Source organism: Pseudomonas sp. B15(2017) (assembly GCF_002113215.1).
GTDB lineage: Bacteria > Pseudomonadota > Gammaproteobacteria > Pseudomonadales > Pseudomonadaceae > Aquipseudomonas.
In genome coordinates, this window is record NZ_NEJZ01000027.1 from 1 (window position 1) to 57,671 (window position 57,671).

The window sequence follows — 57,671 nt, forward strand, 5'->3', positions numbered from 1 at the left end:
GGCCGACCGGAACATACGCTTATCCTTAAGCAAAGAGGAAAAGAGCGCGATGTCCAAACCGTCCGTGGTTCGTGCTCGCGAGAATTGGCGGGCACGCTACCAAGAGCGCTTTGCGGGTAATGTAGGCAGTTTCTTCAAATGGAGTGGGAAAGGTCGCTTATGCGCGACGCCCTGCTCAACAACGCTCCTTGAATGCAGGGCACAGGGCACAAAAAAGCCGACATCACTGTCGGCTTTTTTGGATCACTGTTTCGGCGCGGGCGCCGGTGCAGTGGCCGGTGCAGCAGGCGCCGGGGCTGGCGCCGCGCTGCCCGGTTCGGTCGGTTTCGGCAGCGGGTCGTCGAACAGGTTCAGCCGTTCGCGCAACTCGTGGGCCGGCACCGGTTGCTGATCCGCCGGCAAGGCGTTCGGGTCGACCGGGGTGGCCGGAGCCCCGCCGTTCTGACCTTGCTCTGCCGGTTTTGCGGCATCGGCACCTTGCGCACCTTCGATGGCCGCCTGGGCTTTTTTGGTCAACACCACGATGTCGATGCGGCGGTTGACCGGGTTGAACGGGTTCTCCTTGTCAAACAGCGCCGACGAGGCGTAACCCACCACGCGAGCCACTTGAGCGTCCGGATAACTGCCTGCCACCAGTGCCCGCCGCGCGGCGTTGGCACGGTTGGCCGAAAGCTCCCAGTTGCCGAAGTCGCCGTTGCCCACGTAAGGCTTGGCATCGGTGTGGCCGCTGATGCTGATTTTGTTCGGCACCGCTTTGATGGTGTCGGCCATGGCCAGCAGGATGTCTTCGAAGTATGGCTTCAGGCGTGCAGAACCGGAGTCGAACATCGGCCGGTTCTCGGCGTCCATGATCTGGATGCGCAAGCCGTTCGGCGTGATTTCGAACAGGATCTGGTCCTTGAATTTCTGCAACTGCGGGTTCTCGTCGACCTTGTTCTGCAGTTCTTGCAGCAGCAGCTCCAGGCGTTCCTTCTCGACCTGCTCGGCCATGCCTTCGACCTGATCGGTGTCGACCGTGACCTTGTCCGGTTGCGGCTGAGACTTCACTTCAGGGTTGAGGGTGTTTTCCGGCGCCAGGGTCGGCGTGCCGCCCAGATCGATGATGTACGGCGTACCGCTCTCGGAAAAACCGACCGGGTCCTTGAAGTAACCGGCGATGGCGATCTTCTGCTCCGGGGTCGCGGTGGACAGCAGCCACAACACCAGGAAGAACGCCATCATCGCCGTCGCGAAGTCGGCGAAGGCAATCTTCCACGCCCCGCCGTGATGCCCGCCGGCAATGCGCTTGACGCGCTTGACGATTATTGGCTGGTTATTTTCCATGGCTTAACGACCGCGAACGGCTTGTTCCAGCTCGGCAAAGCTTGGACGGTGAGCCGGGTACAGAACCTTGCGACCGAATTCGACAGCCAGCGACGGCGGCATGCCGGAGGCCGAAGCCACCAGCGAGGCCTTGATGGCTTCATAAACGTTCAGCTCTTCCTTGGCATCGTGCGCCAGCGAGTGCGCCAGCGGGCCGAAGAAACCGTACGCCGCGAGAATACCGAAGAAGGTACCGACCAGTGCCGCACCTACGTGCAGACCGATGGACTTCTGATCGCCGTCACCCAGAGACGCCATGGTCACCACGATACCCAGTACCGCCGCGACGATACCGAAACCCGGCATGCCGTCGGCAATGCCGTTGACGGCGTGCGATGGGTGCTCCAGTTCTTCTTTCAGGCTGTAAAGCTCCATGTCGAACAGGCCTTCCAGCTCGTGGGGAGCCATGTTGCCGGAGGACATGATGCGCAGGTAATCGCAGATGAACGCGGTCATGCGTTCGTCTTTCAGTACCGCCGGGTACTTGGCAAAAATCGGGCTCGCGGCGGCGTCTTCGATGTCGCCTTCGATGGCCATCATGCCTTCACGGCGGCTCTTGTTGAGGATCTCGTAGATCAGGCCGAGCACTTCCAGATAGAACGTGTGGCTGAAACGCGAACTGAACATGCTCAGGGACTTCTTGAGCACGTGCATCGTCATGTAACCGGGGTTGGCCTGCAGGAATGCACCGAGTGCCGCACCGCCGATGATCATCACCTCGAAGGGCTGGATCAGGGCGGCAATCTTGCCGTGGGAGAGCACGTATCCGCCGAGCACGCTCGCGAATACGACGATGATGCCGATAATTTTAGCCATAGGTAGAAAGGTACTTGTTTAAGTCGGGTTCAAGGTCATATTCGGAAGTTAAAAAATCTCTTCTTCTACTTATCGGCAAAACTGCGCCAGACTATAGCCAGTTCAGGCGAAAAGCCAATTTAGCCCATGCCGGGCGCGTCTACAGTCAGTGAAGATCTCGTCCAGACATGGCTAATGAAACGAACGTCCCACACGTGAAACCGACCACACTCGATGGCTGGGTGAAGTTGCTCGACAGCGTTCGCCTGCCAGTACCGCAAGACGCCCATGACCGAGTCTGCCGGGCGATTCGAGATGACCGCCGCTCGCTGCGCGACATCGCCGACCTGATGCAGGACAGCCCGGCGCTGGCCTTGAGCATCATCCGCGAAGCCAACCGCCACACCCATGGCAACATGACCGCGCCGGCGGAAAACCTTGAAGTGGCGATCAATCGCCTCGGCCTTGGCCGCACCGAAGAACTGCTGGCGCGCCTGCCCGCCGAACCTGCCGCGCAAATTCCCCAGGCCCTGCGCCAGCTGCAGATGATCAGCCAGCACGCCACGCAACAGGCCAACGGCTTTTTTGCCAGCCGCCTGGCGCGACTTTGGCAGGACATTCATTGGGGCAGCCTGCTGTTCCTGTCGCCGCTGTGGCCGTTGGCGCTGACCTTTCCCAAATTGCTTGAAGAGTGGGAAGTGCGGGTTATCCACAAAGGCGAATCAGCGCGCGTCGTGGAAAAGCAGCTGTTCGGTGTGCGCCTGCTGAAAATCGGCGAAGCGCTGGTGGAAGCCTGGCGTCTGCCGATCTGGGTGCAGCAGGGCTATCGACTGCTGCTGAACGAGCAGCGCGAACTGGTCAAGGTCCTGCGCATTGCCCGCGACGTCGATCATCCGCTGCGCCAGCAAAACCGCCTCGATGACGATCCGACCCTGCGCCGCTGGCTCAATCAACCGGCCAACACCGTGTTGCTGGCCAACGGCCTGGCCCTCTCGGCGCAACAAGCCTGGGACAGTCCGCACAGCGAGCGCTGGCAATACCTGACCAGCCTCTACCTGCAAATCTCGATGGACGAGGTGCAACAGCAGCTGCACCAACAGGCTGCCGTCAGCGCTCGCCTTCATTCCATGCCGGACCTGTGGCACCCGGCGGTTTCGCTGTTGTGGCCGTGGGGAACCCGTCGGCTGCCCGCCGGAATGCTCCCGGCGGCGGCGCCGTCCGCTGAAGATCTGACCCAGTGGCGCCGGCAGTGCGCCGAACTGCTGGCCGTGCCAAGCCGTTTCACCAACGCCATGAGCCTGACCGTCGCCGCCCGTGACGCGCTGGTCGCCAGCGGCATGCGCCGGGTGATGATCCTGATGGCCGACCGCAGCCACGCTAATCTGCGCGTCCATCAAACCTCGGGGTTGCCGAAGGAAGCCGCTGCGCTCAATTTCGTCGTCAGTCAGAGCTCGGTGCTGCAACGCCTGCTCGCGCAGCAGGCGCAAGTGCGGATCACCCCTGACAACAACGCCCAGTTTTCCGCCCTGCTCCCACCTTCGCTGCGCACGCTGTTTCGTGGCGAGCATCTGTTCCTGCGCTCGCTGGTGAACAACGGCCGGGTGATCATGATCGTGGTCGCCGACCAGGGTGGCGGGCCGTTCGCCGACATCACCGTACAAGCCTTCGGCAAAACCGCGCAGTGCATCGAGAAAGCCCTGCACAGTTTTAGCCAGCGCGGCCAATGACAGCTACAATCCATCCCCTTTGTGCTCTGGAGACCTCACATGTCTGATTTCTCTGGCCTGGCCCTGGTGATCGAGCCGAGCGACCTGCTGCCGCGCCTCGAATCCCGCGATCTGATTCTGGTGGATCTGACCAGTGCCGCCCGCTACGCCGAGGGACATATTCCCGGCGCACGTTTTGTCGATCCGAAACGCACTCAGCTGGGTCAGGCGCCGGCTCCGGGCCTGTTGCCGAGCAAAGAAAAACTCGAAGAACTGTTCGGCGAGCTCGGCCATCGCAAGGACGCGGTCTACGTGGTCTATGACGACGAAGGCGGCGGCTGGGCCGGGCGTTTCATCTGGCTGCTCGACGTGATCGGTCACGACAAATACCACTATCTCGACGGCGGTCTGCCGGCGTGGCTGGCGGAAGGTTCGCCGATGTCGATCCAGATTCCTCCGGCGGCGGGCGGCCCGGTTGCCCTGACCCTGCACGAGGAACCGACCGCCACCCGCGAATACCTACAGAGCCGTCTCGGCGCCGCTGACCTGGCAATCTGGGACGCCCGCGGGCCGCTGGAGTATTCCGGCGAAAAGGTCCTCGCGGCCAAGGGTGGACACATCCCCGGCGCGGTCAATTTCGAATGGACGGCGGGCATGGATCAGGCGCGCCAGTTGCGCATCCGTACCGACATGCCGCAGATCCTGGAAAACCTCGGGATCACCAAGGACAAAGAAATCATCACTCACTGCCAGACCCACCACCGGTCCGGTTTCACTTATCTGGTGGCCAAGGCTCTCGGTTATCCGCGGGTCAAGGGCTACGCCGGTTCCTGGGGCGAATGGGGCAACCACCCCGATACCCCCGTCGAGCTTTAAGGATTTTTAAGGACAGTCATGAAAGAGCGTTTGTTTATCATCAGCCAGTACCTGCTGCCGCATCACCTGCTGTCGCGCCTGGCCGGCTGCGTCGCCGAGTGCCGTGTGCGCTGGTTCAAAAATGCCTTCACCACCTGGTTCGCCAAGCGTTATCAAGTGGACATGTCCCAGGCGCTGGTTGAAGACGTAACCGCTTACGAGCACTTCAACGCCTTCTTCACCCGTGCCCTGAAAGACGGCGCACGTCCGCTGGACCAGACCCCGGGCGCGATCCTCAGCCCGGCCGACGGCGCGATCAGCCAGCTCGGCCCGATCGAGCACGGCCGCATCTTCCAGGCCAAGGGCCACAGCTTCAGCGTGCTGGAGCTGCTGGGTGGCGATGCGGCGAATGCTGCGCCGTTCATGGGGGGTGAATTCGCGACTGTTTACCTGTCGCCGAAGGACTACCACCGCGTGCACATGCCGCTGGCCGGCACCCTGCGCGAAATGGTCTACATCCCGGGCCGGATCTTCTCGGTCAACCAGACCACCGCGGAAAACGTCCCTGAGCTGTTCGCCCGCAACGAACGCGTGGCGTGCATCTTCGACACCGAGCGCGGCCCGATGGCCGTGGTGCTGGTGGGCGCGATGATCGTGGCCTCGATCGAAACCGTGTGGGCCGGTCTGGTCACGCCACCGAAGCGCGAACTGAAAACCTTCCGCTACGACGAAGCTGCCCGTGCGCCGATCCATCTGGAAAAAGGTGCGGAACTGGGGCGCTTCAAGCTGGGTTCGACCGCGATCGTATTGTTCGGGCCGGATCAGGTGAAATGGGTTGAAGAAATCAAGGCCGGCTCGCCGGTACAGATGGGTCAGGCCCTGGCACTGTCCAACGCCTGAACCTGTTGATCCGCCCTTTCACACGTCTGCGAAGGGGCGGACACAACCTGAGTGGCGTCGTTACTCTATCTGCCCACGAAAGCCGATCGGCCCTTCGTTGGCGCAGATATGGCTGCCGCCGAGGTTGTTCCCTCCGTCACTGAACGTGACGTTCAACGCGATAACGTTCTGGTTATCCCGCCCGCCGATCACCCACTTGCCACAAGCCTGGTAGTGCCTGCCGAAATGGCACCAGGCCAGCAGGCCAGCGGTAAAAAAGCCTGACAATCGCCTGCGAAACAGGCCACAACTGCTAGAGTTTTTGGCATTGCCCTATTCGCCGCCGGAGCTTGCCACGGCATGAGTGAGCCACGATCACGCCCCCAACTGAGCGCCCCGACGCCCACGCAGTTGCGCCTGTCCTTCTGTGAAGCCACCCCACGCGACCTCAAACGCTGGATCGCCAACCTGCCCAAGGCCAACATCGGCGAAACCGCGCGCCTGCTGTATCAAGGCCTCGGCGAACTCAATCAACTGCTGACGCCCAGCGACAACCGCCTGCATCTGCTGGAACTGTTGCGGCCCGAGGTTTATTTCGTCTGCCAGCACCTGGAGCGGCACTTTCTGCATCAGGCGATCATGCTCGATGAGCGCTCGCGCAAGATCAGCAATCTATGCCAGGCCCTGCAAAGCCAACTGGCCATCGGTTACAAACAAATCATTCTGCGGATCGCGCCCAAGTACTCGCGGGATCGTGCAGCCCTGGTGAGCGAAGCGCTGCAACGCGCGGCTCATGCACTGAAAGCGCAACTGGTTCGCGCCACGCAGCTGTACAGCGCCGCGCCGGAACAGCTGTGGTTCGAGTTGCATCAATTGTTTCGCTGCGCCTGCGAGCTGCAACTGCAACATCGCCGGGTGCGCGACGACCTTGCCAGCCTGACCGGCGAGTTGAGCGTCGAGCACACCTACCTCGCCGCCCTGTTGCTGGGCAGCGCCCGTTGTAATCAATTGCGACAGAACCAGATCGCACGCCTGGCCCAAGTAGTGGTACCGTGGAGTGCCTGGCTGAAACTGCACCCCGCCAATCAGGGCGAGGGGCTGTTCGCGGTTTCGGCCGAGATCGACGCCGGCCCGCGTTACCGCTCCCAGTTTCGCAGCGAGCAACAGGCCCTCCTGCTCGGCTTCGATCCGCAACCGCTGGTGAATGCCATCGAAGCCCACCTGCTGCATCAGGATGCGACCACGCCGCTGCCCGTACCGGCCGGTCTGACCCTCGACACCCTGCAACATTTGCACGCTACCTGGGGCGAAGCCGCCGAACGCAGCTTCCAGCGCACCGTCGGCCAGGGCAACCTGACCGTATGCGTCGGCATGAGCGCCCTGCACTTCTACCTCGGCGGCGAACGCACCTTCAGCGAACTGCTCAAGCACCCCGGCGCCCGTGCGGCGAATTTCAGCCGCGCGGTGGTTCAGGGCGAAAAGGACAGCTGGAGCCAAGCCTTCGATGCCGCGCCGCAGAGCACGTCCGATGAATTGTTGCCCTACGAGGAAATCCGCTACGAACCACTGATCGACGATGAAGGCGACACTGACAGCCCGCCGCATTACCCGACCTACGCCTTGCCCGTCATCAATCACAGCCCCGGTGGTTATTGCCTGGCCTGGCCAAAGGACGTACCGGCCGAATTGCAGGCCGGGGAAATGGTCGGGATTCAGGACAGCCTCAATCAGGGCTGGAGCATTGCCGTGGTGCGCTGGATCCGCCAGGTGCGCGGCGCCGGCACGCAAATGGGCATCGAACTGGTAGCTCCGCATGCCCGGCCATGCGGGTTGCAACTGGTGCGTTCGCGGGATGATCACAGCCAGTATCTGCGCGGTTTGCTGTTGCCGGAGATCAGCGCAATCGACTTGCCGGCGACGCTACTGGCGCCGCGACTGCCGTTTCAGGAGGGCAATAAAGTGCTGATCAACACACAGGGCGAAGAGCACCGCGCCGGACTGGATCGGCGGGTGGCCAGCACTCACAGTTTCAATCAGTTTGCCTATCGCTCGCTGGAGGGTGCGCAGAATGGCGGGGGCGAAGAGGATTTCGACTCGTTGTGGAAATCCCTTTGAGCCAGGATCGCAACCGAGGGCTGCGATCCTGTGCACGGGTCAGAGCTGCCCGTCGCGATCCCGGAAGCCCAGCAGGTACAGCACGCCATCCAGACCGAGGGTCGAGATCGCCTGCTTCGCCGACTGCTTGACCAGCGGCTTGGCGCGGAACGCCACGCCCAGACCGGCGATGGCCAGCATCGGCAGATCGTTGGCGCCGTCACCCACGGCGATGGTCTGCTCCAGGCGCAAACCTTCTTTTTCAGCCAGCTGCTTCAGCAGATCGGCCTTGCGCTGGGCATCGACGATCGGCTCGATGGCCACGCCGGTGCACTTGCCGTCGACCACTTCCAGTTCGTTGGCGAACACGTAGTCGATGCCTAGTTTGGCCTGCAGTTGCTTGGCGAAGTAGGTGAAGCCGCCCGACAGGATCGCGGTCTTGTAACCCAGGCGCTTGAGTTCGGCGAACAGGGTTTCAGCGCCTTCGGTCAGGCGCAGCGAGGCACCGATCGAGTCCAGCACGCTGACATCAAGCCCCTTGAGCAGCGCCAGACGCTCTTTGAAACTGGCGCGAAAGTCCAGTTCACCGGCCATTGCCCGCTCGGTGATTGCCGAAACCTGGTCGCCGACGCCGGCGGCTTTGGCCAGCTCGTCGATGACTTCGGCTTCGATCAGGGTTGAGTCCATGTCGAACACCGCCAGACGACGGTTGCGACGGAACAGCGAATCTTCCTGGAAGGCGATGTCGACGTTCAGCTCCTGGGCCACGCTGAGGAATTCGGCGCGCAAGGCCTGCGGGTCGGCCGCTTCGCCGCGCACGGAAAACTCGATGCAACCCTTGCCCTTGTCCGCCGGGGTGTCCAGCGGCATGCGACCCGACAGACGGTCGATATGGTCGATGTTCAAGCCATATTTGGCGGTGATCGAACTCACGGCCTGCAACTGGCCGGCGGTGACTTTGCGGGTCAGCAGGGTAACGATGTGGCGTTTTTTGCCCTGATTGCCCACCCATTGCTGGTAATCCTCTTCGGATACCGGGGTGAAACGCACCTGCTGGTCGAGCTCATAACCCTTGAACAGGATGTCCTTGAGCACCGACTTGCCTTGCAGGGAGTCGGGAATTTCCACCAGGATGCCGAACGACAGCATGTCGTGGATCACCGCCTGACCGATGTCGAGGATATTCACACCACCCTGCGCCAGTACACCGGTAATGGCCGCCGTCAGACCCGGACGGTCGACTCCCGTGATGTTAATCAGGACGATTTCGCGCAACGCGCACCCCCGCAACTGGAAAAAAACCGCATTCTACCCACTTTCAGTGACCATCGGGCACCGCCAGCGCTTTGCCGGTCTAGGGCCTGTCGCTATACTGCGCGTCAACTTCACGGACAAAAGAGCCGAGCTCAGTGAACCGGCCCACGCCAGTTAAAACCGATAACTTCTTTCTGCTGATCTTCCGTGCACTGCGCCACCGCCGTGTACCGATTGCATTGCGCATTGCCAGCCATAACGTGATCCTGGTCGCCCTGGCCCTGGTGATCTATGCCTGCGTGATGGGCCTGCAGTTCAAGCAGGCCATGCACGAGCAGGCCGATGCGCTGGGCGAAAGCCTGACCACGCAGACCGCCACCTCCGCGACCGAGCTGCTGGTGTCCAACGACATCCTCAGCCTCAACGTGCTGCTTAACAACCTGACCAAGAACAAGCTGGTGGCCCACGCCGCCATCTACAGCGTGGACAACCGCATCCTCGCCGAGTCCGGTCAGCGGCCCAAGCACGGCCTGCTGGGCGAAGCCGAGGGCATGTACGAGAGCAAGATCACCTTTCAGGACGTGACCGCCGGGCAACTGCGCATCAGCCTGGACATGGATCAGTTCCAGCAGCCGATGACCATCAGCCTGCAAAGCATGGGCATCCTGAGTGCGATTCTGCTGGCACTGTCCCTGGCCCTGAGCCTGCGTCTGGGCCGGCACATCTCCACGCCGCTGCTGCAACTGCGCGTGTGGCTGCGACGGATCGACGAATACACGCCGGGAATCGAGCGTCAGGACGAGATCGGCGATCTTGCCCGCCAGTTACACGCCAGCTATGCCCCGGAGCCGGCCGAACCGGAGCCCGAACCGGAACCCGAGTTCGACGACGAGCCGGAATTCGAAGTGCGCAACCTGCGTGATCCGAGTTTCGACGAAAGCCGCCCGATGGCCGCGCACAAGCCTGCCCCACGCCATGTGGTCAGCACCGTTGAAGACGACGATGACGAAGATCCGTTCGCCGACCTGCGTGACGAGTCGCTGAGCGAATCCGCACAACCGGCCGTGCGCCGACCGACCCCGAGCGTGCCGCAACATACGGCGGTGCTGGCGGTGCAACTGGGCTCGCAGGAACAACTGCGCCGCTTGCCGCGTGCGCGCCTGGAAGAGTTGCAGGATCGCTATCGCGACTGTCTGGAACAGGCCGCTTCGCTGTATCAGGGCGAAATCGAAACCCTGAACGATGGCAGCACGCTGATGCTGTTCCACACCGAAGACAGCGGCGACGATTACCTGACCAACGCCATCTGCTGCGGCGAGCTGCTGCGGGCGCTGGGCCACCAGTTGCAGATCGAAGTCGCCGACAGCGGCATCACCCTGCAATTGCAGCTGGGCCTGACTCTTGGTGACGAACTGTTCGGTCTGAGCCAGATTGACCTGCTGTTGACCGACAGCGCTCAAGACGCCCTGGCGCTGTCGCAACACAGCCGCAACCTGCTGCTGGTGGAGCGCAAGATCGGTGACGACGCGCTGATCCGCCAGCGTGCGCGGATCCGGCCGATTGCCAGCCCTGAAGGCGCCTGCTGCGTGGAGCGTTTGATGGAGCCATATCCGTCGATGCTCGAGCGGCAACTGGCGCGGATGCATGAGCGTCGGGCCTGAGGCCTTGATGTAAAGAAGCCCGCAGATGATCACTCGTCTGCGGGCTTCTTTGTGTGTGGCGTTCTGGATTCTTTATGCACTCTCGACAGCCCCTCACCCTACCCTCTCCCTCCAAGCGGTCCGACGTTTCGGGAGGGTTCGGGTGAGGGGCTTTTGATCGTCCACTCAGAGCCCAGACACAACAAAGCCCGCACAAGGCGGGCTTTGTCCTGACTCGTTCCAGCCTTAAAAGCGGAACACTTCCATATCGGTACGAATCGGCGAAGCCATCGGGATCTTCGGCTGCTTCTCGGCTTCCGCCGCCGGTGCTGCCGGCTTCGGTGCCGGTTTGCGTGGCGCTTCGGCAACCGGTGGCTGGTTGGCCAACGGCTTGAGCGCGACCGACAGTTGCTCGGCCAGACGCTGCAGCAGAATGCCTTGCGCCTGAACCTGGGAAGCCGTGCTGCCACTGTGCAGTTCTTGCAAGTGGACGATGCGGTTGTCACGCACCTGGCCACGACGGTCGAGCAGTCGCCACTGCGCGTCAAGAATCGCCGGCTGTTTTGCGCCGGAGTCCAGACGAGTGATGGTCAACAACACTTGAACATCGGGCGTGAACCCGGTGGTCGCCGGTGCCAGTACCACCCGCTGGCTGTCCAGACGACCGGCAACCTGACGCAGCAGCAATTGATCGATATCCGACGAAAGGCTACCAGCCCAGCGACCATCGACCGAGGCTTGCAGGCTGCCGTCCGGTTGACGCTGCAACAGGGTTTCCCGCTGCAGGTAATCGGCAACGATTACAGGACCCAGCAGAACTGCCATGCCTGAGCTTTGGGCAGGCTGAGCCGGACTTCCGCTGTCCAGCTGATACAGCGACACCGGCTGGTGAACGCTGCAACCCGCCAGGCCAAGAACGCCGGCGAGCAGGAAAATAAGGGGGCGCAGAGAAGTCATCATCCCGTCCAGGTGGCCGCCACAAGGCTGACCACAGTGAAAATACTCAGCAAATATGAAGAACGCTCGGCCACGCCGGCGCTTGGAAAGGCCATATCATCCGTGAATATGCGTTCCGACTCCAGCGCCAAAGCGCCGATCTACGGGTTAAATCGAAGATCGGACGCTCTAGAGAGGCGTTCTCACTCATTTTCTCCGCCGGAGAAATCAGTACGAACGCCCCCTGGCCGCTTAATTGAGGTTTTCGACGAGCAGCGCATCCACCCGCTGGAAGCCACGTGGCAGTTTGTTACCACGGCGACCACGCTCACCTTTGTAGTGTTCGAGGTCGTCGGCCTTCAGCGACAAGGTACGTTTTCCGGCCTGCAGCACCAAGGTGGCGCCTTCCGGAAGAACGGCGATGTCCGTGACATATTCTTCGCGACTGGCCACACGCTCACCGGAAATACCGATGATCTTGTTGCCTTTGCCCTTCCCTAATTGTGGCAGGTCGCTGATCTTGAAGATCAGCAGGCGACCCTCGGTCGTTACCGAGGCCAGCCAGTTGTGCTCGCGGTCGGCCACCGGACGCGGCGCGATCACCTTGGCGTTGTTCGGCAGGCTCAACAGCGCCTTGCCGGCCTTGTTCTTGGCTTGCAGGTCTTCACCTTTCACCACGAAACCGTAGCCGGCGTCAGAGGCGATCACGTACAGCGAGTCCTCTTCCGGCATCAGCACACATTCGAACGTTGCGCCCGGCGGCGGCGTCAGACGACCGGTCAACGGCTCGCCCTGGCCTCGTGCCGATGGCAGGGTGTGGGTGGCCAGCGAGTAACTGCGGCCCGTGGAGTCGATGACCACGGCCGACTGGTTCGAACGCCCCGCCGCCGAGGTCTTGAAGCCGTCGCCAGCCTTGTACGACAGGCCGGTGGCGTCGATATCGTGGCCCTTGGCCGAACGGATCCAGCCTTTTTCCGACAGCACGACGGTGACTTTCTCGTTCGGCAGCAGATCGTGCTCGGTCAGCGCCTTGGCTTCAGCGCGCTCGACGATTGGCGACCGACGGTCATCGCCGTAGGTTTCGGCGTCTTTCAGCAGCTCACTGCGAACCAGCTTCTTCAGCTTGGCTTCACTGCTCAGCAGCGCTTGCAGCTTGGCTTGTTCCTTGAGCAGTTCATCCTGCTCGTCGCGCAGCTTCATCTCTTCCAGTCGCGCCAACTGACGCAGACGGGTATCGAGGATGTAATCGGCCTGGATTTCGCTGAGGGCAAAACGCTCGATCAGTTTGGCTTTCGGCTGATCCTCGGTGCGGATGATGTGAATCACTTCATCCAGGTTGAGGTAGGCAATCAGCAAACCGTCCAACAGGTGCAGGCGGCGCTCGACCTTGTCGAGGCGGAACTGTAACCGGCGACGCACGGTCAGCACGCGGAATTCCAGCCACTCCACCAGCAACGCACGGAGGTTTTTCAGCTGCGGCTTGCCGTCCAGACCGATGATGTTGACGTTGACCCGATACGTCGACTCCAGCTCGGTGCTGGCGAACAGGTGCTGCATCAACGCTTCGTGATCGACGCGGCTGTTGACCGGGATGATCACGATGCGGCACGGGTTCTCGTGATCGGATTCATCGCGCAGGTCGGCGATCTGCGGTGCTTTCGACGGCTTGGCCTGCATCAGCGCGGCGATCTGCTCCAGCACCTTGGCCCCGGAGACCTGGTGCGGCAGCGCGGTGATGATGATGTCGCCGTCCTCGACGTGGTACACGGCGCGCATGCGCACCGAGCCCTTGCCGGTTTCGTACATTTTCAGCAGGTCGGCGCGCGGAGTGATGATTTCCGCTTCGGTCGGGTAGTCCGGGCCCTGGATGTGTTCGCAAAGCTGTTCGACCGTGGCTTTCGGCTCGTCGAGCAGGCGCACGCACGCGGTGGCGACTTCGCGCAGGTTGTGCGGCGGCACATCGGTGGCCATGCCCACGGCGATACCGGTGGTGCCGTTGAGCAGGATGTTCGGCAAACGTGCCGGCAACACCAGCGGTTCCTGCAGGGTGCCGTCGAAGTTCGGGCCCCAGTCTGCGGTGCCCTGGCCCAGTTCGCTGAGCAGCACTTCGGAATAACGTGACAGCCGCGCTTCGGTGTAACGCATGGCGGCGAAGGATTTCGGATCGTCCGGCGCACCCCAGTTACCCTGGCCGTCCACCAGCGTGTAGCGATAGCTGAACGGCTGGGCCATCAGCACCATCGCTTCGTAGCACGCCGAGTCGCCGTGGGGGTGGAACTTGCCGAGCACGTCGCCGACGGTACGCGCCGACTTCTTGTGCTTGGAATCGGCATCCAGCCCCAGCTCGCTCATGGCGTAGACGATACGCCGCTGTACCGGTTTCAGACCGTCGCCGATATGCGGCAAGGCACGGTCCATGATCACGTACATGGAGTAGTTGAGGTAGGCATTTTCGGTGAAGTCAGCCAGCGACCGGCGTTCTACGCCATCTAAGCTGTCTGCAAGGTTGTCGCTCATGCGGGCCTCATCGGTTCGTTGTCTGGCGCAGCAGCATGGTGCCGCCGCGCTGAGTAAATTCAAGTTTGTTCAGGGCGCTCATGCCGAGCAGCACCTGATTGCCATGCAGGCCGGGCGCCACCAGTGCGCGGACATCCCGCAGCACGATGTCGCCCAGTTGCAGGCGGTCGATCCGGGTGCGATAGCCCTGGCTCAGGCCATTGGCCGTGCTCAGGGTCACACCGAAACCTTCTTCCAGCCGAAGGTTTTTCGCCACTTCGGCCGGGATTGCCACGTCGGTCGCGCCAGTGTCGAGCATGAACTCCACCGGCCGACCGTTGATCAGGCCGCTGGCGACAAAATGTCCCTGGGCGTTGCCGATCAGTTTCACTTCGATAAAGCCGTTACCCTGCTGCGAAGCCACTTCCACATTGGGATTGCGCTGGCGCTCTTCCCACTGGCCGAAGAACCGCGTGGCCAGAAACAGCGCCGCGCACCAGGCCAGAATCATCAACACCCGACCGGCGCGCCTGCCCGGCGGTTGCTGGCTCATGGCTTGGCGCTCCAGCCACCCTCGGGCGCGGCGAATCGCCAGATGATCGGGCGGACCTCGCCATCGGCCCGGGGACCAAAATTGTTGTCGACGCCGATCCAGGCACCTTGAGCATCGACCACCAGCGCCTCTTCCAGCCCGAAGTTCTGCGAATAACGACGATTGGCCTGCAACAACTCGGCCGCATACGACCAGCAAAGCTCGACCTTGGCCGTCAGCGCATCGCGACGACAGATCTGGTACGCGTTGCGCTCAAGGGTAAACAGTTTGCCGTTGAACAGGGACACGTCGGAAAAATCCCGATTGACCGGGCGGGCTTTCGGGAACTGCGGCGGTTGCATTTCCATCCCGCCCTCGCTGAGCAGCACGCAGCGCCCGTCACAATCCCAGACCGTCTGCTGACGCTTGATCATCAGCAAGCCACGGCTTTGCCGCTCCGCAGCCAGCCACATCTGATCGCCCGCCGGATTGATCGCCAGGCCTTCGAATATCGCGTTGAACTGCAGCAACATCCCGCTGGCCCGCGCCTCGCGGACCATCATCGGCGAGATTTTCAGCCACGACGACGGCCCCTGAGGCGGCACTTGCAGCACCGCTGCGTGGGCTTCGCTGACAATGTAGCGGTTGCCGGCGCTGTCGCAGGTGATGCCTTCGAAATCCAGATCGCCGCCCCGAATGAACGAAGCCGCCCAGGTGCGCGAGCTGATGCCCCACGGCAAGCCGCTGTCCGGCACTTTCGGCGGATCGATGCGCACGGCCGTGGCCTGCCAGACCCGGTCGCGGATATCGAGACGGTAGATCTGGTCATCGTCGCGATCCGAAACGGTCCACAGATCATTGCCACACAAGGCCAGCCCCGACAGGTTGCCGCCGCGCATGCCTTCGACCGGGTGCTCGGCGAGCACGCGCAGCTCTTGCGCAGGCTCTGCCGACACCGTCATCGAACCCAGCAGCAATGCACCCGCCAAGGCCCAGCCAAACCGCATCAGGCCAGAACCTCGGCGAGGTTGCCCTTGGATTCGAGCCAGGTCTTGCGGTCGCCGGCGCGTTTCTTCGCCAGCAGCATGTCCATTATTTCCGAGGTCTGGGCGAAGTCGTCCCCGAGGGTCAACTGCACCAGGCGCCGAGTGTTCGGGTCCATGGTGGTTTCACGCAGTTGCGGCGGGTTCATTTCACCCAGACCCTTGAATCGGGTGACCTGCGGCTTGCCGCGTTTCTTCTCGGCCACCAGACGGTCGAGGATCCCGTCGCGCTCGGCCTCGTCGAGGGCGTAGTAGATTTCTTTGCCCAGGTCGATGCGGTACAGCGGCGGCATCGCGACGTAGACGTGACCAGCGTCCACCAGCGGGCGGAAATGCTGGACGAACAAAGCGCAGAGCAAGGTCGCGATGTGCAGACCGTCGGAGTCGGCGTCGGCGAGGATGCAGATCTTGCCGTAGCGCAGCTGGCTCATGTCCTCGGCGCCCGGATCGACACCGATGGCCACGGCGATGTTGTGCACTTCCTGGCTGGCCAGCACTTCGCTGCCGTCGACTTCCCAGGTGTTGAGGATCTTGCCGCGCAACGGCAGGATCGCCTGGAATTCCTTGTCCCGCGCTTGCTTGGCCGAACCGCCGGCGGAATCACCTTCCACCAGGAACAGCTCGGAACGCATCGGGTCCTGCCCCGCGCAATCGGCCAGTTTGCCCGGCAATGCCGGCCCCTGGGTGATGCGCTTGCGCTCGACTTTCTTGCTGGCCTTCAGACGACGGCCGGCGTTGCTGATCGCCAGTTCTGCCAGCGCCAGACCGGTTTCCGGGTTGGCATTGAGCCACAGGCTGAACGCATCCTTGACCACGCCGGAGACAAATGCCGCCGCTTCACGGGACGACAGACGTTCCTTGGTCTGGCCGGAGAATTGCGGTTCCTGCATCTTCATCGACAGGACGAAAGCGATGCGTTCCCAGACGTCCTCCGGGGCCAGTTTGACGCCACGCGGCAGCAGGCTGCGGAATTCGCAGAACTCACGCATCGCATCGAGCAGCCCCTGACGCAGACCGTTGACGTGGGTACCGCCCTGCTCCGTCGGAATCAGGTTGACGTAGCTTTCGGTGACCGAAGTACCGCCTTCAGGCAGCCACAGCAGGGCCCACTCGACCGCTTCCTTGGCGCCGGCCAGGTTGCCGCAGAACGGCGCGTCCGGCAGACGCTCGAACTCGCTGACCGCATCCACCAGATAGGAGCGCAGGCCGTCTTCGTAGTGCCACTCGACCTTTTCGCCGGTGCCTTTGTCTTCGAAGCTGATCAGCAGCCCCGGGCAGAGAACGGCCTTGGCCTTGAGCACGTGCTTGAGGCGGCTGATGGAGAATTTCGGCGAATCGAAGTATTTCGGGTCCGGCGCGAAGTACACGCTGGTCCCGGTATTGCGCTTTCCAACGGTGCCGATGACTTGCAGATCGGTGGCCTTGAAGCCATCGGCGAAGGTCATTTCGTATTCGTTGCCGTCACGTTTGACCCGCACCCGCACCTGGGTCGACAAGGCGTTGACCACGGAAATACCCACCCCGTGCAGACCGCCGGAGAACTGGTAGTTCTTGTTGGAAAACTTGCCGCCCGCATGGAGCTTGGTGAGGATCAGTTCGACGCCCGACACGCCCTCTTCCGGGTGAATGTCGACCGGCATGCCACGGCCGTCGTCGCAGACTTCCAGCGAATGGTCGGCGTGGAGGATGACCTGGATCGATTTGGCGTGGCCGGCCAGGGCTTCGTCGACACTGTTGTCGATGACTTCCTGGGCAAGGTGGTTCGGCCGACTGGTGTCGGTGTACATGCCGGGGCGCTTGCGCACCGGGTCGAGGCCCGAGAGGACTTCGATGGCGTCGGCGTTATAGGAGCTAGCGCTGGGAGTGGCCATAGGGTCTCGTCGTCAGTGATTCAATGAAAATGGGGCAAGACTTCACAGTGCGGTGAAATCGACTGCCTGATAGATATCGGCGCCAATCCCGGCAAAGCTGAGCAATGCCGGCAATTGTGTAACAAATCCCTGGAAACTGTGGTCGCCGCCAGCCTGGATGCGCAAGGCACAGGCCCGGTAATACTGCTGGGCAAGGCGATAATCCAGCGTTTCATCGCCGGTCTGCAACCATACCTGATAACGCTGCGGATCCTGTGGCGCCGGCACTTCCAGCTCGGCCAGGGCCGTCACGTGGTCGTGGGTCAGTTCCCAGGTCTCGTCGGTGTACAGGTTTTTCTGGGTGCCCAGGTATCCGTCGAACATCCGGTGCGGACTGACGGCCGGGTTGACCAGCAGGGCTTTCAGGCCATGGCGCTCGGCCAGGTGAGTCGCATAGTAGCCGCCGAGCGAACTTCCCACCAGCAACGGCCGGCCGAGTTCGGCAATTGCCTGTTCCAGCTGACCGATGGCTTCGCGCGGGTGGTGATGCAGCGCGGGGACACGCAGTTGATCGCTCAAACCCAGCCGCTCCATCACCTCGACCAGCTGACAGGCCTTTTTCGAAGCCGGCGCGCTGTTGAAACCATGAATATAGAGAATCGAACCGGACATTTGAGCTCCCTGGGCGTCGGCTGAAGATAGCGGAGTTTACAGGGAGTCGAGGGGTGTTGGGCCAGCACCCGAGGAAATCAGCGCTGTGCCCGTCAATCAGTAACCGTCGGAGCCGTAATCGACAGTGAACCGGAAATCAGTGACACGCTCCACACCAGTCTCGATCCGCCCGTCCGGCAGCAATCGCAACCAGCGATACCCCGGCGCCTGTTCGCCAACCTTGAAATCTTCGCTGCCCGGCTCGAACTGGATGCAGGTCGACGGCGAGGCGATCAGCCTTACGCCGTTGCGTTCGCGGTCGATTTCCTGATGGACATGCCCCCACAGCACGGCGCGGGCCTGCGGGAAACGGTCGAGCACTTCGAAAAACGCTTCCGGATTGCGCAAGCCGATCGGCTCCATCCAGGCGCAACCGATCGACACCGGATGGTGGTGCAAGCACACCAGATGATGGCGATCCGGCGCTTCGCTCAGGGAGCTGGCGAGCAATTGCAGTTGGTCGTCCTGCAGATACCCCGGCACCGATCCGGGCACCGCCGAATCGAGCAGGGTCACGCGCCAGTTGCCGACATCCACCACGGACTCCAGCAACGCACTCTTGACCGTCGCCTGAGCCATGATCTGCGGTTCATCGTGGTTGCCGGGGATCCAGCGGGCCGGCGCATCGATCTGCGCCGTCATCTGGCGGAATTGCTGATAGGACTCCAGCGTGCCGTCCTGGGACAAGTCGCCGCTGGCAACGATCAGGTCGATCCGCGGTTGCTGTTCAAGCACCAGCTCGATGACTTTTTGCAGACTCTCGCGGGTATTCATGCCCAGCAGCGTTCTGTCCGCCTCGGCGAACAGATGACTGTCAGAGAGCTGCACCAGCAACGCCGTGTCGGCGGTGGTCAAAGTCGATACGCTCGGCAAGGCGTTCTCCCCCGGGATCGCGGGACTGGATAGGTGCGGCAATTATGCGGGGGGACAGCGTAAAGAGAAACCGGCGAAACGGACGCAGTTCACAACTTGCGGTGGTTATCGGACCGCCGCGTATTCGTGTCCGCACGCCAGGCAGTGACTCAGCCATTCGCCCAGGAACAGATTGAGCTGGGCCTTTTCGTCCGGCTGATGCATCGCCGCATTCGGGTAAGGATAGACGCCGCGAAAACGTCGCGCATGCTCGGCGCTGATCACCTCGGCCATGCGCGCGTCGTGATAGACCTGCACTTCCAGTTGCGGCACCGGCAGCCACGGCAGGCTGTGTTCCTGGCGCACTTGCAGGGTCGTGGTGTACGGACAGGTCTGCAGCACCTCGAGCGTCAGAACGCCGAGCATCTGGTCGCCCTGGGTCACGGCAATGCGCCGGGCCTGCGGGTCGTTGCGCATGTCCGGCAACAGTCGCATCAGGCGCGCGTAGTTGGCCTCGCAGGCGGCTTGCAGCCCCACGAGGTCGACGCGGTAGCGATCGCGCAACTTGTTTACGACCATAGCCCCCTCACTTCGGCGCGGTTGAGCGCCAGCCACTGCAAGGCGATGATGCTCGCCGCATTGGCAATCTGTCCGTCGCGTACAGCCTGCAAGGCATCTTCGAAAGCCCAGACCGTGACGCGGATATCTTCGGCTTCTTCCTCCAGACCATGCAGGCCGCCTGCGCCCTCCGTGCTGCAACGCCCCAGGTACAGATGCACGAATTCGTTGCTGCCGCCCGGCGATGGAAAGTATTTGGTCATTGGCCACAGGGCCTTGATGTCCAGCCCAGCTTCCTCCTGCGCTTCGCGGTGAGCAACTTCTTCCGGCTGTTCATCCTTGTCGATCAGACCGGCGACCAGTTCCACCAGCCACGGGTTGTCGGCCTTGCCCATGGCGCCGACACGAAACTGCTCGATCAGCACCACTTCATCGCGCTGCGGATCGTAGGGCAGCATGCACACGGCATCATGGCGCACGAACACTTCACGATTGATTTCGCGGCTCATGCCACCGGCGAACAGTTCATGGCGCAAATGCACGCGATCGAGCTTGTAGAAGCCCTCGTAGCATTGCACCCGCTGCACGATATCGACGGCGGTTGGAATGGCATTGGCAAAATCGGTCATGGGCATCCTCGTCTACTGCAGATTCCAATACGAGGTTCGTCTTGCTAATGGCGACCTCGACTTCGCGCCATCCTAACGCGCCCGTGACATTTGATGCAGCCCCTTTACTGTCAGCGGGATGGACGGTGAAGGCGAAACCCACTCTAATTAGCTTAGTGGCGAACTGACCGCTTCGTTGAGAGTCGAAGCGGTAACTTTTTGCCTTCCCCTGCTTCAGAAAGGACGCCCATGTCGCTTTTCAAAATTGCCTCCGTGGCCGCCATCGCCCTGACCCTGGGCGCGTGCGCCAGCCTGTTCCAGCCCAACTACCGCACGCCGCTGGAAACCACCCGCGACGCCTCGGAAACGCTGAAACCCGGTTGCTCCAACCCGGACTGCCCGCTGGTGAACATCGATACGTTGCGCTTTCCGGCAGAACCGGCGCTGGACGGCATCATCGAAAAACGCCTGTTGCAAATGACCCGCACCGCACCGAACGCCCCGGTGGCGCCGACGCTGGCAGCGTATCGCGAGCAATTCCTGGCCAACGCCGGCCCGCGCAACAGCAGCTATTTGCAGGCGAAAGTACGCGAGCAGCATGACGGTCTGGTGATCATCGAAACGTCGAGCTACCTGGACACCGGCGGTGCCCACGGTACACCGGGACGCGGTTTCATCAACTATTCGCGTCAGCAGCACAAGGTGCTGACTCTGGCGGACATGTTGCTGCCGGGTCAGGAAGAAGCGTTCTGGAAAGCCGCGCAAGTGGCCCACAACAGCTGGCTGATCAGCACCAAGCTCGATCAGGAACCGGAGTTCGTGAAGAGCTGGCCGTTCGTCAAAACCCCTAACGTGGCGCTGACCTACGGCGGCGTGATCCTCAAGTACGACGTGACCACCATCGCGCCTTATGCGCTGGGCCACGTCGAACTGAAAATCCCTTACCCGCGCCTGAATGGCATTCTCAAGCCCGAGCTGTTTCCCGGCCGTAACTGAAAGCCCGACCGAGCACGAGTTGCAGCAGCCCTGCCAGCACCAGCGCCGGCAGGGTCGCGCCGACATCCGGATACAGGTTGGCCAGCAAGTGATAGGTGCTGATGCCACCCAGCCAGGCCAATAGTGCCGGCCAGCGCAACGCGGCCGATGCCACCTGGGCACTGCGCTTGCGCAGGATGAAGTGATCCACCAGCACCACGCCGAACAGCGGTGCGAACACCGAACCGATCAGCAACAGGAAGTTCTGGTATTGCGCCAATGGCGCGAGCAAGGCGATCAGGGTGCAGATCACACCGATGGCCAACGCCAGATGCTCGACTTTCAGACGCAACAGAATCCCGCTGGAAACCGCCGCCGAGTGAATGTCGGCGAAAGCGTTTTCCGACTCATCCAGCAGAATCAGCAACAGCGGAATGCCCAGACCTGCGCCAGCCAGCGCCAGCAGCAGCGCGTTGACCTCACCGCTCGGCGCAAAGGCCAGGGTGTAGGCCACGCCCAGGCTCATCAGCCAGAAATTGCCGATGAAGAAACCGATCGCCGTGCCGCCGAATACATTCTTCGCCCGCTGACCGAAGCGCGAGTAGTCGGCGATCAGCGGCAGCCACGACAGCGGCATCGCGATGGCGATATCGAAGCCCACGGCGAGCGGCATCGAGCCATCCCCGGCCTGTGCCCACAAGGCGGCGAGATCGGCCTTGGCAAACAGGTTCCAGGTCAGCCAGATGCACGCGCCCAGAATCAGCCAGATGCCCCACTTGCGCAGGATCTTGCGCACGAACGTCAACGGCCCGCTGACCGCCAGCAACGTCGCCAGCGTACCGAAGCACAGGGTCCACAACATCGGACTGGCCCACAGCGAACCTTCGCTGAATGCACGAGTGCCGAGCAGGCTGGCCGCATCGCGCATGACGATGATTTCGAAAGAGCCCCAACCGATCAGTTGCAGCAGGTTGAGCAGCGCCGGCAGGCTCGCGCCTTTGCTGCCGAGGCTGAGTTTCAGCGCGGCCATCGACGACAGGCCGGTGTCGCTGCCGATCACGCCAACGGCGGCCAGCAACAAGACGCCGACCAGGGTGCCGAGGAAAATCGCCAGCAGCGCTCCCGACAGGCCCAGCCCCGGCGCCAGCAGTGCACCGGTCTGCAAGACCATCAGGCCGATGCCGAGGGAGAACCACAGGGAAAACAGATCGCGACCGCCGAATACACGCTGGCTGGCGGGCACGGCGAGGTCGGGGGAATAAGTACCGGGTTGAATGCTCAAGGGTGTTATCTCAGAGGGACATTTGTTGTTGTGTCGACCGTATTCGCGAGCAAGCTCGCCCCCACTTTGGAATGCATTCAAATGTGGGAGCGAGCTTGCTCGCGAAGGGGCCATTACAGGCCCCACCCTTTCAGGTCAGATCAAACCTTCTTGTACAGCTGACTGCCTTCCTTCTTGAACCGCTCGGCCTGTTCCGCCAGGCCCTGGGCGACATCCACGTCGACCGCGTCGATCCGCTGGTTGGCCGCGTATTCGCGGACTTCCTGAGTGATCTTCATCGAGCAGAATTTTGGCCCGCACATCGAACAGAAATGCGCGACCTTCGCCGAATCCTTCGGCAGGGTTTCATCGTGATACGAGCGGGCGGTGTCCGGATCCAGACCGAGGTTGAACTGGTCTTCCCAACGGAATTCGAAACGCGCCTTGCTCAAGGCGTTGTCGCGGATCTGTGCGCCCGGATGCCCCTTGGCCAGGTCCGCTGCGTGAGCGGCGATCTTGTAGGTGATGATCCCGGTCTTCACGTCATCCTTGTTCGGCAAGCCCAGGTGTTCCTTCGGCGTCACGTAGCAGAGCATCGCGCAACCGAACCAGCCGATCATCGCCGCACCGATGCCGGAAGTGATGTGGTCGTAACCCGGTGCGATGTCGGTGGTCAGCGGGCCGAGGGTGTAGAACGGCGCCTCGTCGCAGCACTCCAGCTGCTTGTCCATGTTCTCTTTGATCAACTGCATCGGCACGTGGCCCGGGCCTTCGATCATGCATTGCACGTCGTGCTTCCAGGCGATTTTGGTCAGCTCGCCGAGGGTTTCCAGTTCGCCGAACTGCGCTTCGTCGTTGGCGTCGGCAATCGAGCCCGGACGCAGGCCGTCGCCCAGCGAGAAGCTGACGTCGTAGGCCTTCATGATTTCGCAGATTTCCTCGAAGTGGGTGTAGAGGAAGTTCTCTTTGTGGTGCGCCAGGCACCACTTGGCCATGATCGAGCCGCCACGGGAAACGATGCCGGTCACCCGTTTGGCGGTCAGCGGCACGTAGCGCAGCAGCACGCCGGCGTGGATGGTGAAGTAGTCGACGCCCTGCTCCGCCTGCTCGATCAGCGTGTCGCGAAACAGCTCCCAGGTCAGGTCTTCGGCCACGCCATTGACCTTTTCCAGCGCCTGATAGATCGGTACGGTGCCGATCGGAACCGGCGAGTTGCGGATGATCCACTCGCGGGTTTCGTGGATGTGCTTGCCGGTGGACAAGTCCATCACGGTGTCCGAGCCCCAGCGAATGCCCCAGGTCAGTTTCGCCACTTCTTCTTCGATGGACGAACCCAGCGCGCTGTTGCCGATGTTGCCGTTGATCTTCACCAGGAAGTTACGGCCGATGATCATCGGTTCCAGTTCGACGTGGTTGATGTTGGCCGGAATGATCGCGCGGCCACGGGCGATTTCTTCGCGCACGAATTCAGGAGTGATTTCTTTCGGGATGCTCGCGCCGAAGCTGTGGCCGGCGTGCTGCTGATTCAGCAGGCCGGCAGCACGGGCTTCTTGCAGTTTCATGTTTTCGCGGATGGCGACGTATTCCATCTCGGCGGTAATGATCCCTTTGCGCGCGTAGTGCATCTGGCTGACGTTGGCCCCGGCCTTGGCACGGCGCGGGTTGTTGACGTGGGCGAAACGCAGCTTGGTCAGCTCCGGATCGGCCAGGCGCTCCTGACCGAAATTCGAGCTCAGGCCCGGCAGGCGCTCGGTGTCGCCACGGTCGTCGATCCATGCCGAACGCACGTCACCCAGACCTTTGCGCACATCGATCACCACGTTCGGGTCGGTGTACGGGCCCGAGGTGTCGTAGACGGTGACCGGCGCGTTGATTTCGCCGCCGAAGTCGGTGGGGGTCACATCGAGGGTGATTTCGCGCATCGGCACGCGGATGTCCGGGCGGGAGCCCTGAACGTAGACTTTTTGCGAACGGGTGAACGGTTGAACCGACTGTTCATCGACCTTGGCCGAGTCACTCAGGTTGATCGCGTTTTTAGATTTTGTAGTCATCACGGGCTCTCCAGACAGCATCCAGGCAGTGGATTGTCGGAGCAGAACCTGAAAGGCACGGACGCACCAGGACTGGTGCTGTGCCTCGTCGTCGAGCGTTCGATTGTCGAACAATTTCCCGGACGAAGCACAAGAGGACTCGCCGGGTGACGAGAAATCTTGTTCCCTACGCAGGCGCTAACCTGATCAGGTTCAACGGGATCCGAAATTATTCGATCTCAGCCTCATAGCAAGGCACCCCGACAAGAACCCGGCCAGTCTAGACACAACCGGCAAAGAACGCCAACACCGCTGCAAACACCATGATGAATGGCGCAATTGGCAGATTGTTGCCTGCCGCCTGCGCAACTACACTCGCTACGCCATGCTGCGCCTTGACGCTGCATGGGCCGCGCCTTACCTTTGGCGCCCGGATTATTTCCATAATATTCATGCTAGGGATCGCCTCATGCTGCGCAAACTTTCACTGGCTGTCGCCGTGTCTTGTGCGTCCACCGCAACGGTATGGGCAGCAGAAGCGCCTTTGTCGACCAGAACGGATCTGGTCAGCGTCTATCAGGAAGCCGTCGACAACAACGCCGACCTGGCCGCCGCCCGCGCCCAGTACGGTGCGCAGAAAGAAGTCGTGCCCCAGGCCCGCGCCGGGCTGCTGCCTAACCTGTCCGGTGGCGCCCAGGTGGCCAATGTGCGCACCGACATCGATCAGCCGTCGGCGGTCGCCAACCGCAGTGCCCAGTCGTATCAGGCGACCCTGGCGCAACCGCTGTTCCGCGCCGACCGCTGGTTCCAGTACCAGGCCGCCAAGGACGTCAACGAGCAGGCCGCGCTGCAACTTTCGGCCACCGAGCAGAACCTGATCCTGCAAACCGCCGAAAGCTACTTCAACGTGCTGCGCAGCCAGGACAACCTGGCCTCGACCAAGGCCGAAGAAGCCGCGTTCAAGCGCCAGCTCGACCAGTCCAACGAGCGCTTCGACGTGGGCCTGTCGGACAAGACCGACGTGCTGCAATCGCAAGCCAGTTACGACACCGCGCGCGCCAACCGGATCGTCGCCCAGCGTCAGGTCGATGATGCGTTCCAAGCGCTGGTCACCCTGACCAACCGTCAGTACAACTCGATCCAGGGCATCGTCCACACCTTGCCGATCCTGCCGCCGGCGCCGAACGACGCCAAGGCCTGGGTCGATACCGCCGCGAAACAGAACCTCAATCTGCTGGCCAGCAACTTCGCGGTCAGCTCTGCCGAACAGACTTTGAAACAGCGCAAGGCCGGCCACCTGCCGACCCTCGACGCCGTGGCGAAGTACGAGAAAGGCGACAACGATTCGTTCGGTTTCAGCAACCCGAATGCCTTCGGCACGCCGTATGGCGGCAACGTCGAACAGCGCACCCTGGCGTTGCAGGTGAACATCCCGCTCTACAGCGGCGGCCTGACCAGCTCCCAGGTGCGTCAGTCTTATGCGCAACTGGACCAGACCGAACAGCAACGTGAAGGCCTGCGCCGGCAGATCGTCGAAAACACCCGCAACCTGCACCGCGCGGTGAACACCGACGTCGAACAGGTACAGGCGCGCCGCCAGTCGATCATTTCCAACCAGAGCGCAGTGGAAGCCACGGAAATCGGTTATCAGGTGGGGACGCGCAACATCGTCGACGTGCTCGACGCCCAGCGTCAGCTCTACACTTCGGTGCGCAATTACAACAACACCCGCTACGACTACATCCTAGACAACCTGCGCCTGAAGCAGGCGGCGGGGACGTTGAACCCGGGCGACCTGCAGGATCTGACCCGCTACCTGAAAGCCGACTACAACCCGGACAAGGACTTCCTGCCACCGGATCTGGCCAAGGCTGCCGAAGCCCAGCTCAAGGCTCGGCCTTAAACAAAAAACGCAGCCCTGAGGCTGCGTTTTTTATGGGCGGTCGATCAACCTTCCCAGTCCATCGAGCAAGCGCTGCAACGCGCCCTGATTGCGACGCATCACGCTCAGCCCGTTTTCTGCCATGCGCTGTGCGTCGCGCGGCAGTTCAAACAGACGCTGCACTTCTGTCGCCAGACCTTCAGCGTCATCCACCTCGGCCAATGCCCCGGCGCTGCGCAGTTGCGCGGCGATGTCGAGGAAGTTGAACAGGTGCGGGCCGCTGATCACCGGTTTCGCCAAGGCTGCCGGTTCCAGCAGATTGTGCCCGCCGTTGGGCACCAGGCTGCCGCCGACGAACGCGCTGTCAGCCAGGGCATAGAGAAACAGCAGCTCGCCCATGGTGTCGCCAAGCAGCACCGAAGTCTGCGCATCGACGCTCGCGCCAGTGGAGCGACGCACCGTGGCAAAGCCTTCACGCTGGCACAACTCGAACACCGAGTTGAAACGCTCCGGGTGACGCGGCACCAGAATCAGCAACGCATCGGGATGGTTGGTGAGCAAGCGACGGTGAGCATTCAGCACCACTTCGTCTTCGCCTTCATGGGTGCTGGCGGCGATCCACACCGGGCGCTCCTGAGCCTGCCACTGGCTGCGCAGCTCAGCGGCGCGTTGCAGCAGTTTCGGGTCGATGGTCAGGTCGAACTTGATCGAGCCAGTGACTTCGACTGTCTCCGGGCGCGCACCGAGATCTCGGAAGCGCTGGGCTTCGGCCTCGGTCTGCACGGCGAACAGGCTCATCTCGGCGAGCATCGGCGCGGTCAGTTTGCTGAAACGGCCATAGCCCTTGGCGGAACGCTCGGACAGTCGTCCATTGGCCAACGCCACCGCAATCCCGCGTTTGGCACACTGATGAATGTGGTTGGGCCACAGTTCGGTTTCCATGATCACCGCCAGTTTCGGCTGCACGCGATCCAGAAAACGCGCGGCTGCACAGGGCAAGTCATACGGCAAATAGCAGTGCTGGATGCGTGGCTCGTTGGCGAACAGCGCATGGATACGTTCCGAACCGGTTGGCGTCATGCAGGTCACGGTGATCGGAAGCTTCGGATAGCGTTGCAGCAGCGCGCGGATCATCGGCGCGGCGGCGATGCTTTCGCCCACCGACACGGCGTGAACCCAGATACCACCGGGTTGCAGGGTCGGCATCCCGTAGGAGAAACGTTCGCCAATCCGTTGGGCATACGCCGGCGCCTTGCGCGAGCGCAGCCACAGCCGAATCGCCACCAATGGCAGCCCCAGGTAAAACAGCGCGGTGTAGAGAGATCTATTCATGGCGGCGGAGTTTATCGGCTTTTGCCGCCGATCGCCCGCAGGTGTATGGCAAATCGCTCCGCCAGCCAACGAGCTGCCGGCCCCAATGGTTCGTCGCGGCGCCAGACCAGTTCCACCACCAGTGCCGGCGGCGTCCATTCGCTGTCCAGCTCCACCATCAGGCCCTGATACGCCGAGTACTGCACCACATGGCGCGGCAGCCAGGCCCAGCCAAGGTCGCGCACCAGCCATTCGGCCATCACGTAGAAACTGTCGGCGCGCCACACCTGTGGGCTGGCCGGCTCGCTGCCGGGGTAGACGCTGGTCTGGGTCGACATCAGCAGCTGCCGATGCTGGGCCAGTTGCTGGCAATTGACCCGGGACTGCGCGGCCAGCGGATGATTGACGCCGCAGACCGTGACCATCTCCACGCTGCCCAGCACCCGGCGCTCCAGCGCTTCGGGAATTTCGTCGTGATAGAAAAGCAGCCCGAGATCGGCCCGGCGCTCCACCAGTTTGCGTGAAACCTCGCCCTGGGCGGCGCTGGTCAGTTGCACCTCCAGACTCGGGAACTGCTCGGCCAGCGCACCGAAACTTTCCACCAGCGCCTGATAGGGCATTGCCTCGTCCTGCGCCACCCGCAATTGCGCCTCCTGCCCGCGCATCATGGCCACGGCCCGGCCGTTCAGGCGTTCGCACTGACGCAGCACTTCGCGCGCCTCCTCCAGCAATGCCTCTCCCGCCTCGGTCAGACTCGGCTGACGACCGCTGCTACGCTCGAACAGGCTGACTCCGAGATCGTCCTCAAGCATCGCAATCGCGCTGCTGATCGCCGACTGTGCCTTGCGCTGCTGACGCGCCACAGCGGAAAACGAACGCTGCTCGGCCACCGCGACAAACATCCGCAACTGCTCCAGATTCCACTGCATGCTCATTGACCAACCCATCTTTTATACAGATAGGTAATGACTTTACCCCATCTGGGGAGTCACTAGAATGCCGCCTCAGAAAGCAACGCTTCACATGAGGAATTGAACATGAACGCTTACGTCTACCTGGCCATCGCCATCTGTGCCGAAGTGATCGCGACCGTTTCGATGAAAGCCGTCAAAGGCTTCAGCACGCCACTGCCACTGGTGCTGGTCATCGTCGGCTACGCCATCGCGTTCTGGATGCTGACCCTGGTGGTACGCAGCGTACCGGTGGGCGTGGCCTACGCGGTGTGGGCCGGCATGGGCATCGTGATGGTCAGCGTCGCGGCGCTGTTCATCTATGGGCAGAAGCTGGATCTCCCGGCGATGCTCGGGATGGCGCTGATCGTGCTCGGCGTGGTGGTGATTCAGTTGTTCTCGAAAACCGCCGGCCATTGAAACACTGACGAGCATCAAGCCATAAGCTGCAAGCTCGACCGATTTACAGCTTCGGGTTGCAGCTTGCAGCTTGAAGCTTGAAACTTGCGACTTCTTCAAACCCTGAGGTCGTTGCATGCCATCTCCAATTTCCACCGACGTGCTGATTGTCGGCGCGGGTGTCGCCGGTCTCTGGCTGAACGCGCGCCTGCGTCGCCAGGGTTTCTCGACCGTGCTGGTGGAAAACGCCAGCCTTGGTGGCGGACAGAGTGTGAAGTCCCAGGGCATCATCCACGGCGGCGCCAAGTACGCGTTGCACGGGGCGCTTACCGGCGCCTCGGAAGCCATCGCCGACATGCCGCGTCGCTGGCGTGAAGCTCTGGCCGGCAACGGCGAACTGGATCTGACCGGCGTGCGCCTGCTGTCCGAAGCCCATTACCTGTGGTCGCCGGGCACCCTGGCCGGCAACCTCACCAGTTTCTTCGCCAGTAAAGCCGTCCGTGGCCGGGTCGATCAGGTCAAGGGCGATCAGCTGCCGCCGGCCCTGCAAGACAAACGCTTCAAGGGCAAGGTCTACCGCCTCGCCGAACTGGTGATCGACGTGCCGAGCCTGATCCAGCGTCTGGCCGACCTGTCGGGCGACGGCCTGCTCGCCGGCCAGAACATCGAGCCGTTGCTGGAAAGCGGCGTGCTGGTTGGCCTGAAGGTCGACGGCCGTGAGATTCGTGCCCAGCGCATCGTCCTCAGCGCCGGTGCCGGTACAGCCGATCTGCTGACTGCTTTGGGCCTGACCCATCCGGCCATGCAACGCCGGCCGCTGCACATGATCATCGCCAAAGGCCCGGGCCTGAAGCCGCTGTATGCGCACTGCCTCGGTGGCGGCACCAAACCGCGCATCACCGTAACCACGCACCCGGCCGCCGACGGCCAGTGGGTCTGGTATCTGGGCGGCGACATTGCCGAATCCGAAGGCGTGGCCCGTGAACCGGCCGAACAAATCGCCACCGCCCAGAAAGAACTCGGTCAGCTATTGCCATGGATCGACCTGAGCACGGTGCAATGGGCCACCTTGCGCGTGGATCGCGCCGAACCGTTGCAAACCGGCCTGACCCGCCCGGACAACGCCTTCCTCGCTGAAGAAGGACGCCTGCTGGTCGGCTGGCCGACCAAACTGGCCCTGGCGCCGGACTTTGCTGACCGGGTGATGGCATCACTTCAACGCGACGGCATCCAGCCGAGCCATACGACCCCGCTGCCAGAACTGCCAAAACCACCGATGGGCGTTCCCGCCTGGGAGCAACTGCTGCCATGAGCCTGCCGACCCTGCACGACCTGCATCGCCCGCTGGGCAGCACCGGCCTGCTGGTTTCGCCACTGGGCCTGGGCACCGTCAAACTCGGCCGCGACCAGGGCGTGAAATACCCCAACGGCTTCCAGATCCCCGATGACGACGCCGCGCGCATGCTGCTCAAGCAGGCGCGGGAACTGGGCATCAACCTGATCGACACCGCACCGGCCTATGGCCGCAGCGAAGAACGCCTCGGCCCACTGCTGCGTGGTGAGCGTCAGGACTGGGTGATTGTCAGCAAGGTCGGCGAAGAATTTGTCGACGGCCAATCGACCCACGATTTCAGCGCCGCTCACACCCGGATGTCGGTGGAGCGCAGCCTGCAACGTCTGGAAACGGATTTTATCGACCTGGTGCTGGTGCACTCCGACGGTAACGACCTGGCGATCCTCAACGACAGCGAAGTCTACGCAACCCTCGCGGCGCTGAAGGCCGAAGGCAAGATTCGCGGCTTCGGCTTCTCCGGCAAAACCGTCGACGGTGGCCTCAAGGCACTGGAGCAAGGCGATTGCGCAATGGTCACCTACAATCTGAACGAACAAAACGAGAAGGCGGTCATTGACTATGCTGCTGCCCACGGCAAAGCCATTCTGGTGAAAAAGGCGCTGGCCAGCGGTCATGTGTGCCTGAGTCCCGGTGTGGATCCGGTGCGCGCCAGCTTCGAGTTGCTGTTCGCCCAGCCCGGCGTGGCCAGTGCCATTGTCGGGACCATCAATCCGCTGCACCTCGCCCATAACGTTGCGACCGTTGCCCAGGTCCTTCGTGGTCACTGACGCCGCCTCGCGGCCTTAAGCAGGAGCCGACATGCCGCGTACGCTCATCAGAAAGAACCCGAGCAACTTCAAGACGCTGCCGCTGTTCGTCGAAGCCACGCCGGAAGGCCTGACCTATCAGAGCGTCGGCATGCCGCTGAATTTCACCCAGACCCTTCAGCGGCGTAAACCGGTCAACGTGGCTGACGCCGAGCGCTTTGCGCTGGAGCTGGCCAACCTGGGTGTTTCGGTGCGTCTGACCCTGCACTGGCAGAATCGCGATTACTGGGTGCTGGTGCGTCAGCGGCGGCAGGATCGCGGCGACGTCGTGCTCAAGTTGATTTCCGGTTACGTGCCAGCCCATGAACTGAATATTCCGCTGCACACGGCGATCCAGGAGATCGCCGAGGAATGCCTGCTGGAAACCCCGGAAGGCTGGCTCGGCGGGCGCTTCAACGACACCTGGCTGCCGGCGCCATACGCTTCGGCGCTGCATTATCGCGAGGCCCTGCCCTTTCGCCTGACGCCGCTGTCCGGTTCAGCCAGGCCGGTGCGCTGCGCCAATCTGCAATTGCTTGAACGGCCACGGGCTTACGTGCACTTGCCGACCGCGTCACTGCAATTGATCTACGACCTGCGGCTGGATGTACCCAAGGAAGCCAAGAGCCTCAGCCTGTTCCATGTCGATGAACGACTGGAAGGCGATCAACTGGTGGCCCGGCTGGACCGCAAGCGTCCCGATCTCTACCTGATGCCGCTCAAGGACGGCGCGCCCTTGGCCGAGTTGTATACCCTCAAGCGCGACAAGCTCCTGCCGGCCGGCACCCGCGGGCTTTATCTGGCCGAAAGCTTTGCGACCCAGACGGGCTGGGTCGTGCGTGAAGAGCGGATTCGCTGGAAAGACTGGGTCGTGCAACAGGGCCTGCAACCGGCGAAGCCGCCTCGCGCGGGACTCAAGCAATTGAGTCTGAAGGCGCTGCGTCTGGTTGGCATCGGCAAGAAACGCGCGAGCAAATAGCCGACTAGCGCCGACGATCCAGCCAGGTACGCAAGGTCGCGAAGAAATGGAAATAGCGGTTTTCACGCTTGCCCATGCCGCGCTTGGGCGAAAACGACTCTTCGGCAAAAGCGCCGGTGATTCGCACCCGAGAGGCTTGGGTCGGTAGCGTGCAGACTTTGGCACCGGCCTGCTGTAGTGCGTACTTGAGCAAGCGCTCGGAGTGCAGCTTTCTTCCCGTGGCTTTGCAGAATTGGAAAATGCGCTCGATCCGCTTGCCATAGGCGACATAGGTATCGCGCCCGCAAATGGCAAAGCGGTCGTTCAACCCGCCCCACCACTGCCAGTCCGGAATGTAGGCAAAGTGCCTCCGGGCCTCTGAATGATTGAACACATAGGCGGGCAGCGGATTGTGGAAAAAATTGTCCGGGCGCACGAACACGACGAAATCGGGATTGAAGGTTTCGATCATGCTGGTCACTGTGTGCAGTGAATTGAGCTGATAGATCAGGTTGCGCAGCGACGCATAGTCATCGGCCCAAGTATCGCCCTGCGCTTTGACCTGCTCGAAATCCCAACGCTCCAGTACCCCGTCAGTCGAAGTCAGGGCCCCGATCATCGGCTCGAATGGCTGATAGTTGTCAGCCCTCAACTCGCCTTTTTCGCCTGAGCGGAAGTTCTGTACTTCATCGATTTTGTACAAATGATAGAAGCACTGTACGTCGCTGCCCGCCGGAAACTGCGCCAGAACGTTCTGTTCAATGGAAGGGAAGCAAATCTGCGAATTTCTCGGGATCCCGAAAAAAGCGACGGCAATTTTCAACACTCAACAGCACCTTCTATTTTTGGCAAAAGAGCTTCTGCCACCAGTGACGCGGCTGCAAAGGCACCACAATGACGTCCGACTGCTGCAGCCAGTCGCGCTCGTAATCCCAGGCATGCCCACCCCACAGTTTCCCCGCTTCGTTGGAAAACCCCAGGGTCATGAGCTGATAGGAATAACCGGCGTGACCGCGCAACCAGTCTAAAACCACCAGCGTATTGAAACCGGTAGATGGCCCAACGTAGCGCTTGCCGCCCGGACGGTCGACGGGATAGTTCCACAGAGCCGGCAGCGGGATACGATCCCAATACATGGCCACCCGTGGCAACGGACACATCGGTGCGGCGCAGCCGACCAGCATGGTGAAACAACGCTCGCCCGCATGCTCGAACAACCGTTGCACGTCCGGGCCGTAAGGCAGACCAAAAAAATAGGCGTCCGGCGCGTTATAGCCATGCACGAAGACGTTCAAGCTGTGGTCGTTGAGCAGCGGCGCCTTGATGCAGGTGTTGAAACTGACGACGACGTCATTGGCGCTGATATTCAGCGCCTGAAAATCCGCCGCCGTGATGGCCGGATTATTCGCGATCAGGATGACCCGGTGCGCGCGGCTCAGGCATTCGCGCAATGGCTCGGGCAACGCGTCCAACACCGACTGGTCACCGCCGGGGAGCGCATCCAGCGCCATATGTTCATCCTTCATTCAGACCGGCACCTTCATGCCGAAACGCAGTTTCACCCAGAACCGCGTGAATGCTGACGGCGGCTGCCATGGGCGCATCTCGCGCTGTATTTCAGTGGCGAGGGCCTGGCCGACACGGGCGAAGGAATAGCGACTTTCTGCAAAGGCCTGACCATTGCTGGCAATACGCTGCGACAGCTCCGGATCGCCCTGCAACAGCTTGATCTTTTCCACCGCCTCGTCTTCGCTGCGATAGAACACGGTGTTGTGCATGTCTTCGAAGCCAAGCAACTTGTCTTCTTCGCCCTGACTCCAGGCCAGCAGCACACAACCGCAGGCCATGGCTTCGTAGTTCTTGATCATGAACTCGTTCATGCCGATGTCGGCGCTGACGAAAATCTTGATGCGATTGAGCGTTTCCAGGTATTCGGAGCCGGAGCGGGTGCGGGTCACCAGCATACCGGTACGCTGCGCCAGCGATTCGAGCAGTGCCTTGCGCTGGGCGTACTCGGTACTTTTCAGGCTGCCGAGAAAACCGATGGGAATGTCGCGCTCGGACCCGGTGTTGCGCAGCATCTGCTCGTCGTAACCCTTGGAGACGAACACCGTGTCGATGCCTTCAGCGAGCATCTTGCGTGCGACCACCGCCCCGGAAACCAGCGCCCGGCAACTCGGCAGGCGCTTGTAGAGACGCGAATAAACGCCACGATATTTACTGGCGGGCATGTAGTTCTGGTAGGCATCGTGTTCGAGAAAGACCAGCCCGGGAATGCACTTGAGCACCCGCAGTTGCGAGACCAGGCGCTTGACCCTGGAGAAGATAACGACACGATCAAAGGTCTGGTAATCAACCGAGGCCAAAAAAGGCCCCAGGTTCATCTGTTGCTGTTTGCTGAGCCGATAGATGACACATTCATCACAGTTCTGCTGCACGATGTCGTAGAGCCGGTCGAGAATGACCCGCTGTTCGTTCATCACCAGGAGCATGACTTTCATAGGTTAAATGACCACACGATGCAGGCAGGCAAGCGCAGCGGATTCAAACCTGCCAACATCAACGGAAACGGTTAGATCCCCAAGGCAAAATCCGTTCACACGCAGTCCAAAACAATAAAGTTCCATCTGATCAACGACTGCGGATTTTTTCGACAATCGCGGTGGTTGAACTGTTTTCCACCAGTCCCAGCACTTTCACGGTGCCGCCATAAGCCGTCACGATGTCGGCGCCGACCACCTGGTCAATCCCGTAATCCCCGCCCTTGACCAGCACGTCCGGCTTGACCTCACGCAGCAGGTTTTCTGGCGTGCCTTCAGGGAAGCTGATGACCCAGTCCACCGCCCCAAGCCCCGCCAGCACAGCCATGCGCCGATCGACACTGTTGATCGGACGGCCAGGCCCCTTGAGGCGGCTGACCGAAGCATCGTCGTTGACCGCGACAATCAAACGATCGCCTTGAGCCCGCGCCTGCTCCAGGTAGGTCACATGACCTGCATGGAGGATGTCGAAGCAGCCATTGGTGAAAACGATTTTTTCGTTGTGTGCACGGGCATCGGCCACCGCCAGCAGCAGTTGCTCCAGACCCAGCACGCCGCGCTCGGAACCTTCCTCACGCTGAATGGCACGACGCAGCTCCGGAGCGCTGATCGCCGCCGTACCGAGCTTACCAACGACGATGCCCGCCGCCAGGTTGGCCAGCGCCACCGCGTGTGGCAGTTCCTCACCGGCAGCAATCGCCGCCGCAAGGGTGGAAATCACCGTGTCGCCGGCACCGGTCACGTCGAACACTTCACGGGCCCGCGCAGGCAAATGCAAAGCCGGATGATCCGGACGCAGCAGTGTCATGCCGTGCTCGCCACGGGTCACCAGCAATGCGCCGAGATCCAGGTCGTGCATCAGCTTCGCGCCCTTGGTCACCAGCTCGTGCTCATCGGCGCAACCGCCGACGATTGCTTCGAACTCGCTGAGGTTCGGGGTGATCAGGCTCGCGCCCCGGTAGATCGAGAAATCCTTGCCCTTCGGGTCGGCCAGCACCGGGATGCCTTTGGCACGGGCGGCCTGGATCAGCGCCTGATGGTTTCTCAGGGCGCCTTTGCCGTAGTCGGACAGCACCAGCACCTTGATGCCTTCAAGCAGGTCATCGACCTGCGCGCCGAGGGCCAGGGCGTCGGTGGCGAACGGTTCTTCGAAGTCGATACGCAGCAATTGCTGGTGCCGGCTCATGACCCGCAGCTTGACGATGGTCGGCTGGTGCGCGATGCGCTGGAACAAGGCTCGCACGCCCGCACCCTTGAGGCTGTTGCTCAGGCTGTCGGCGGCTTCGTCGTCACCGGTCACACCGACCAGCGACGCCGGCGCACCCAGCGCAGCAATGTTCAAGGCAACGTTGGCGGCACCGCCCGGGCGGTCTTCGATTTGCTCGACTTTAACGACAGGAACCGGCGCCTCAGGGGAAATCCGTGAGGTACCGCCATGCCAGTAACGGTCGAGCATGACATCGCCGACCACCAAGACAGGGGCTTGATCGAATCGCGGCATGGACAACTTCATGGAGCAACCCACATACAAAATGAACAGGGGCGCGATATTAACACAGGGTCAAGGGCCGTCCGCCTCAATCTGAAAGGTCGCGCACCCAGAACAACTCGTGGCGCCGCACAGCCTTGCGGAAAAACTCATTACTGCCAGTGACAGGCCAGCGACGCCCCGCCAGTCCCTGCTGGATCCAGCGGCGCAATTGCCGTTTGAACACTTGCCCGCCCTGCAAGTCGTGCTCCATGGCTAACGCCATGGCCTTATCCAGTTGCACGTCCGGCGACAGCACCGGACTCCACAAGCGGTTGGCCGGCAATGGTTCGATGGCTGGCGGCAGCGCGATCCCGCCACCGGCAGGGCCCATTGGCCAGCGGTCGTTGTCATGCAAATGATTGGCGTACAGCAACATCGTCGTCGGCTTCCAGCTACTCAGGCCAACGGCCTCAAGCAGCGCTTGAGTCGAGGCGACGTGATCGCTGTGTGGATCCAGCTCGGGATGCGGCGTGACGACGACCTCTGGACGGTAATGCTTCAGAAGCGCCGTCAGGTCTTCGACAAGGTTCTGCCAAGTTGGCTGCCCGTCAACATCGGCGGGCAAGGTCAGCGGATTGTGACGGCGCACAGTGCGCACATCGCCTTCCTGCGACTCGAGGGAACCGAAAGCCGTGGCCGGCTCAGCGGCCATCGCAGGCAATTGCAGGCAGTAATAACCCAGCTGCACGCAACGTTCGGCCGGCACGCCACCCCACAGAGGAATCACCAGACTGTCCCAACTGCGCAAACGCCCCTTCAACCGCGCTGCGGCGGCCTGATCAAGGCCCATACGCTGGAAATCTTCAGCTTCGATCTCGCCTTGGGTCAGGGTGACGATGCTGACGTCTTCACTACGGCTGTAAAGACCGAATGCCGCAAGCTCGGCATCGTCGGCATGAGGAGCGATGACCATAACGCGCTGGCGGCTGTAATCAGGGTTCGCCATGACCCAAAGCGTGCCCATGGTACCCGCCGTGCAATATCGTCCGCGCAGGGTCAGCACGCCCTGCGCCAAAGCATCTGCCTGCCCGGAAAGGTTTAGGTAACGCCGCCCTTTCACCCCGCGCTCGAAGTCCTGGCGATCATCCCCCACCGCAACGTAGGGATCGAGCCAGCGACCCAGCCAGCCAGCCTTCAATTCAAGTTCGAGAATGAGTGTCTCGCCCGGCGCCAACGGCTCGCTCAGACGCACCACACCGCCGTCCAGACTGACAGTCTGTCGCGCGGTGTCCGCAGGAAAGTCGTATTGGTAGTCGTCGGACGGCCGGTAAAACAAGTGATCGGCAAACCACGCTTCGTGGGCAACCCAGGCCAGTACCAGCAACAGCGGCACCAGCGACCAGCCGACCAGAAAGCCGACCAGAAACAGCGCAACCACGAAGGCGATGAGGAACAGACGCTTGCCGCGTCGGTGTGCCTTGAGAAGCTGTTGCTTGCGAGCGCTCATCAATTCAGACCTTGTAAACCGGCACCGTGTGGCACCAGCGATCCTTGTACTCACGGTCGGCACGACCGAATGAATAACGCAAAGGCTTACCCAGTGCCTGCGCGTCTGCCCAGGCCTGCTGGGTATTGACGAAACTCAACACGCTACCGGGGCTGAACTCGCGACTCTGCGGGTCGACGCCACCATTGATGTATTCCAGCGAGACCCATTGCGGCGCTTCGACGCGGTACAAAACCTGAATGGCCACGGGTGCCGATTCGAGCATGACCACGGAACCGGTCATGAACTCACGCAACAGAGTGAATACCTCAACGAGCCCGGCCCTGCCAGGTACTTCGAAGCCCCAGCGGCGTTCGAACAGATCACTGTAAGTCTGCGCCTGCTGCGCCGCAGTAAAGTCCGACATCGGCACCAGCGAACCACCCGCCTCTTCCAGCAGGCGCTGTTCGCGACGCTGGTTGTAGCGAAATTTCTTCGAATACTCTTCCGGCAACCGGGCCAGGGCCAAGCCCTCCGGCTGCACTTTCAAGGTACTGATCTGCTCGGCATTGAGCTGGGACACATAGGCCATGCGCTGGCGAACCGGCACGACGACATCCGGCGCGATCGGCAGAATGATTTCGGCATTACCCATGTCGAGCAATCCGCGTTTGCCCTCGCGCTTGAGCACTTCCTTGGACAAGGCCACATGACGGCCCCAGCAAGGAATCGCAGCTACTACCTCGTCGCCAACGACCCAGCCCAGATAACGCAGTTCGATGCCCACGAACATCGACAGCCGCTCGACCACCTCGGGATGCGTGGCAAAGCTGCCGCCGAAGCGCTGCCAGGCGCGGGCGTAAGCATCCTGGTCTATCTCCGTCCAGCCACGCTCACGAATGCTGCGAAACACCTTCAGCATACGTTGGTCGCGTGGGCTGGCTGGAGCTCGCCACCTTCTTCAAACTCCTTGGCATGCAGACGGGAGTAATAGCCGTTCTGCTCCAGCAGTTGCGCGTGGGTTCCGCGCTCGACGATCCGGCCTTCATCCATGACCAGAATCAGGTCGGCCTTCTCGATGGTGCTCAAGCGGTGAGCGATCACCAGGGTCGTGCGGTTTTGCACCACGTGATCCAGCGCCGCCTGAATATGCCGTTCCGACTCGGTATCGAGGGCAGACGTAGCCTCGTCGAGAATCAGCAGCGGCGCATCCTTGAGCAGCGCCCGGGCGATGGCAATGCGCTGGCGCTGGCCGCCAGACAGCAACACGCCGTTTTCACCGACCAGGGTTTCGTAACCTTCCGGCATCTTGATGATGAATTCATCGGCATAGGCCTCGGAGGCGGCCCGTTTGACCTCCTCGAACGGCGCACCCGCCAGGTCGCCATAAGCGATGTTGTTGGTCACCGTATCGTTGAACAGCGTGACCTGCTGGGTCACCAGCGCAATCTGGCGACGCAGACTGTGCAAGGTAAAGTCCTGCACACGGATGCCATCGAGCAGAATCTCGCCCTGTTCATGCTGATAGAAACGTGGAATAAGGCCGGCAAGCGTCGACTTGCCGCTGCCCGAACGCCCCACCAGCGCGACCATTTGCCCCGGTTCAACGACAAAACTGATGTCGTTGAGCACCTGCTTGTCGGTGTCCGGGTATTGGAAACTGAGGTTGCGCACTTCCAGACGCCCCTCAAGGCGATCCTGTTCGACCGTGCCCTCATCCACTTCAGCCGGTTCATCCAGTTGCTCGAAAATACTTTCGGCACCGGCTACGCCTTTCTGAATGGTCGAGCTGACTTCCGAGAGCTGGCGAATCGGTTTTGGCAACAAACCAGCCATGGTGATGTATGCCACCAGGTCCCCCGGTGAGGCATCGCCACGAAGGTACAGCACGAGGAACATGACCACGGCCATGGCGCTGTAAGTCACCAGTTGCAGCATCGGTGTGTAAACCGCGCCGGTCTTGGTCATTGTCAGTTGCTTGTCGGTGTTGCTCTGGCTGGCCTCGCGAAAGCGGGTCTTTTCATAGAGTTCGCCGCCGAAACTGCGCACAACGCGATAACCATGAATCGTCTCGGAGGCAACGTGCGTGACGTTGCCCATCGACACCTGGATCTTTTTGCTTTGCTTGCGGAATTTCTTGCTGGTGCTGTTCACCATGATGCCGATCACCGGCAGGATGGCCACCATCACCAGCGTAAGCTTCCAGTTCATCCACAACAGGGTGAAGAACAGGAAAATCACGGTCATGCCTTCGCGAATGACCACCTTGATCGCGTCCGTTGCCGCGCCGGTGACCATGGTCACGTTGAAGGTAATCCGGGAAATCAGATGGCCGGAGTTGTTCTTGTCAAAGAACCGGTTAGGCAACTCCAGCAGCTTGTTGAACAGCACCACCCGCAGGTCATGCACCAGTCCCAGGGAAACCCGGGCCAGGAAGAAGTTGCCAAGGTACGAACCCACGCCCTGTAACAGCGCGATGAGCACGATCATCAACGGCACGGTTTCGAGCAACTGCAATTTGCCCAGATAAGGGTTGCCTGGAAACAGACTGGCTTCAGGATTGGCCAGACCATCGACGAAATACTTGAGGATGTAAGCGAGCATCGGTTGAGTCGATGCGAAGATCAGAAACCCGACGATGCTGAGAAGAAAGAGGCCGGCATAAGGCCGCACGTAAGCCAAAAGGCGGAAATAGATCGCCAGCGTTGACTGGGCTTTCGGTTCAGGACTGCTCATGGTGATCCGCACAATTCAGTGAGGCGGGGATGATATCACACGCATTTTTACCCCGATAAACATGACTTCAAGCCAGCCCTTGATCAAGTCGGTTAAGATACGCCGCTAATGATGGGGAGCCCGATAATGCAATCGATTGATCACAGCACCTACGAGGCACTGCGCGCCGGTGCACACGTACTGGAAGCCGACGGCTCCGGTGACAAGGTGCTTCGATTGGCCGATGGATGCATGCTCAAGCTGTTCCGTCGCAAACGCCTGCTCAGTTCGGCACTGTTCTATCCGTACGCACAACGCTTTGCCGACAACACCAGAGCACTGGAACAGCGCGGCGTCCTTTGCCCAAAAGTCATCGCTGTATACCGCATCCCGAGTATCGAGCGCGACTGCGTTTATTACAGTCCACTGGCGGGCAAGACCGTGCGCCAGCTGCAAGGCTCCAGCGAAGGGACGGACACACTTAGATTTCAACTGGGCGCGTATTTCGCGCAATTGCACGAGAAAGGTGTGTACTTCCGATCGCTGCACTTCGGCAACGTCGTGCTGACCCCGGACAACCAATTGGGCCTGATCGATATCGCCGACCTGCGCTGCCAGAAGCGCGCACTCAGCGACAGCAAACGCCTGCGCAACTTCGCCCACTTGCTGCGTTACAAGGAAGACCGGCAATGGTTGCTGGGGGAAGACGCCGGCGATACGTTTATCGAGGGTTACCGGCAGGCCCTGCCGAGCAACCGGCAGGCACCTCTGATCTCGCGCCTGCGCCCGCTGCTGGGTTGAGCCTTAGCGGCCGATGACCACCACCGTGGCACCTTTGCGATTGGCGAAATGCTCGATGACGCGCAGCTTGTGCGCCGCCAGCCACTCGTTCAGCCATGGTTCGTCACCCTTTGCTTCAATGACGAAATAACGAAAGTCACTGGCATGAGCTGCCGACATGGCTTCTTCCTGAGTCAGAACAGGCAATACATAGCCGCGACCGGCGTAGTAGCTGATCCGCCCATCCTCGAAGTAGGTCGGCGCACCCGGCTCGACGTGGGAGGACATCCAGCGTCCCGCCTCGACATAGTGGGTTTTGCCGGCCCCAGTGGAAATGACGTTGGCCAGCATCACCAGCAACCCTACGATCACCAGCCCCTTGCCCCATCGCGGAAACTCGCGGACAAACGCTGCCAGCCCCATCGCCAGCACCGGCACAAACAGAAGATTCAGGAAGCTCAGGTAGCGTGTATTCATGAACTGCTGCTTGATGAAAAACAGCACCAGAACAAGCAGGTAACACAGCGCCGCCCAGGCGAAGGGACGGTAGTCGCGCCAGTAAATGCCCAGCACCACCCAGTTGCGACGCAATATGAACGGCACAGCAAAAGGCCCCATCAACTTCACGAAAGTGATGGCCATGGTCGCCAGGATGCCGAAGAAAATGATCCGCCCGGCTTCGTCCTGGGAGTACTTGTTGATGAGTGAATTGGCGAACTGGTCGCATAGCATCTGAAACGACGACAGCACGCCACGAGGTTCAATCATGTCCAGATAGAGCATCACGCGGGCAGACAGAAGCACGCCGGACACCGAGATCACCAGCAGACCCAGGATCGGCAACAGTGAAAACTGGAAGAATTGCAGGCGCCGAGTCGAAGACCAGAGATTGGGCAGTTGCCACAATCCCAATGCCACCACCATCAGTAACGCCTCCAGGCGAAACAACGCCGCCGCGACAATCGCCAGATGAATGAGAGCAGCACGCAACCAGCCGCCTCGCGTCTGCCAGCGAAACGCGAGCCACAGCGCAAGCGTGCAAAAAAACCAGAAACCGCACTCACGAATGATGTCGTTACGAAAGGCATTGACCGCAGGCATTGCCAGCACCACCAGACAAGCCCAGCGAGTGATGTGGGGGGTACGCTGGCGGATGCAATCAACCATCAACGCGCTGGTGCCGGCAAAAAACAGTCCGCACCAGAGATAGGCACTCAGCTCCAGTGGCAGATGAAGGACGGCATGGGTGCCCGCCAGAAGAAAGGAAAACCAGGGCCAATCGAACGCTGCCCACGCCACATTGGGCCCATGTTCGGTGACTTGCTGCGCAATATCGATGTACAGCGCCGCATCACGCCCGACGGTTGCAGTACCCATGACTGCGATCAACGAGAGCAGAACACTGCCCCAAAATGCCAGCCAAACTGGGTATTCGTCGATGATTCTGGAGACTCGAGTTCCCACTTTACTGCCCGTACCTTTCACCCAGCCACCTCATCGACACTCGTTACCAGGGACGCGCCAGTTCACCGCGAACCATTTACCGAAACAGCAACCGCAAAGCCTTGCGAGTGTATGACCAGCGCGAGAACGTGCGCCAGTCTGCACGCAACGCCTGAAAATAGAACCCTTTGGCCAGAGCGTATTCGCCGTGAGAGTAACAATCACGAAACAACGACAGGCAGCGCTGCGCCAGAAACGCCTGACGAAGGTCAAGCATCTCTTCAGGCATGCGTCGACTGGAGAACACTTCACTCACAACCTGCTCTGTACCGGCGGCAAGGCTTTGACGCAAATCATGTCGCATGCTGTCAGCATGCTTGTAGATAAGGGCCAGAGGCTTGTCCAGAACGCTGCACGGGAAACGCGCCAGCACTTGGGCAAACACTGGCAGATCCTCGACGTTGCGCAAATGCTCAGGATACGTGCCAGGAACGAACACTTCGCGATGCATCGCGCAGGCCCCGTTGGAAATCGACACGGTCTTGTCCAGCAGGTAGCCCTGTAATCGCTGCCGGGGGGTTAAAGGCAGAGGCTTGGCTGGCTGCAGGCTGTGCCTGCCATCAGCAAACACCGACCAATGGGCACCAATGACCATCATGGTTTGAGGGTTACTGGCAATATGCTCCGAAAGCGCAGCCAGCGCGCCGGGCGCCATTTCGTCGTCGGAGTCGAGGAAAATCAGATATTGCCCGCTCGTCTCCTCAAGCCCGCGATTGCGCACGGTAGACAACCCGCCATTGCTTTTGCGCAACGCACGAAAACGCCCGCCATGCTCGAGCAGAAGCCTCTCCACTACCTCAGGCGTCTCATCCGTCGACCCATCGTCGATGACCAACAGATCCGCCGCAGCCTCATCCAACTGCGCCAACACCGACTCCACTGCACGAGGCAGCGTTCGTGCGTAGTTGTAAACCGGAATAACGACGCTGATCAGTGTCTCAGTCAAGACCGTATCCCTTCACACCCTCTTTAACGACCAGAATATCTTCCATGATCAGGTACTGCAGATCCGAGCCGAAGAACATGTTCAGGGCATCGGTCGGCGAGCAGATCATCGGTTCACCACGGCGGTTGAGCGAGGTGTTCAGGGACACGCCGTTGCCGGTCAGCACTTCCAGCGCCTTCATCATGTCGTAGTAGCGCGGGTTGTATTCGCGCTTGAGCACCTGGGCCCGGGACGTACCGTCTTCGTGGACGACTTCCGGCACGCGGGTCTTCCACTCTTCCGCCACTTCGAAGGTGAAGGTCATGAACGGCGCCGGGTGATCGATCTTGATCATCTGTGGCGCAACGGTGTCGAGCATCGACGGGCAGAAAGGCCTCCAGCGCTCGCGGAACTTGATCTGGTGGTTGATGCGATCAGCCACGCCAGCCACGCTCGGGCAACCGATGATCGAACGACCACCCAGTGCACGCGGACCGAATTCCATGCGGCCCTGGAACCAGGCCACCGGGTTGCCATCGACCATGATTTTGGCAATCTGCTCCGGCATGTTGTCGAGCTTGCGCCAGGTCGGCTTGTTCTCGTGACGGGCGCACGCGGCGATCACGTCTTCGTTGCTGTACGACGGGCCGAGGTAGACGTGTTCCATCTTCTCGACCGGCACGCCACGGGCGTTCGACACATAGGCTGCTGCGCCGACTGCAGTGCCGGCATCGCCGGAAGCAGGCTGCACGAACAGCTCCTTGACGTCGTCACGGGCGATGATTTTCTGGTTGAGCTTGACGTTCAACGCACAGCCACCGGCGTAGGCCAGCTTGCCGGTTTCCTTGAGCACGTCGCCCAGATAGTAGTCGATCATCTGCAGCGCGATTTTTTCGAACAGCGCCTGAATGCTGGCGGCGTAGTGGATGTACGGCTCGTCGGCGATGTCGCCCTCGCGCTTCGGACCCAGCCACTCGATCAGCTTCGGCGAGAAATAGTAACCCTTGCCCTTCTCTTTATAGCGACGCAGGCCGATCACGTTGGCGTAGTCAGTGTTGATCACCAGCTCGCCGTTCTCGAACGAGGCCAGACGCGAGAAATCGTATTTGCTGGCGTCGCCGTATGGCGCCATGCCCATGACCTTGAACTCACCGTCGAGCATGTCGAACCCGAGGAACTCGGTGATCGCGCCATACAGGCCGCCAAGGGAGTCCGGATCGAAGAATTCCTTGATCTTGTGGATCTTGCCGTTTTCGCCATAACCGAAGAAGGTCGTGGCGTACTCGCCCTTGCCGTCGATGCCGAGGATCGCGGTTTTCTCTTTGAAACCCGAGCAGTGGTAGGCGCTGGAAGCGTGGGCCAGGTGGTGTTCCACCGGTTCGATCTTGATTTTCTTCGGATCGAAGCCCAGTTGCTCCAGGCACCAGACGATCTTGTTGCGATAGCGCTTGTAGCGACGGTTGCCCATCAGGATCGCGTCGAGCGCGCGATCCGGGGCGTACCAGTAACGTTTGGCGTATTGCCAGCGAGCCTTGCCGAAAATGCTGATCGGGGCGAACGGAATCGCGACCACGTCAACGTCGGACGGCTTGATGCCAGCCTGCTCCAGGCAGAACTTCGCCGATTCGTAGGGCATGCGGTTCTTTGCATGTTTATCGCGTACGAAGCGCTCTTCCTCAGCCGCCGCGACCAGCTTGCCGTCGATGTACAAGGCTGCTGAAGGATCATGGCTAAGGGCGCCGGACAGGCCAAGAATCGTCAATGCCACAGGGGTCTAGCCTCTTTAGTCTGCATTCAGGCGCGATGCGCCTTGAAAAATGATGTGCCCCCGCACCGGGCGAGAGACAGCTAAAGGGCGGGATTATAGCTTAAAAGCGCCGACAAACCTCTAGCGGAACTGGCCGGCCGGTGCGTTGACACTCAAGCAGCGTCGACATAGACTCCAGCACAAATGGACTGGGAGATCCCGGTCGGCGCTAATGCCTCGGTGAGATCATCGGGGCTTTTCGCTTTCTGGGGATGGGAAAAGCTTCAAACCCCAATTCTCGAAACCCTCTCCAACTTTGCTCCGCCCCCCGCTGCAATAGAACTTGCGCTTAAGCACGTCAAAAGCACGGTTTCCCTGACCCGCCCTCAAAAGGCTCATGCCAATGGGCCTCGCAACAAGATCGGCTAGCTGCAGGCCGGTGGAGTTCACCTGTTTGGTTGCAAAAACGATGTCTAACGGCAGTTGAATACCCCATCGATTCGCCCCACCACACATCCTGCGAAACTCCAACTCAAGCTCGTTATCCTCTCGCTTTCCTCGACGCTCGAAAATCACATGCGTCAGCGCCCCCTGCTGATTCTTCTCTTGCAAAAACTCGTAGAGCGTTTCCAGACAAAAGCCGAGAGCGAGGTGATAAGGATTGTGTCCCGTGCCTTGTTTTTCGCGGAGGGAAGCCTTGTCTACGACGCAACTGATCAAAACAAAGTTGCTGGCTTCAATGATGCAAGTCAGCTCATCAAGAAAAGCATTTTTGTGATCTCTGGACATGAAGAGACCAGAAAACGATCCTTTTTCTTTACGAATTTCGAGTTCATGCAGACCGATCAGATCGTGCCCCATATGTGCAAACTTGAATTTCTGTAGAGCAGGAATGACTTTCTCGCAGTAATGCCTTTTATGAAAGGCACAAAACGCGAGCACGAAGACTGGATAGTTGGGATCCAGTGTCTGCATTCCGTGATCACCGCTCTCATCGACATAAACGATGATATCGCTGTATTCACTGATTGGGGACAACGTGATTACCCACGGCCTGATCGCCAATAAACACCGACATTCCCGTCCACCGCCTGGCGATAGATCGTATACGGCAGGCAAGCCGTGTCGAAGACGCCGGACAGAGTCAGGTCAAGCAGGAAGACCGGCACCAGAATGCCGGTAGGATCGGGCGGCGCGTGCAGCAGACAGAAATCATGGGCGAGTTCACTGTAGATGCGCGGAATTAACTGACAGTAAGTTTTCTGTTTGCGCAGACAGCGCGTGGCGGCTTCGTCGCCCCGCAACACCGTAACGGCGGTGGCACAGCCGGACAGCGCCAGGGAAAATGCCCCGATAGCGATAGAGGTTTCGATGGTCAAGATTTGCCCTCCGGGTACGTCGGGACAAACTAGCACCGGGGTTTTGCGAGGGGTAGTTCATGGGTTCTGGCAAGGCTGTAGGAGAAATCACAAGGATTTGTCACCACGAGCCTCGCCAGATTTTTATTACAGAAATGTCTTATGCTCAGGCGAAAACAATCACGCAGCGTCCAATGCATCCTTGGGCAAACGCTGATCAATCACCCGATACAACGCACTGCTCTCGGGCCAGTTGCGCATGAAGCGCGCGCGATCCCGGGCATAGGCCGGAGCAAAGCTGCCCGCCGAGCCGTGCTGGCACATCGAATCCAGATCGATCAGCGCCCAGCGATCTTCCTGCCAGAACAGGTTGTGTCCCTTGAAGTCGCCATGGCTGATGCGCTCGGCAATCAACCGCGCAAACAACTGATCCAGCGCCTGCAACTCGGCTTCCGGCGCCTCGCCGCTTTCGACGTACGGCGCAAAGCGCTCGATGATGTCCGGCCCGGCCAGGTATTCGGTGATCAGATACGCCTTGCTGCGCAACCAGAAAAACCGGGTTTCCAGCACCGCCAGCGGTTTGGGCGTGGCGATGCCGAGGAATGCCAGGCGATTGCCTTCGCGCCAGGAATGCCAGGCGCGGCTCGGACGCCAGAAGCGCTTGAGCCAATGGGCAAAATTCTTGATGTTGTAACGCTTGATCACCAGCGCACGCCCGGCAACCTCGACCTTGCCGACACTGGCCGCGCCACCGGTCTTGTACAGATGGCCCTGATCGAGCAGGGCATCGGCCTGCTCCAGCACCGGCAGCATCGCGGGCTCTTCCTCACGGCGAATCGACCGCAGACCAAATGCACCACGCTTGACGCTGAACAGCGTGCATTCACGACCGACCTTGATCAGGTAATCCCTCAAGCGCCAGGCGCGCACCTTGTCGATCTGCTTTTGCAGGGCTTCCAGCGGCAGCGCGTGTTCGCTGTTGCTCAGCAGGTAATACACCAGCAATTCTTCGGTGAACGGCTCGAGCGACTTGGGCAACTGAGCGAAGAACACCCCGAGATTTTCCAGCACTTTCTGCCGGGACAACGGCTGGCCGGCGGTTTCCACACAGATGCCGGCACCATCGATCAGATACAGTTGGCCGCCATGGCGCAGCAGATTGTCCAGGTGCAGGTCTTCCTGCCACAGGCCTTTGCCGTGCAATTGACCGATGGCGCCGAGCGCTTCGGCCAGCACCGCCGATTGCTCGTCGGCCAGCACCGGCAAGGATTCGACCTTGTTCCAGGCATCGCCCAGGCTTTCGGCGCCTTCGAGGAACTCGAACAGCAGCCAGCCGCCCTCACCGTCCTTCAGGCCATCGGCCAGCAGCAAAGGCGTGGTCATGCCCTGAGCGGCGAGCAGTTTCACACCCTCCAGTTCACGCTGAAAGTGCCGCGCAGCCTTGTTGCCGACCAGCAACTTGGCCAGCACCGGACGCCCGCGCCACACACCGGCACCCACATAACGCTGACCCGGCAACACCCGCAGCAGACTGAGCAATTGCAAATCGGCAGCGCCCGCCGCATCGGCCAGCGACACCGTCAGCGGCAGGCTCGGCGTGCGCCCGGCGTTTTTCAAGTCCGACAGCTGCATCAACGGGTCTCCTTGTGACTGCGCCGCGCGGTCAGTCGCATGATCCAGCTGTCGACCAGCGAGCTGTCTGTCGATTGATCGAGATACGCCGCCAGCAGCTCACGCAATTGCGCTTCGCTCCACTCTGGCGCACGACGCTGCAGCGGCTCCAGATCCTTGACCCGGTCACGCATACCGAACCACAGGGGCCGGGTCTTTTCCAGGTCGATCAACTGCGCCTGATAGCCATCGCCTTCGGCGCGCAAGAATATGTGCTTGGGATAGAAGCAGCCGTGCACCTGACGCATACCATGAAGATGACGCGCCAACAGGCCACAAGACTTGAGAATCGCCGATTGCTGCGCGGCATCGAGGTCCGACCAGCGCTTCAACAACGAGTCGAGATCGTCCCAGCCATCCAGCGCGCGGGTCAGCAGGATCGCACGGACCTCGCCATTGACCTTGCGCTCACCGAAGAACGCCGCCTGCAACGCCGGAATACCAAGTTTGTTGTAACGACTGATGTTGCGAAATTCCCGGGCGAACGTCGGCTCGCCGAACGGCGCGTGCAACGTGCGGGTCAGGTAATTGCACTGGCGCTTGAGGTAATAGGCATGCCCTTCCAGCTCCAGACGAAACACGCTGCTCCAGCCGCCACCGTCGGTGTTGGGCTCATCCACGGCCTCGAGCTGCTTGGACCACAGCGCATCGAACGTGCCGAGACCGTGGCGCTCCAGCAGCGCACGGTCTTCAGTGGCCAGAAAATCAGTCATTCGCGTCCCTCGAAAAATCTCACCACGTGGCGAATCCGTTGCTTGTCGGCGGCATTCAGCCGATCACGTCCACGATATTGCAGGTAGAAGCGCAGGCGCTGGGTGTTCGACAGGTGATACTTGGCCACCTTGTCGAGACAGGCCAGATCCTTGGTGATCCGGTACTTGAGCCAGAAACCGCGCCAGAAATCGCCGTTCGGGCAGTCGATCAGATACAACTGCGCCTGATCGTCGATCAGCAGATTGCGCCACTTCAGATCGTTATGGGTGAAGCGGTGGTCGTGCATGACGCGGGTATAACCGGCCAATTGCCGGCTGACGCCGTCGACCCAGGCACGATCCTTGAGTTTGGGATCGTTGCGTTCGGCCAGCGCCGACAGGTCTTCGGTGCGCGGCAGTTCACGGGTGATCATCGCCCCGCGATCGTAAGCCATGCCATTGCGCTCCAGGCCCCACGCCACCACTTCGGCGGTAGGAATGCCCCACTTGGCGAAGCGTTTGAGGTTCTGCCATTCCATCTTCACCCGGGGTTTGCCCAGATAACGCCGCAAGCCTTTGCCGGCGCCGACGTAACGCTTGACGTAATAGTTGACGTCATTGAACTGCACGCGAATGACCTCGGACAATGGATCGCGGGTCAGGCGCTCGCCTTGAAGGGCAAAGACCGCTTCGAGGCTACCGAAATGCTGCGCAAGCTCACTGTACTCAGGCTCCAGATTCCAACCCGCCATCAGAGCGCATCCCCGTAACGTTGCTTGCGCGCATAGAGCTTGTTGGCCTTGCCTTCGAGCCAGCTCAGCAACGGCGCTTCTTCGGCCAGGATCTGGCGCAGCGGTTGCTGGAAGTAACCTTTGAGGAAACGCAGCTTGTCACGTCGGGTCAGGCCGATGTCCAGCGCGGAAAAGTACAACGCCGCCAGATCCTTGTTGCGCCAGCGCCGGGTGATCGCCGGACGGGTCTGGGCACGGTGCAGGTCGATCACCGAGAGTCTGAAATCTTCGGGAGTCACCGGTTTGTCGGTGTGCAGCAGAAAGTGGCAGATGTAGCAGTCGCGGTGATTGACGCCGGCGCGATGCATCATGCCGGTCATGCGCGCAACCTCGGCGATCAGCGCCCGCTTGAGTTTCGGCTGCGGCGGTTGCTTGACCCAGTCGATGCTGAAGTCTTCAAGGCTGATGGTCGGCGCCAGCTCTTCGGTGACGATGAACGAGTGCTGATCCGCCGGGTTGCTGCCCTTTTCGCCATACGCGACGGCGGTCATGGTCGGCACGCCGACTTCCTGCAAACGCTGGATGGCTTTCCATTCCTGACCCGCGCCGAGCACCGGCAGTTTGGCGGTCAGCAGGTTCTTGAAGATCTCGCCCCAACCGATGCCCCGGTGGATCTTGACGAAAAAGCCATTGCCGTCGACTTCCGTGCGCAACGTCCGGCGGGCTTCCAGCTCGCGGTACACCTCGCCCTGCAAGCCCTCGACTTCCACGAACGCATCGCGGCCAGCCCACAGGCTCTTGAACGGTTCAGCCAGCATCAACTTCATTTAAGCGTGCTCCGCCAGAATCACATCGGCCGCGTGCTGCGGCATGCTGTACAGGTCGGCCGTCTCGGCGAAGGCCAGACCGTTGCGGCTCCAGGCCGCCCGTGCAGCGTCGTCGTTCAACATGTCAGTCAGGTATTGCGTCAGTTGCGCCTGATCGAACGGTTCGTCCAGCACTCGCCCGGCATCGGCCTCGGCGATGTAATGGGCATAACCGCAGACCGCGCTGACCAGCACCGGCAACCCGGCGACCAGCGCTTCAAGCAGCACCGTGCCGGTGTTTTCGTTGTACGCCGGGTGGATCAACAAGTCGGCGCCGAGCAGGAAACGCGGGATATCGCTACGCCCCTTGAGGAACGTCACGTTGTCGCCCAGACCCAGTGTTGCACTCTGCATCTGGAACAATTTGGGGTCATCCTGGCCGATTACAAACAGCCGGGTGCGTTTCTTCAGCTCGGCAGGCAGTGCGGCCAGCGCTTTCAGGCTGCGATCGACGCCCTTGGTCTTGAACCCGGAGCCGATCTGCACCAGCAGCAGTTCGTCGTCCTTGAGGTTGAATTCGGCGCGGAAACCGGCGCGAATCTGGTCGGCATCCGCCGGACGGCGACGGTCCTGGGCGATGCCTGGCGGCAGCAGGTGGAAGCGTTCCAGCGGCGTGTCGTAATGCTTGATGAACAGCGGCTGCTGCACTTCGGAAATCATCAGCACTTCGGTCTTCGCGTCTTTGGCGAACACCGCGCGCTCGTACTCGGCGAAGTGGCGGTAGCGGCCCCAGCGGCGATACAGCGAATGGCGCAGGTTCTGCGCCTTGTCTTCGAAGCAGCCGTCGGCGGCGTAGTAGACGTCCAGCCCCGGCATTTTGTTGAAGCCGATCAGGCGATCCACAGGACGCTTGGCCAGGTCCGCTTCCATCCACGCGCTGAGTTTTTCATTGCGCCGATGATTGAAGAACGCCTTGACCGGCGCCACCAGCACTTCGAAGCCGGGCGGCACGTCGCCTTCCCAGATCAGGGTGTAGACGCGGATCTGGTGTCCGCGCTTCTGGCATTCGAGAGCGATGCGCATGAAATCGCGCTGCAAACCGCCGAACGGGAAATATTTGTACAGGACAAAAGCCAATTGCATCAGCGCAGCTCCTCAGCCATCAACAACGTGCTCAGTCGGCTGGCCACACGCTCGGGATTCAGACGCGTGAAGCACAGGGGCCACTCGCGTTTCAGGTCAAACTGACGGGCATCCTGCGCGGTCGGTTGATACGTACATTTCTTTTGCAGGCACGGCGCGCAAGGGAAATCGCTGCCGAGGTGAATCTGCAGCTTGCCGTAGGCGCCGGTCAGGCCCGGGTTGGTCGGGCCGAACAGCGAAATCGTCGGCACATCCAGTGCCGCGGCCAGATGGCCGAGACCGGTGTCCACCGCAACGCAGGCCTGGGCACCGGCCAGCACCTTGCCGACCCCGGCCAGGTTCAGCTTCGGCAGCACTTCGGCATGTTTGAAGCCGGCGGCGATGCGCTCGGCCCGGGCCTTCTCCAGCGGGTTGCCCCACGGCAGCCTGATGCCGACGCCGAGGTAGCCGACCCGTTCGGTCAGCTCGCGCCAGTAGGCTTCCGGCCAGTGTTTGGTGTCCCAGGTGGTGCCGTGGAGGAACACCACGTAAGCATTCTTGCGCGGCAACTCGACCAGACGCTCGACGTTGAGGCCGTAATCGCCCAGGCCTTTGGGCAAGTCGTAACCCAAGGCGATAGCGAACAACTGACGCACGCGCTCGACGGCGTGCTGACCACGGGCCACCGCCAGTTTGCGGTCATAAAAACGCGCGGCGATCGGCTCGCGGGCCGAGCCCTTGTCGAGACCGGCCACCGGGGCTTTGACATAGCGGGTCAGCCAGGCGCTTTTCAGCAGGCCCTGAGCGTCGATCACCAAGTCATATTTGTTCGCCCGAACGGACTGCTTGAAGCGTTTCCACTCACCGCTCTTGATGGTTTGCCAGATGTTTTTGCGCCAGCGACGGATCGCCACCGGAATCACTTTGCCTACGGCCGGGTGCCAGGTCGGAATCTCGGCGAAACCTTCTTCCACCACCCAGTCGAACTTGATCCCGGGAATGGCCCGGGCGGCATCGGTCAGCGCCGGCAACGCGTGAATCACGTCGCCCAGCGATGAAGTCTTGATCAGCAATACTCGCAAGTTAATGAACCTCGACCACAGAGCCCTGCAAACGCTGCAAGGCATCGTTGACCGCGTCCGGCATCAGCTGGCGCAGGCAGTTGTAATGGCCGAAACGGCAGGTGCGGTCGAAGCAAGGGCTGCAATCGAGGCCCAGACGGACGATTTCCACGTGCTCGGCCAGCGGCGGGGTGAAACCCGGCGAGGTCGACCCGTAGACCGCCACCAACGGACGATTCAGCGCGGCGGCCACGTGCATCAGGCCGGAATCGTTGGAGACGACCGAGTCGGCGCAGGACATCAGGTCGATGGCCTCGGCCAGCGAAGTGCCGCCGCTGAGGTTCACGGACTCTTCGCGCAAGCCCGGAATCAACCGCGCGCGGATGTCTTCGCCCACGGCGTGATCGTTCTTCGAGCCGAACAGCCAGACCTGCCAGCCTTCGCGAATCCGCGCCTCGGCGACCTTGGCGTAATGCTCGGACGGCCAGCGTTTGGCTTCACCGAATTCGGCGCCGGGGCACAACACCAGCACCGGGCGGTCGAGGGTCAGACCGAACTTGGCCAATGCAGCCTCGCGGGTCACCGGATCGATTTGCAGACTCGGACGCGGATAGGGTTTCGGCAGTTCGGCATTCGGTTCAAAGGCCAGCGCCATGAAACGCTCGATCATCAGCGGATAACGTTCTTTATCCAGCGTGCGCACGTCATTGAGCAGGCCGTAGCGGAATTCGCCGCGCCAGCCGGTGCGTTTCGGGATGCCGGCGAAGAACGGCACCAGCGCCGACTTCAGCGAGTTCGGCAGCAGGATCGCCTGGTCGTACTGGCCTGCCAGGGATTTGCCAATCCGCCGACGGGTCGCCAGCTCCAGCGCGCCGTGGCCGAGCGGGAAGCTCAAGGCCTTGCGCACTTCGGGCATGCGTTCGAGGATCGGCCGGCTCCACTCGGGGGCCAGCACGTCGATTTCGCACTGCGGGTGGCGCTGCTTTAGACACTGAAACAGTGTCTGCGCCATCACCATGTCACCGACCCAACTGGGCCCAACGATCAGAATATTCATGTGGTTTCCATAAACGAACCGGGGAGGCCTTACGCCTCCCCGTCTCGAGAATCAGCTTAGCCCCAGCTCTCGCCAGATCCGCATCACCTGCCGCCGTTCGTCCGCGAACTGATCGCCCGGTATCACGCCGGCGTCCTTCTGCAAGGCCTGCCGGTGGGCGGCGGAACGATAGGCCTTGTAGGCCTCGCGCAACAGGCTGGCGTCTTCGGCAGGCATCAGCCCCTCGTGCTCCAGCTCTTCCAGAATGCGGATATTATCCGTCCAGCGCAGCAACGGCGGGTGGGTCTGCGACCACGCCAGGGCCGCGTATTGCACCATAAATTCAATATCGACGATACCTCCGGCGTCCTGCTTGAGGTCGAACGGCGCCGTGGCCTCGAAGGCATTCGCCCCGGTGCCGGCAGCGGTGCTCTTGCTGCCGAGGTTGTCGCGCATCTTGGCACGCATCTCGCTCACTTCCTGTTGCAGTTTCGTCAGATCCCGCGCCTTGCCCAGCACCTGGGCCCGGACGTTCTCGAAGGCCTGCCCGACATCCTTGCTGCCTACCAGCACCCGCGCCCGCACCAGGGCCTGATGCTCCCAGGTCCAGGCTTCATTTTCCTGATAGCGCGCAAACGCGCCGAGCGAACTGACCAGCAGCCCCGACGCCCCGGAAGGACGCAGGCGCATGTCCACTTCGTACAACTGACCGGAGTTGGTCTGCGCCGTCAGCAGGTGGATGATCCGCTGGCCGAGCCGGGTGAAGAACTGCGTGCCATCGATGGGCTTCGGCCCATCGGTTTCGGCCTGCTGGTCGCCATCGTGGATGAACACCAGATCCAGATCCGAACCATGCCCCAACTCGATCCCGCCGACTTTCCCATAACCGACAATGATGAAGCCGGGATCGCACAGCGTGCCATCGGTGCGCAGCGGCGTGCCGTACTTGGCCACGGTCTGGCGCCAGGCCAGGGCCAGCACTTGCTCCAGAATTGCCTCGGCCAGCCAGGTCAGGTAATCGCTGACTTTCATCAACGGCAGGCTGCCGGCGATTTCCGAGGCGGCGACGCGCAAGCGGTGCGCCAGTTTGAAATGACGCAGGGCTTCCATCTGTTGTTCGAGGTCGTCTTCCGGAATCCGGGTCAGGCGCTCGCGCAATTCGGCGGCCAGTTCCGGCGCCAGCGGCGGCTTGAACAGGCGACCTTCGTTGAGCAGTTCATCGAGCAACAGCGGGAAACGGGTGATTTGCTCGGCGATCCACGGGCTCGCGGCACATAGCGTCAGCAAGCGACGCAGCGCACCGGGGTTTTCCGTCAGCAAGACCAAATAAGCCGAGCGCCGGGCCACGGCCTCGACCAGCGGCAGAACGCGCTCCAGCACCAGATCGGGACTTTCGTGTTCCACCGCCTGAGCCAGCAGGCGCGGAATAAAGGCATCGAGACGCTCGCGCCCCAGACGTTGCATCGCCCGCAACTGCGGGCTGGCACGCAGGCTCGCCAATGCTTTCAAGGCCTTGGTTGCGTCGGCGAAACCGCCCTCTTCCAGCTGGCGACAGGCCGCCTCTTCGTCCTGAGCCTCTTCCCACAGCGGCAGCCATTCACCGCCGACCACCACTTCGCTCTCGGCACCTTCGTCCTCATCGGGATCGGCGATCACTTGCGCGAAGTGCCAGGCCACGCGGCCGCGCCAGAACATCAGTTTCTCGTGGAACGCCTCCCAGTCGGCGAACCCGAGCATGAACGCGATACGCGCCTGATCCTGAGCGCTGTCCGGCAGCATCTGGGTCTGACGGTCGGCAATCGCCTGGATCGCGTGTTCGGTGTAACGCAGGAATTCGTAACCTTCGCGCAGTTCGCTGATGACCGCCGGCGGCAGATAGCCCTGCCCTTCGAGCGTGCCCAACACCTTTAATAGAGGGCGCTGTTGCAGACTCAGGTCGCGTCCGCCGTGAATCAGTTGAAAGGCCTGGGCGATGAACTCGACCTCACGGATACCGCCGGAGCCAAGCTTGATGTTGTCAGCCATGCCCTTGCGCCGCACTTCCTGCTGGATCAACTGCTTCATGGTGCGCAGCGCTTCGATCGCCGAGAAGTCCAGATAGCGACGGTAAACGAACGGCCGCAGCATCTCCTGCAACTGCTCACCCGCCACCTGATCGCCAGCCACCACCCGCGACTTGATCATCGCGTAGCGTTCCCAGTCGCGGCCTTGATCCTGGTAATACTGCTCCAGTGCATTGAAGCTCAGCACCAGCGCGCCGGACGAGCCGTAAGGGCGCAGGCGCATGTCGACGCGGAACACGAAACCGTCGACGGTGATCGGGTCGAGAGCCTTGATCAGGCGCTGGCCGAGACGGATGAAAAACTCCTGATTATCCAGCGGGCGCTTGACGCCGACGGTTTCGCCGCCTTCGGGGTAGGCGAAGATCAGGTCGATGTCCGAAGACAGGTTCAGCTCGACCGCGCCAAGCTTGCCCATGCCGAGGATGACCATCTGCTGCGGTTCGCCGCTGCGCCGGCCGGTCGGCGTGCCGAACTGGTCGCAATGGCGGCGGTACAACCATTGATAGGCTTGATCGATGCTGGCGTCGGCCATGTCCGAGAGGTCGCGGCAGGTCTGCACCAGATCGGCCTGGCGATTGAGGTCGCGCCAGATGATCCGCACCTGATGCCGGGTGCGCTGACGGCGCAGGACGCGGCCCAGTTCATCTTCGGTCTGTGCGCTGCTGACCGCAGCCGCAATCTGCCCGCACAACTCACCGGGGGCGAACGGCCGGTCCAGCTCGCCGGACAGCACCAGCGACAACAACATCAAAGGGTCACGAACGCACTGTTCAATGACAAAATCGCTGGCGGCGCTGACGCGGGCGAACTGCGCCCAGCGTTCCGGCGTCCAGGTGGAGAAGCCAAGATCATCTTCAAGTCCGGCGACGGCCGCACGGAACGACTGCTCCGATCGGCTGACCAACGGCAGGAGAATGGCGGGCAGTTCGGCAAGCGCGGGCAGGGTCATGGTCTATCCTTGATCGGCGTGTAAATGGCCGCTTGTAGTGATGATTGAAAAACCGCTACGCGAAGGACTGTCGAACAAAAGTGAGAAATAGCTGAAATTTCTTTTTCTTTGGCAGCCAACATCAAACTTTCACCTTTTTCGGATGGCTAAAGACCAACCTTAACGATTATTCTCACAACGCAGTCGGAGGCCACAAGCCTTTCATCTGTAGTTTTACTACTCGTCTATACATTCGAAAGGCTGAAATGCCGGATGATTTGTAGTAAAACTACACGCCGCCGGAACAACCTGTCGGCAATCCAAGAATTTTAAATCGTCTGCCCACAAGGCCAGTCGCAAACTCAGGCAACCGATTCTGGAAGCCTTTCCGCCCTGGAGCAAGCCATGCAAGACCTCGATCCCGTCGAAACCCAGGAATGGCTGGACGCCCTGGAATCGGTTCTCGACAAAGAAGGCGAAGACCGTGCTCACTATCTGATGACCCGTATGGGTGAACTGGCGACCCGCAGCGGTTCGCAGCTCCCTTACGCCATCACCACGCCTTACCGCAACACGATCCCCGTTACCCACGAAGCACGCATGCCTGGCGACCTGTTCATGGAACGCCGCATTCGCTCGCTGGTACGCTGGAACGCGATGGCCATGGTAATGCGTACGAACCTGAAAGATTCTGACCTGGGTGGTCACATCTCCAGCTTCGCTTCCAGTGCGACCCTGTACGACATCGGCTTCAACTACTTCTTCCAGGCCCCGACCGATGAACACGGCGGCGACCTGATCTACTTCCAGGGCCATACCTCGCCAGGCGTTTACGCCCGTGCGTTCATGGAAGGCCGCATCACCGAAGACCAGATGAACAACTTCCGCCAGGAAGTCGACGGTCAGGGCCTGTCGTCCTACCCGCACCCTTGGCTGATGCCTGACTTCTGGCAGTTCCCG

50 protein-coding genes and 1 riboswitch (1 of these 51 running past the window's edge) are annotated in these 57,671 nt (G+C 61.2%); of the genes, 13 read left to right on the top strand and 37 right to left on the bottom strand.

Annotated features, from left to right (window positions below; all coding sequences use genetic code 11):
- Window positions 1–243: 243 nt before the first annotated feature.
- Both motB and motA read right to left on the bottom strand, forming a co-directional pair.
- Window positions 244–1,323, bottom strand: coding sequence for a flagellar motor protein MotB (gene motB, locus CAF73_RS28325; protein ID WP_085705231.1), 1,080 nt, complete (start codon window positions 1,321–1,323; stop codon window positions 244–246).
- A gap of 3 nt (window positions 1,324–1,326) precedes the next feature.
- The gene (gene motA, locus CAF73_RS28330) at window positions 1,327–2,178 is read right to left on the bottom strand and encodes a flagellar motor stator protein MotA (protein WP_085685206.1); all 852 of its coding nucleotides are present in this window, start codon (window positions 2,176–2,178) and stop codon (window positions 1,327–1,329) included.
- Between the two features lie 167 nt (window positions 2,179–2,345).
- Here motA and CAF73_RS28335 point away from each other — a divergent pair, with 167 nt between their 5' ends.
- The 3 genes from CAF73_RS28335 to asd are packed head-to-tail and all read left to right on the top strand — an operon-like array spanning window position 2,346 to window position 5,618.
- On the top strand, window positions 2,346–3,884 hold the full coding sequence (locus CAF73_RS28335; protein ID WP_085701025.1) for an HDOD domain-containing protein: 1,539 nt from the start codon (window positions 2,346–2,348) through the stop codon (window positions 3,882–3,884).
- A gap of 39 nt (window positions 3,885–3,923) precedes the next feature.
- On the top strand, window positions 3,924–4,739 hold the full coding sequence (locus CAF73_RS28340; RefSeq protein WP_064379082.1) for a rhodanese-like domain-containing protein: 816 nt from the start codon (window positions 3,924–3,926) through the stop codon (window positions 4,737–4,739).
- A gap of 18 nt (window positions 4,740–4,757) precedes the next feature.
- Window positions 4,758–5,618 (top strand): archaetidylserine decarboxylase, encoded by an 861-nt coding sequence (gene asd, locus CAF73_RS28345; RefSeq protein ID WP_085701027.1) that lies wholly within the window; start codon window positions 4,758–4,760, stop codon window positions 5,616–5,618.
- Window positions 5,619–5,678: 60 nt separating this feature from the next.
- Here asd and CAF73_RS28350 read toward each other — a convergent pair whose 3' ends face one another.
- Window positions 5,679–5,885 (bottom strand): hypothetical protein, encoded by a 207-nt coding sequence (locus CAF73_RS28350; protein WP_256574821.1) that lies wholly within the window; start codon window positions 5,883–5,885, stop codon window positions 5,679–5,681.
- Window positions 5,886–5,957: 72 nt separating this feature from the next.
- On the opposite strand from CAF73_RS28350, the gene CAF73_RS28355 reads away from it, so the two are divergent.
- Complete coding sequence (locus CAF73_RS28355) at window positions 5,958–7,712, top strand: molecular chaperone (RefSeq protein ID WP_085705233.1); 1,755 nt, start codon at window positions 5,958–5,960, stop codon at window positions 7,710–7,712.
- A gap of 39 nt (window positions 7,713–7,751) precedes the next feature.
- On the opposite strand, the gene serB is transcribed toward CAF73_RS28355, so the two are convergent.
- Complete coding sequence (serB, locus tag CAF73_RS28360) at window positions 7,752–8,966, bottom strand: phosphoserine phosphatase SerB (RefSeq protein WP_085701029.1); 1,215 nt, start codon at window positions 8,964–8,966, stop codon at window positions 7,752–7,754.
- A gap of 134 nt (window positions 8,967–9,100) precedes the next feature.
- Between serB and CAF73_RS28365 the strand changes: the two genes are divergently transcribed.
- The gene (locus CAF73_RS28365) at window positions 9,101–10,606 is read left to right on the top strand and encodes an AhpA/YtjB family protein (RefSeq protein ID WP_085705234.1); all 1,506 of its coding nucleotides are present in this window, start codon (window positions 9,101–9,103) and stop codon (window positions 10,604–10,606) included.
- Window positions 10,607–10,831: 225 nt separating this feature from the next.
- Here the strand turns inward: CAF73_RS28365 and CAF73_RS28370 are convergent, their stop codons facing one another.
- From CAF73_RS28370 to CAF73_RS28410, 9 genes are all read right to left on the bottom strand, one after another.
- The gene (locus CAF73_RS28370; protein ID WP_085701031.1) at window positions 10,832–11,542 is read right to left on the bottom strand and encodes a membrane integrity-associated transporter subunit PqiC; all 711 of its coding nucleotides are present in this window, start codon (window positions 11,540–11,542) and stop codon (window positions 10,832–10,834) included.
- A 231-nt stretch (window positions 11,543–11,773) separates the two neighbouring features.
- A complete protein-coding gene (gene parC / locus CAF73_RS28375; RefSeq protein WP_085701032.1) occupies window positions 11,774–14,038 on the bottom strand; it encodes a DNA topoisomerase IV subunit A in 2,265 nt (754 codons plus the stop codon).
- Window positions 14,039–14,045: 7 nt separating this feature from the next.
- Window positions 14,046–14,570 carry a TIGR02281 family clan AA aspartic protease gene (locus tag CAF73_RS28380; RefSeq protein WP_085705236.1) on the bottom strand — a complete coding sequence of 175 codons (525 nt, stop codon included), beginning with the start codon at window positions 14,568–14,570 and terminating at the stop codon, window positions 14,046–14,048.
- Window positions 14,567–15,556 carry an esterase-like activity of phytase family protein gene (locus CAF73_RS28385; protein WP_085685234.1) on the bottom strand — a complete coding sequence of 330 codons (990 nt, stop codon included), beginning with the start codon at window positions 15,554–15,556 and terminating at the stop codon, window positions 14,567–14,569. The genes CAF73_RS28380 and CAF73_RS28385 overlap by 4 nt, the downstream gene beginning before the upstream one ends.
- Complete coding sequence (gene parE / locus CAF73_RS28390) at window positions 15,556–17,463, bottom strand: DNA topoisomerase IV subunit B (protein ID WP_085701034.1); 1,908 nt, start codon at window positions 17,461–17,463, stop codon at window positions 15,556–15,558. The genes CAF73_RS28385 and parE overlap by 1 nt, the downstream gene beginning before the upstream one ends.
- A 42-nt stretch (window positions 17,464–17,505) precedes the next feature.
- Window positions 17,506–18,114 (bottom strand): YqiA/YcfP family alpha/beta fold hydrolase, encoded by a 609-nt coding sequence (locus CAF73_RS28395; RefSeq protein WP_085705238.1) that lies wholly within the window; start codon window positions 18,112–18,114, stop codon window positions 17,506–17,508.
- 96 nt (window positions 18,115–18,210) lie between these two features.
- Window positions 18,211–19,026, bottom strand: a complete 816-nt coding sequence (gene cpdA / locus CAF73_RS28400) for a 3',5'-cyclic-AMP phosphodiesterase (RefSeq protein WP_085705240.1) — start codon at window positions 19,024–19,026, stop codon at window positions 18,211–18,213.
- A gap of 105 nt (window positions 19,027–19,131) precedes the next feature.
- Window positions 19,132–19,584, bottom strand: coding sequence for a DUF1249 domain-containing protein (locus CAF73_RS28405; protein ID WP_085701037.1), 453 nt, complete (start codon window positions 19,582–19,584; stop codon window positions 19,132–19,134).
- Entirely contained in the window at window positions 19,575–20,192 is a 618-nt protein-coding gene (locus CAF73_RS28410; protein WP_085701038.1) for an NUDIX domain-containing protein, read from the bottom strand. Before CAF73_RS28410 ends, CAF73_RS28405 begins: the two co-directional genes overlap by 10 nt.
- A gap of 228 nt (window positions 20,193–20,420) precedes the next feature.
- Here CAF73_RS28410 and CAF73_RS28415 point away from each other — a divergent pair, with 228 nt between their 5' ends.
- Window positions 20,421–21,167 carry an RsiV family protein gene (locus CAF73_RS28415; RefSeq protein WP_085701039.1) on the top strand — a complete coding sequence of 249 codons (747 nt, stop codon included), beginning with the start codon at window positions 20,421–20,423 and terminating at the stop codon, window positions 21,165–21,167.
- On the opposite strand, the gene cytX is transcribed toward CAF73_RS28415, so the two are convergent.
- Window positions 21,136–22,428, bottom strand: coding sequence for a putative hydroxymethylpyrimidine transporter CytX (gene cytX, locus CAF73_RS28420; protein ID WP_085705242.1), 1,293 nt, complete (start codon window positions 22,426–22,428; stop codon window positions 21,136–21,138). The two genes, CAF73_RS28415 and cytX, sit on opposite strands and share 32 nt — an antisense overlap.
- A gap of 140 nt (window positions 22,429–22,568) precedes the next feature.
- Entirely contained in the window at window positions 22,569–24,458 is a 1,890-nt protein-coding gene (gene thiC, locus CAF73_RS28425; RefSeq protein WP_085701041.1) for a phosphomethylpyrimidine synthase ThiC, read from the bottom strand.
- Window positions 24,459–24,604: 146 nt separating this feature from the next.
- A riboswitch (TPP riboswitch) is annotated at window positions 24,605–24,710 on the bottom strand.
- A 196-nt stretch (window positions 24,711–24,906) separates the two neighbouring features.
- Between thiC and CAF73_RS28430 the strand changes: the two genes are divergently transcribed.
- On the top strand, window positions 24,907–26,340 hold the full coding sequence (locus CAF73_RS28430; protein ID WP_085701042.1) for a TolC family outer membrane protein: 1,434 nt from the start codon (window positions 24,907–24,909) through the stop codon (window positions 26,338–26,340).
- Window positions 26,341–26,370: 30 nt separating this feature from the next.
- On the opposite strand, the gene waaA is transcribed toward CAF73_RS28430, so the two are convergent.
- Window positions 26,371–27,651, bottom strand: coding sequence for a lipid IV(A) 3-deoxy-D-manno-octulosonic acid transferase (gene waaA / locus CAF73_RS28435; protein ID WP_085705244.1), 1,281 nt, complete (start codon window positions 27,649–27,651; stop codon window positions 26,371–26,373).
- A gap of 11 nt (window positions 27,652–27,662) precedes the next feature.
- Entirely contained in the window at window positions 27,663–28,565 is a 903-nt protein-coding gene (locus CAF73_RS28440) for a LysR family transcriptional regulator (protein WP_085705246.1), read from the bottom strand.
- Window positions 28,566–28,667: 102 nt separating this feature from the next.
- Between CAF73_RS28440 and CAF73_RS28445 the strand changes: the two genes are divergently transcribed.
- The 4 genes from CAF73_RS28445 to CAF73_RS28460 all read left to right on the top strand — a co-directional run bounded on the left by CAF73_RS28445 (window position 28,668) and on the right by CAF73_RS28460 (window position 32,097).
- Entirely contained in the window at window positions 28,668–29,000 is a 333-nt protein-coding gene (locus CAF73_RS28445) for a multidrug efflux SMR transporter (RefSeq protein ID WP_085701045.1), read from the top strand.
- Between the two features lie 115 nt (window positions 29,001–29,115).
- On the top strand, window positions 29,116–30,291 hold the full coding sequence (locus tag CAF73_RS28450) for an FAD-binding oxidoreductase (protein WP_085705248.1): 1,176 nt from the start codon (window positions 29,116–29,118) through the stop codon (window positions 30,289–30,291).
- Window positions 30,288–31,100: an aldo/keto reductase gene (locus CAF73_RS28455; RefSeq protein ID WP_039766580.1), complete on the top strand. Its 813-nt coding sequence runs from the start codon at window positions 30,288–30,290 to the stop codon at window positions 31,098–31,100. Before CAF73_RS28450 ends, CAF73_RS28455 begins: the two co-directional genes overlap by 4 nt.
- Window positions 31,101–31,131: 31 nt before the next feature.
- The gene (locus CAF73_RS28460; protein WP_085701048.1) at window positions 31,132–32,097 is read left to right on the top strand and encodes a metal ABC transporter ATPase; all 966 of its coding nucleotides are present in this window, start codon (window positions 31,132–31,134) and stop codon (window positions 32,095–32,097) included.
- A gap of 4 nt (window positions 32,098–32,101) precedes the next feature.
- On the opposite strand, the gene CAF73_RS28465 is transcribed toward CAF73_RS28460, so the two are convergent.
- The 7 genes from CAF73_RS28465 to msbA all read right to left on the bottom strand — a co-directional run bounded on the left by CAF73_RS28465 (window position 32,102) and on the right by msbA (window position 40,309).
- Window positions 32,102–32,902, bottom strand: a complete 801-nt coding sequence (locus CAF73_RS28465; RefSeq protein ID WP_085705250.1) for a hypothetical protein — start codon at window positions 32,900–32,902, stop codon at window positions 32,102–32,104.
- A gap of 13 nt (window positions 32,903–32,915) precedes the next feature.
- Window positions 32,916–33,602, bottom strand: coding sequence for a hypothetical protein (locus CAF73_RS28470; protein ID WP_085705252.1), 687 nt, complete (start codon window positions 33,600–33,602; stop codon window positions 32,916–32,918).
- Window positions 33,603–34,577, bottom strand: coding sequence for a glycosyltransferase (locus CAF73_RS28475; RefSeq protein WP_085705254.1), 975 nt, complete (start codon window positions 34,575–34,577; stop codon window positions 33,603–33,605). It lies immediately after the preceding gene.
- A gap of 130 nt (window positions 34,578–34,707) precedes the next feature.
- Entirely contained in the window at window positions 34,708–36,129 is a 1,422-nt protein-coding gene (gene hldE, locus CAF73_RS28480) for a bifunctional D-glycero-beta-D-manno-heptose-7-phosphate kinase/D-glycero-beta-D-manno-heptose 1-phosphate adenylyltransferase HldE (RefSeq protein WP_085701052.1), read from the bottom strand.
- A gap of 64 nt (window positions 36,130–36,193) precedes the next feature.
- Complete coding sequence (locus tag CAF73_RS28485; protein WP_085705256.1) at window positions 36,194–37,594, bottom strand: PIG-L deacetylase family protein; 1,401 nt, start codon at window positions 37,592–37,594, stop codon at window positions 36,194–36,196.
- Window positions 37,595–37,598: 4 nt separating this feature from the next.
- A complete protein-coding gene (locus tag CAF73_RS28490) occupies window positions 37,599–38,495 on the bottom strand; it encodes a GNAT family N-acetyltransferase (RefSeq protein ID WP_085701054.1) in 897 nt (298 codons plus the stop codon).
- Window positions 38,489–40,309, bottom strand: coding sequence for a lipid A export permease/ATP-binding protein MsbA (gene msbA / locus CAF73_RS28495; RefSeq protein ID WP_085705258.1), 1,821 nt, complete (start codon window positions 40,307–40,309; stop codon window positions 38,489–38,491). The genes CAF73_RS28490 and msbA overlap by 7 nt, the downstream gene beginning before the upstream one ends.
- Window positions 40,310–40,435: 126 nt before the next feature.
- Between msbA and CAF73_RS28500 the strand changes: the two genes are divergently transcribed.
- Window positions 40,436–41,089: a lipopolysaccharide kinase InaA family protein gene (locus tag CAF73_RS28500; RefSeq protein ID WP_085701056.1), complete on the top strand. Its 654-nt coding sequence runs from the start codon at window positions 40,436–40,438 to the stop codon at window positions 41,087–41,089.
- A 3-nt stretch (window positions 41,090–41,092) separates the two neighbouring features.
- Here the strand turns inward: CAF73_RS28500 and CAF73_RS28505 are convergent, their stop codons facing one another.
- The 13 genes from CAF73_RS28505 to glnE all read right to left on the bottom strand — a co-directional run bounded on the left by CAF73_RS28505 (window position 41,093) and on the right by glnE (window position 56,732).
- Entirely contained in the window at window positions 41,093–42,445 is a 1,353-nt protein-coding gene (locus tag CAF73_RS28505) for a hypothetical protein (RefSeq protein ID WP_256574822.1), read from the bottom strand.
- A gap of 163 nt (window positions 42,446–42,608) precedes the next feature.
- On the bottom strand, window positions 42,609–43,517 hold the full coding sequence (locus CAF73_RS28510; protein ID WP_085705262.1) for a glycosyltransferase family A protein: 909 nt from the start codon (window positions 43,515–43,517) through the stop codon (window positions 42,609–42,611).
- Entirely contained in the window at window positions 43,510–45,264 is a 1,755-nt protein-coding gene (locus CAF73_RS28515; RefSeq protein WP_085701059.1) for a carbamoyltransferase, read from the bottom strand. Before CAF73_RS28515 ends, CAF73_RS28510 begins: the two co-directional genes overlap by 8 nt.
- Before the next feature lie 225 nt (window positions 45,265–45,489).
- Complete coding sequence (locus tag CAF73_RS28520) at window positions 45,490–46,281, bottom strand: DUF3800 domain-containing protein (RefSeq protein WP_234206315.1); 792 nt, start codon at window positions 46,279–46,281, stop codon at window positions 45,490–45,492.
- A 5-nt stretch (window positions 46,282–46,286) separates the two neighbouring features.
- A complete protein-coding gene (locus CAF73_RS28525) occupies window positions 46,287–46,622 on the bottom strand; it encodes a YceK/YidQ family lipoprotein (RefSeq protein WP_085705266.1) in 336 nt (111 codons plus the stop codon).
- Window positions 46,623–46,781: 159 nt separating this feature from the next.
- Window positions 46,782–48,233, bottom strand: a complete 1,452-nt coding sequence (locus CAF73_RS28530) for a lipopolysaccharide kinase InaA family protein (protein ID WP_085705268.1) — start codon at window positions 48,231–48,233, stop codon at window positions 46,782–46,784.
- The gene (locus CAF73_RS28535) at window positions 48,233–48,985 is read right to left on the bottom strand and encodes a lipopolysaccharide kinase InaA family protein (protein ID WP_085701062.1); all 753 of its coding nucleotides are present in this window, start codon (window positions 48,983–48,985) and stop codon (window positions 48,233–48,235) included. The genes CAF73_RS28530 and CAF73_RS28535 overlap by 1 nt, the downstream gene beginning before the upstream one ends.
- Window positions 48,982–49,716 (bottom strand): lipopolysaccharide kinase InaA family protein, encoded by a 735-nt coding sequence (locus CAF73_RS28540; RefSeq protein ID WP_085701063.1) that lies wholly within the window; start codon window positions 49,714–49,716, stop codon window positions 48,982–48,984. Before CAF73_RS28540 ends, CAF73_RS28535 begins: the two co-directional genes overlap by 4 nt.
- Window positions 49,716–50,522, bottom strand: a complete 807-nt coding sequence (gene rfaP, locus CAF73_RS28545) for a lipopolysaccharide core heptose(I) kinase RfaP (protein ID WP_085705270.1) — start codon at window positions 50,520–50,522, stop codon at window positions 49,716–49,718. Before rfaP ends, CAF73_RS28540 begins: the two co-directional genes overlap by 1 nt.
- Entirely contained in the window at window positions 50,523–51,644 is a 1,122-nt protein-coding gene (locus CAF73_RS28550; protein WP_074689606.1) for a glycosyltransferase family 4 protein, read from the bottom strand.
- On the bottom strand, window positions 51,644–52,705 hold the full coding sequence (gene waaC, locus CAF73_RS28555; protein WP_085701066.1) for a lipopolysaccharide heptosyltransferase I: 1,062 nt from the start codon (window positions 52,703–52,705) through the stop codon (window positions 51,644–51,646). The genes CAF73_RS28550 and waaC overlap by 1 nt, the downstream gene beginning before the upstream one ends.
- Before the next feature lies 1 nt (window position 52,706).
- Window positions 52,707–53,741: a lipopolysaccharide heptosyltransferase II gene (waaF, locus tag CAF73_RS28560; RefSeq protein WP_011332131.1), complete on the bottom strand. Its 1,035-nt coding sequence runs from the start codon at window positions 53,739–53,741 to the stop codon at window positions 52,707–52,709.
- Window positions 53,742–53,792: 51 nt separating this feature from the next.
- A complete protein-coding gene (gene glnE, locus CAF73_RS28565) occupies window positions 53,793–56,732 on the bottom strand; it encodes a bifunctional [glutamate--ammonia ligase]-adenylyl-L-tyrosine phosphorylase/[glutamate--ammonia-ligase] adenylyltransferase (RefSeq protein ID WP_085705272.1) in 2,940 nt (979 codons plus the stop codon).
- A 384-nt stretch (window positions 56,733–57,116) separates the two neighbouring features.
- Here glnE and aceE point away from each other — a divergent pair, with 384 nt between their 5' ends.
- Window positions 57,117–57,671 carry the 5' portion of a pyruvate dehydrogenase (acetyl-transferring), homodimeric type gene (gene aceE, locus CAF73_RS28570; protein WP_085701068.1) on the top strand. It continues 2,091 nt past the right edge of the window, so 555 of the gene's 2,646 nt are visible here — the first part of the coding sequence; it begins with the start codon at window positions 57,117–57,119; its stop codon lies off the right edge, out of view.

Bases quoted from the DNA above. Each gene is read 5' to 3' on its own strand.
- motB (WP_085705231.1), bottom strand. From the start codon at position 1,323: ATGGAAAATAACCAGCCAATAATCGTCAAGCGCGTCAAGCGCATTGCC.
- motA (WP_085685206.1), bottom strand. From the start codon at position 2,178: ATGGCTAAAATTATCGGCATCATCGTCGTATTCGCGAGCGTGCTCGGC.
- CAF73_RS28335 (WP_085701025.1), top strand. From the start codon at position 2,346: ATGGCTAATGAAACGAACGTCCCACACGTGAAACCGACCACACTCGAT.
- CAF73_RS28340 (WP_064379082.1), top strand. From the start codon at position 3,924: ATGTCTGATTTCTCTGGCCTGGCCCTGGTGATCGAGCCGAGCGACCTG.
- asd (WP_085701027.1), top strand. From the start codon at position 4,758: ATGAAAGAGCGTTTGTTTATCATCAGCCAGTACCTGCTGCCGCATCAC.
- CAF73_RS28355 (WP_085705233.1), top strand. From the start codon at position 5,958: ATGAGTGAGCCACGATCACGCCCCCAACTGAGCGCCCCGACGCCCACG.
- CAF73_RS28370 (WP_085701031.1), bottom strand. From the start codon at position 11,542: ATGACTTCTCTGCGCCCCCTTATTTTCCTGCTCGCCGGCGTTCTTGGC.
- parC (WP_085701032.1), bottom strand. From the start codon at position 14,038: ATGAGCGACAACCTTGCAGACAGCTTAGATGGCGTAGAACGCCGGTCG.
- CAF73_RS28380 (WP_085705236.1), bottom strand. From the start codon at position 14,570: ATGAGCCAGCAACCGCCGGGCAGGCGCGCCGGTCGGGTGTTGATGATT.
- CAF73_RS28385 (WP_085685234.1), bottom strand. From the start codon at position 15,556: ATGCGGTTTGGCTGGGCCTTGGCGGGTGCATTGCTGCTGGGTTCGATG.
- parE (WP_085701034.1), bottom strand. From the start codon at position 17,463: ATGGCCACTCCCAGCGCTAGCTCCTATAACGCCGACGCCATCGAAGTC.
- CAF73_RS28395 (WP_085705238.1), bottom strand. From the start codon at position 18,114: ATGTCCGGTTCGATTCTCTATATTCATGGTTTCAACAGCGCGCCGGCT.
- CAF73_RS28405 (WP_085701037.1), bottom strand. From the start codon at position 19,584: ATGGTCGTAAACAAGTTGCGCGATCGCTACCGCGTCGACCTCGTGGGG.
- CAF73_RS28410 (WP_085701038.1), bottom strand. From the start codon at position 20,192: ATGACCGATTTTGCCAATGCCATTCCAACCGCCGTCGATATCGTGCAG.
- CAF73_RS28415 (WP_085701039.1), top strand. From the start codon at position 20,421: ATGTCGCTTTTCAAAATTGCCTCCGTGGCCGCCATCGCCCTGACCCTG.
- thiC (WP_085701041.1), bottom strand. From the start codon at position 24,458: ATGACTACAAAATCTAAAAACGCGATCAACCTGAGTGACTCGGCCAAG.
- CAF73_RS28430 (WP_085701042.1), top strand. From the start codon at position 24,907: ATGCTGCGCAAACTTTCACTGGCTGTCGCCGTGTCTTGTGCGTCCACC.
- waaA (WP_085705244.1), bottom strand. From the start codon at position 27,651: ATGAATAGATCTCTCTACACCGCGCTGTTTTACCTGGGGCTGCCATTG.
- CAF73_RS28440 (WP_085705246.1), bottom strand. From the start codon at position 28,565: ATGAGCATGCAGTGGAATCTGGAGCAGTTGCGGATGTTTGTCGCGGTG.
- CAF73_RS28445 (WP_085701045.1), top strand. From the start codon at position 28,668: ATGAACGCTTACGTCTACCTGGCCATCGCCATCTGTGCCGAAGTGATC.
- CAF73_RS28450 (WP_085705248.1), top strand. From the start codon at position 29,116: ATGCCATCTCCAATTTCCACCGACGTGCTGATTGTCGGCGCGGGTGTC.
- CAF73_RS28455 (WP_039766580.1), top strand. From the start codon at position 30,288: ATGAGCCTGCCGACCCTGCACGACCTGCATCGCCCGCTGGGCAGCACC.
- CAF73_RS28460 (WP_085701048.1), top strand. From the start codon at position 31,132: ATGCCGCGTACGCTCATCAGAAAGAACCCGAGCAACTTCAAGACGCTG.
- CAF73_RS28470 (WP_085705252.1), bottom strand. From the start codon at position 33,602: ATGAAGGATGAACATATGGCGCTGGATGCGCTCCCCGGCGGTGACCAG.
- CAF73_RS28475 (WP_085705254.1), bottom strand. From the start codon at position 34,577: ATGAAAGTCATGCTCCTGGTGATGAACGAACAGCGGGTCATTCTCGAC.
- hldE (WP_085701052.1), bottom strand. From the start codon at position 36,129: ATGAAGTTGTCCATGCCGCGATTCGATCAAGCCCCTGTCTTGGTGGTC.
- CAF73_RS28485 (WP_085705256.1), bottom strand. From the start codon at position 37,594: ATGAGCGCTCGCAAGCAACAGCTTCTCAAGGCACACCGACGCGGCAAG.
- CAF73_RS28490 (WP_085701054.1), bottom strand. From the start codon at position 38,495: ATGCTGAAGGTGTTTCGCAGCATTCGTGAGCGTGGCTGGACGGAGATA.
- msbA (WP_085705258.1), bottom strand. From the start codon at position 40,309: ATGAGCAGTCCTGAACCGAAAGCCCAGTCAACGCTGGCGATCTATTTC.
- CAF73_RS28500 (WP_085701056.1), top strand. From the start codon at position 40,436: ATGCAATCGATTGATCACAGCACCTACGAGGCACTGCGCGCCGGTGCA.
- CAF73_RS28505 (WP_256574822.1), bottom strand. From the start codon at position 42,445: ATGGGTACTGCAACCGTCGGGCGTGATGCGGCGCTGTACATCGATATT.
- CAF73_RS28530 (WP_085705268.1), bottom strand. From the start codon at position 48,233: ATGCAGCTGTCGGACTTGAAAAACGCCGGGCGCACGCCGAGCCTGCCG.
- CAF73_RS28535 (WP_085701062.1), bottom strand. From the start codon at position 48,985: ATGACTGATTTTCTGGCCACTGAAGACCGTGCGCTGCTGGAGCGCCAC.
- CAF73_RS28540 (WP_085701063.1), bottom strand. From the start codon at position 49,716: ATGGCGGGTTGGAATCTGGAGCCTGAGTACAGTGAGCTTGCGCAGCAT.
- rfaP (WP_085705270.1), bottom strand. From the start codon at position 50,522: ATGAAGTTGATGCTGGCTGAACCGTTCAAGAGCCTGTGGGCTGGCCGC.
- CAF73_RS28550 (WP_074689606.1), bottom strand. From the start codon at position 51,644: ATGCAATTGGCTTTTGTCCTGTACAAATATTTCCCGTTCGGCGGTTTG.
- waaF (WP_011332131.1), bottom strand. From the start codon at position 53,741: ATGAATATTCTGATCGTTGGGCCCAGTTGGGTCGGTGACATGGTGATG.
- glnE (WP_085705272.1), bottom strand. From the start codon at position 56,732: ATGACCCTGCCCGCGCTTGCCGAACTGCCCGCCATTCTCCTGCCGTTG.